This is a genomic window from Pantoea sp. XY16 (genome assembly GCF_025153065.1).
GTDB classification, from domain to species: domain Bacteria; phylum Pseudomonadota; class Gammaproteobacteria; order Enterobacterales; family Enterobacteriaceae; genus Pantoea; species Pantoea alfalfae.
This window is the reverse complement of the sequence record NZ_JANZNP010000013.1, coordinates 57,672-115,342: the sequence shown is the minus strand read 5'-3', so window position 1 is coordinate 115,342 and position 57,671 is coordinate 57,672. Positions and strand designations below refer to the sequence as shown.

Below are 57,671 nucleotides of genomic sequence, written 5' to 3'. Positions count from 1 at the left end.
GATCAACGGCGAACCGCCGGAAACGTTACAGACCCTGTGGCAACCCTGGCTGCAATTACCGGCCTAGCACTTTTTGCGCCGGGCTTCGCTTGTGCTAGTCTCTGCCGGGTTTCTTATTTCGCAGGATATCTCATGAAAATCAGGCCGCCTCGCGCCACCATCAGCGATGTTGCTCACGCGGCACGAACCGGTAAAACCAGCGTTTCACGCTATCTCAATGGCGAGCTGCATCTGCTCTCTGCTGACTTAAAAGCGCGGATTGAACAGGCCATTGCGGATCTCAGCTACCGTCCGAGTCAGATGGCGCGCGGCCTGAAGCGCGGACGTACCCGCCTGATCGGGCTGATTATCGCCGACATTACTAATCCTTATTCCGTCGATGTGATGAGCGGCATTGAAGCTGCGTGCCGGGAGCAGGGCTTCACGCTGTTGATGTGTAACACCAACAACGAAGTGGATCTGGAGCAGCACTATCTGCAACTGCTGAGCAGCTATCAGGTTGAGGGCATCGTGGTTAATGCGGTCGGCATGCGTGAAGAGGTGCTCAGCCATCTGCAACAATCCCTGCTGCCGATGGTGCTGATTGATCGCAAAATCCCCGACTTTCCCTGCGATGTGGTGGGCCTGAACAATGCCGAAGCGGCCGAGACGGCCACACGCCATCTGGTCGACAATGGCTATGACGCGCTGCTGTTTCTCAGCGAGCCCCTGGGCAGCGTGAATACACGACGCGAGCGTCTGCAGGCTTTCCGCCAGCTGCTGGCGGCGCATCCGCAGGTTGAGCATGAAAATGCGGAAGTGCCGCTGCACCAGCCCGCCGCACTGGACCAGGCGCTTCAGGCCTTTCAGCAGCGTCACACCGGCAAACGCTGCGCGGTGATGGTGGCCAACGGCGCGCTGACGCTGCAGGTGGCGCGATCGCTGCAGCGGCTCAATCTGCACTGGGGCCGTGATATCGGCCTGCTCGGTTTTGACGAACTTGAGTGGGCGGCGCTGGCGGGTGTCGGCATTACCACGCTGAAACAGCCGACCTGGCAGATTGGTTTCAGTGCGCTGGAGCGATTGATTGCGCGCATCGAGGGCAGTGAACTGCCTGTTGCGGAGCAGGTCTTCTCGGGTGAATTGATTGTTCGTGGCTCCAGCCAGCCTCTGGGCTGAATTTCAGATTTAACCTTCTGTTTACATGCTCGCTTCGTGAGCACGATCATAATTTCACAGTTTGCTGCTTTGCTTTGGAACCGGTTCCATTTAGGGTTTTTCTATTCGTTATGGGCAGACCTCTGCCATGGAGTAGAACATGAAACCTGACATTATCGTGGTGACCGCCGCTTATGGCCACACGCAGATCGCCGCACTCGGCGGTCAGGCTGCGCTGCTGCCAGTCATCCGGCAGGCGGGTGCTGACGGGGTCGAAATCCGCCGCGAACTGCTTGATGATGCGGCGCTGGCCGATCTGCCGGCGCTGGCCAGGGCGATAGCGGAGCATCAGCTGCATGCCAGCTATTCAGTGCCGGATACGCTGTTTTGTGACGGCGGCGAAATCAATCCACGCATAACCCACTACGTTGAAGAGGCACGCCAGCTAAACGCTCAGCGGCTGAAAGTGGCGCTGGGAGACTTTACGGGTGCGCTGCCTCGCGAAACGTTGCAGGCGCTGCTGGCGGATCTGCCGTTTCAACTGACCGTGGAAAACGACCAGACCGAACATGGCCGACTGGCACCGTCCGTCGCGTTTTTCACGGCGGTGCGCGAAGCCGATCTGCCAATTAGCATGACCTTTGATATGGGTAACTGGTGCTGGACCGGCGAGGATGCCGATCAGGCAGCGACGCAGCTGGCCGCGCAGGTGGGCTATGTGCATGTTAAAGCCGCCGTGCCGCATCAGGATAGCTTCCGGGCGATTGCGCTGGATGAGGCTGATGACCACTGGCGCACGCTGCTGCAACAGCTGCCCGCCCGCGCGCCGCGCGGTATTGAATTTCCGCTGGAAGGCGACGATCTGACTGCGGTGACGCGCCACTACGTGTCGCTGTTGCGTAACGTGTAAGGAACAGATATGACGCACACTAATCATCACAACGGTCCACTCGATGTTGTCACCATCGGCGAGGCGATGGCAATGTTTATCGCCCGCGAGACCGGCGATCTGGCCGCAGCAGAGACCTTTGTTAAACGCGCGGCGGGTGCAGAACTCAATGTGGCGACCGGCCTGGCACGTCTTGGCCTGAAAGTGGGCTGGGTCAGCCGTGTCGGCGATGACGCTTTTGGCCGGTTTATCTGCCAGCAGCTGGAGAAAGAGGGTATCGATCACGCCTGTGTGACGGTCGATAAGCGCTATCCCACCGGTTTTCAGCTCAAGTCCAAAGTGGATGACGGTTCCGATCCGCTGGTGGAATATTTCCGTAAAGGCTCGGCGGCCAGCCATCTCTCGGTCGATGATTTTGACGCGGACTATTTCGGCGCGGCGCGCCATCTGCACCTCAGCGGTGTGGCGGCGGCGCTGTCAGAAAGCTCATTAGACCTGCTGAAGCACACCGCCAAAGAGATGCGTTCGCGCGGCAAAACCATCTCGTTTGACCCGAATCTTCGGCCGGTGCTGTGGCGCAGCGAAGAGGAGATGCGTAAGCAGCTCAATCTGCTGGCGGAATATGCCGACTGGGTGCTGCCGGGCGAAAAAGAGGGGCTGATTCTGACCGGTTATCGTCAGCCGGAAGCGATCGCAGATTTCTATCTCGACAGGGGGGTGAAAGCCGTCGTGATTAAAACCGGTTGTGACGGTGCCTGGTATAAAACCGCGCAGGGCGAACAGGGCAATGTTGCGGCGATTAAAGTCGATAACGTGGTGGATACGGTGGGTGCCGGTGATGGCTTTGCCGTTGGCGTTATCAGCGCGCTGCTGGAAGGTCGGTCGCTGCCGCAGGCGATTCGGCGCGGCAACAAGATTGGTTCGATGGCAATTCAGGTCATTGGTGACAGCGAAGGTCTGCCGACGCGTCAGCAACTGGGCGACGTGTAGTTCGCGCCCCTCTACAGTCACAGGAGTTCCCGATGAAAAAGCAGACAATCGCGCCAAAACGCTGGTGGTTCATCATGCCCATCGTGTTTATCACCTACAGCCTGGCGTATCTCGATCGTGCAAATTTTAGCTTCGCTTCTGCTGCCGGGATTAATGACGATCTCGGCATCACCAAAGGCATGTCCTCGCTGCTGGGTGCGCTGTTCTTCCTGGGTTACTTCTTCTTTCAGATTCCGGGGGCGATTTACGCCGAGCGTCGCAGCGTCAAAAAACTGATTTTCGTCTGTTTGATCCTGTGGGGCGGCTGTGCCTCGCTGACCGGCGTGGTCAGCAACATTCCGATGCTGGCCGCGATTCGCTTTGTTCTGGGCGTCGTGGAGGCCGCCGTGATGCCTGCAATGCTGATCTACATCAGCAACTGGTTCACCAAATCGGAACGTTCGCGCGCCAACACCTTCCTGATCCTGGGTAATCCGGTCACGGTGCTGTGGATGTCGGTGGTGTCGGGCTATCTGATTGAATCCTTTGGCTGGCGTGAGATGTTTATCTTCGAAGGCATTCCGGCGGTGGTCTGGGCGATTGCCTGGTGGTTCCTGGTGCAGGATAAACCGGCACAGGCGCGCTGGATGAGCGATGCCGAGAAAGCGGCATTGCAGGCTGAACTGCAGAAAGAGCAGGAAAACATCAAAGCGGTGCGTAACTACGGCGAAGCGTTCCGTAACCGCAACGTCATCCTTCTCTGCCTGCAGTACTTTGCCTGGAGCATCGGCGTGTATGGCTTTGTGCTGTGGCTGCCGTCGATTCTGCGCAACGGTACGCAGATGGGCATGGTAGAAGCAGGCTGGCTCTCAGCGGTGCCGTATCTGGCGGCGACCATTGCGATGGTGGTGGTCTCCTGGGCGTCGGACAAAACCCAGAATCGTAAGCTGTTCGTCTGGCCGCTGCTGCTGATTGGCGCGCTGGCGTTCCTCGGCTCTTATCTGGTGGGATCAACGAATTTCTGGATGTCCTACACCCTGTTAGTGATTGCCGGTGCCGCGATGTATGCGCCTTACGGACCGTTCTTCGCCATTATTCCTGAGATGCTGCCACGTAATGTCGCCGGGGGTGCGATGGCGCTGATCAACAGCATGGGTGCGCTGGGGTCGTTCATCGGTTCATGGATTGTCGGCTATCTTAATGGAGCCACCGGCAGCCCGTCCGCGTCCTACATCTTTATGGGATCGGCCCTGCTGGTTTCGGTGTGGCTGACGCTGATTGTGAAACCGGCGCAGAACAAAGCGCCGCCGCTGCAGGGTGCAAAACCGGCCTGAAAGCGTAAACGCTAGAGATTGTTGACCCGCTTTGGCTCAGGGCACTGACACCGTCCGCAAAGACGCAAACCGCCATCCCTGGCCCGCGATGCTTTGCTACCGGTATCAGCGCCCATGGCCCTGGCGTCAGCAAACTAAAAGCGTAATCGTTAATCTCTGTTTCTTCGGGCGGCCTGCAAGCCGCCCGCAACTTATTGACCGGGAGCCACCGAATGAAACCCGCTGTAATTCTTTATAAAAAACTACCTGACGATCTCTATGCACGCCTGTCTGAACAGTGTGACGTGACGGAAATCAGCGATCTCTCGCCGGAAAGCCAGCAGCAGCATGCTGCGGTGTTTCAGCAGGCAGAAGGGCTGCTGGGATCGGGGGGTAAGGTGAATGGCGAGCTGCTGGCGAAAATGCCCAATCTGCGCGTCTGCTCCAGTGTTTCTGTGGGCTATGACAATTTCGATGTTGATGCACTGAATCAGCGTCACGTGGTGCTGATGCACACCCCAACCGTGCTGACCGAAACTGTGGCGGACACCATGATGGCGCTGGTACTGAGCACGGCGCGCCGGGTGCCGGAACTGGATACCTGGGTTAAAGCGGGCAACTGGCAGAAGAGCATCGGACCGGCGCAGTTCGGCATCGACGTGCACCATAAAACGCTGGGTATTCTCGGCATGGGACGTATCGGGATGGCGCTGGCGCAGCGCGCGCACTTTGGCTTCGGCATGAAAATCCTCTACAACGCCCGCCGCGAACATGAAGAGGCGCAGTCGCGCTTTGGCGCGCAGCGCTGTGAACTGGAAGCATTGCTGAAGCAGAGTGATTTCGTCTGCATCAGCCTGCCGCTGACCGAAGAGACGCATCATCTGATCGGCGCCGCCGAACTGGAACTGATGAAGCCGGATGCGGTGCTGATCAACGCCGGTCGCGGGCCGGTGGTGGATGAGCAGGCGCTCATCGCCGCATTGCAGGCGGGCAGGCTGTACGCTGCCGGGCTGGATGTGTTTGAGCAGGAACCGGTCTCAGCCGACTCTCCGCTGCTGTCGCTGCCCAACGTGGTGACGCTGCCGCACATCGGTTCCGCCACGCACGAAACCCGCTACGGCATGATGCAGGATGCGGTAGAAAATCTCATTGCCGCACTCGGCGGCAGCGTTGAGAAAAACTGCGTGAACCCGCAGGCACTGAAGTAATCCCTCGCCTTTCCATTGCGCCCGCCATCGGCGGGCGTTATGGTGAACCCCCGATTCGCTATCACAAATATTTAACCGTTATGTCCTTTTCTCAGTTCGGCGACAAATTTACCCAACATTCCGGCATCTCACGTCTGATGGAAGATATGGGCGCGGGCCTGCGCACGCCTGGCACCATCATGCTGGGTGGCGGCAATCCGGCGCAAATTCCGGCCATGAACGACTATTTTCAGCAACTGCTGCAGCAGATGCATGAGGAGGGCAAACTCAGCGAGGCGCTGTGCAATTATGACGGTCCGCGTGGCAAAGCGACGCTGCTGGCGTCACTGGCGGGACTGCTGAGTGAACAGCTCGGCTGGCCGATTACCGCAGAGAACATCGCGCTGACTAACGGCAGCCAGAGCGCCTTCTTCTATCTGTTTAATCTGTACGCTGGTCGCCGGGCCGATGGCAGCAAAAAGCGAGTACTGTTCCCACTGGCGCCTGAGTATCTTGGCTATGCGGATGCCGGTCTGGAAGAGGATCTGTTTGTCTCGGCGAAGCCGAACATTGAGCTGCTGCCGGAAGGTCAGTTTAAATATCATGTCGATTTCGAGCATCTGCCGATGAACGATGATGTCGGGTTAATCTGCGTCTCGCGCCCGACCAACCCCACCGGCAATGTGATCACTGATGATGAGCTGATGCAGCTCGATGCGCTGGCACAGCAGCATGACGTTCCGCTGTTGATCGACAACGCCTATGGCGTGCCGTTTCCCGGCATCATCTTCAGTGAGGTGCGCCCGCTGTGGAATCCCAACATCATTCTCTGCATGAGCCTGTCGAAGCTCGGCCTGCCGGGTGCACGTTGCGGCATTATTATCGCGGATGAGAAGACCATTACTGCGCTGAGCAACATGAACGGCATCATCAGCCTGGCGCCAGGCAGCATCGGTCCGGCCATCGCCAATGAGATGATCCGTCGCGGCGATCTGTTGCGGCTCTCCGAAGAGGTGATTAAGCCGTTCTATCAGCAGAAGGTGCAGCAGACCATCGCGATCCTGCGGCGCTATCTGCCGGAAGAGCGCTGCCTGATCCACAAGCCGGAAGGGGCGATTTTCCTCTGGCTCTGGTTCCGCGATCTGCCAATCACCACTGAATTGCTTTATCAGCGGCTTAAAGCGCGTGGCGTACTGATGGTGCCGGGCCACTTCTTCTTCCCGGGACTGGAACAGGCATGGCCGCATACCCATCAATGTATGCGGATGAACTACGTGCCGGATGCAGAGAACATCGAGCGGGCAGTGCAGATTCTGGCGGAAGAGGTTGAGATTGCCTGGCGCGACAGTTAATCCTGCTCTTCCTGTGAATCGGTTAACGACAGCTGGCACCACTGTGCCAGCTGCTGAATCGCCTGTTCCACCTCCGCATTCCAGCCGAAACCGGCATTCAGCCGGAAACAGTGATCGTAACGCTGATCGGTGGCAAAAATGTGGCCCGGCGCAATCCCGATGCCCGCATTGCGCGCTTTCAGAAACAGCTCGCGCACGTTCAGCGCCGCTCGTGGCATTTCCACCCACAGCACATAGCCTCCTTCCGGATCGGACACCCGCGTGCCTGCCGGAAATTCCCGTAGCACCGACTGACGCATTTCGCGGATTTGCCGCGCCAGTTCGCGCCGCAGCTTGCGCAGGTGAGCATCGTAGCCGCCGTTGCGTAGCAGCTCCGCTACTGCCGCCTGTGACAGCACCGAGGTGCCCATCGTAGAGGTATATTTCAGTGAGGCGATTTTGCGCATGTAGTTGACGCTGTGAACCCAGCCAATGCGAATGCCCGGAGCCACGGTTTTAGAGAAGCCGCTGCAGAGAATGGCGTTGGGGCTGAAGGCGCGCATCGGGAAGGGACGACGCTCACCAAAGGCGGTATCGCCAAAAATATCATCCTCGATGATTACCACATCGTTTTCATCCGCCTGCCGCGCAATATAGGCTTTATGCTCGTTGGGAATGCTCTTGCCCAGCGGATTATTGACGTTGCACAGGGTGAGAAAGACCCGCACCGCCTTGCGCTTAAACAGGCCGGTCAGCTTCGCCACATTCACATACCCTTCTGGCCCGGCTTCCACTTCAATCACCCGTAAATTGAGGTTATGCAGCATCTGCAGCAGCACGAAATAGCAGGGTGACTCTACTGCGACCACATCCCCCGGCTGGGTGGTGGCGCGCAGCGACAGCGAGATTGCCTCGATGCAGCCGTTGGTGATCAGGATATCGTCGGCGCTGATATTGCAGCCGTAATCGACCGCGCGGCGGGCAATCTCCGTTTTCAGCGGCGCATAGCCGGTGCCCTTGACCGTATTGCCGAGCAGGGCTGGTTTGCTGTAACCCATCTGGCGCATCAGCAGACCGATGCGTTTGACCGGATAGAGCGCGCTGTCACCGTTAGCCAGATCGAGGCGCACCCGGCAGTCTGAGCCGAGCATCGCCAGATGCAGTTCTGTCTGCTCATCCAGCGGCGCGATGGCGCGCGGCTGTTCGCTGACAGCGGGCAACTGACGCGAAGCGGGGCGTTGCGAGGCAACAAAAAAGCCCGATTTAGGGCGGGCGACGGCGTAACGCTCATCTTCCAGCGTGCGCAGTGTTTTCAGGGCGGTGGTGAGGCTGACATTGTACTGCGTCGCCAGCGTCCGCACCGACGGCAGACGGCTGTCGGGAGCCAGCGAACCGGCGTGAATGGCCTGCTTGATCTGTTCTGCTATCTGGCGGTAACGACTGCTCTGACTCTCCTGTTCCCCGACAACATCGGCCATCTGTTCCACCCCATATCGCGCTGATCTGTGCATATTCAACAGAGTACATTCAAAGTACTTTAGGCTGCATCTCTTAATTATTCATGATGCTGAACGGCACGGCGACCCCGCCAGCCACCGGGCTTCAGGCCATAAAGCGATTCTGTTCACCTGAGGGAAATGCGAGAAATGAATAATCTGCCCACCATGATGAAGGAGATTGAAGCCTATCTGTCGCCCGCGATCATGGAGTCGGCTCAGCGCTGCTCCGCCCGCCTGCTTGCGGTGTTACCGGATAAGCTGCAACTGCAGAACAACCGTGTGCTGCTCGCCTATGGCGGCGGAAAAGACAGCAGCTACATGGTGGCTTACGTGCGATACATTCAGGGCCTGATCTGGCAGCAGCAGGGCAGCACGTTCTCTCTTCGGGTCAGTACCAACCGCCACGCGGCGATGAATCAGAGCGTGATGGAGAATATCCACCGCGTTTATCAGGCGCTGGCGATGCACGACGATGAACGGGCGGAATGTCTGGTGGTGGATGGCATGCTGATCCGGCCGTTTGCCCGCGACCTGCCGATGCCGGAGAGCGTGCGGCAGCAGAACCGCCATGATGTGCTGATGAATGGACACCGCTTTCGCGCTGATGGGCGCTCGACCTTCTGCAACGCCTGTAATCTCAGCATGGTGAACTCCTTTGGCCTGGCGGCTGACTACAATGGCGGCGTGGATCTGATTATCACCGGCGACTCGCCGCAGGAGCAGGCTGCCTACGTTGCCTGGGCGCGGCACCTTTCACGGCTGTTTGATGCGCACGTCGCCAATAAAAGTCGCGGCTTCAGTGGCTTTCTCCGGACGCTGGACGGCGTGGCTGAGCGCTACTTCTCTGACGTTTACGGTGCCGATCAACTGACACCCGCGCACCGCATTACCCACCAGCTGGCGCGCGATCCGCTATTTTTCAACATCTATCAGGACACCGCCTATGAAGCGGGCGCGCACTGGGCGCTGCTCAGCGAATTTATGCGTTTCCGTTTTGATGAACTGATGTTCAGCTTTTCTGAGTCCGACTGCGGTAATCCGACGCTGATGGCTCACCTGCGCGGACTGCGGGCGGAAACGCTGTTGCAGCGTAACTATGCCGAAGGGATCCGTGAATATGTGCGCTTTGCGCTGGGGCTGATGGTGAAGAAAGATTTTCCGCCACAGCTGATTGATGAGATGGCGGCACGTTATCAGGATGACGACGCCATCCACCAGCAGCGGCAGCGTGCGGCGGACTTCGCCCTGCAGGCGTTTGATCTTAGTGAAGATCAGCTGATCTGCATGATCTACTCGCCCTTCCTGGCGCAGGGAGAGCAGCTCGGACAGTGGCTGTCGCAGCAGCAGATTGCGCTGGATGAAACAGCCATTCGCGACCTGCTTGAGCAGCGCAGTGAGGATCTCGCGCTGGCACAGCAGTTAACGCAGCTCTCCGGCCTGACGCTGAAGCAGATGCGGCACTGCTGGCAGAGTAAGCCGGTCAGTTCGCTGCTTGAGGGCAAAAGCCGCGATCCGCTGTCGCGCGTACTGCGTTTCGATCCCCATAAAGCGGTGATTCAGGTCAATAACGGTGTACTGAATGACATCGTGACAGAAATCATTTCCGGGCGTTAACCCGGTAAGGCGAGGCGATGAAAAAGATTTTTCTGCAAATTGGTGCCACCCGCGATGGCCAGAACCCCTACTGTGAGGTGGCAAAACGCGATGGCTATTTCACCGTACTGGCGGAAATGGGCGATTTTGTCGATTACCAGTCGTTAAGCCTGGCGCTGCCGTTTGATCTGATCATCCGCCTTGACCGTCCTGAGAATCCGTGGGAGGTCATGCAGGCTTATCTGCACGCCGGTTTGCTGGCGCATCCGCTGGTGGTGCTGGCGGGCTTTGAAGCCTACAACGCCAGCGCCGGACGGCTGCGCGAGATGCTGGCCGGACCTGACGCACCCGCTGCCTTTATTCCGCTGGATAAATATGCGCAGCGCATGGCGCTGAAAAAAGCCTGGCCGCGCTTCCCGCAGCCGGAGTTCCGCTTTTTTGCCTCGCCGCTCAGCATTCTGGATGCGGCACAGGCGCTGATCTATCCCTGCGTCGTGAAGCCGGTGGATGGCGGCGGCGGGCTGGGCATCTGGCTGATTGAGCGCGCCGATCAGCTGTACAGCGTGGTAACACAGCTGATACAGACCATGAACTATGGCGGGCGCGGCTTCAGCGGTTTCATTGTGGAAAGTGCGCTGATCGGCGAGGAGTTTTCATTGCAGGGCGTGGTGCATCAGGGGCATCCCCTGGCGCTGACCTGCTGCCAGAAGGTGATAGAGCAGCACCGCGATAGCGAAGGTTGCGTCAGCTTTTATGAGTCGGGGCATGTGGCGGTGGCGGCAGCGGCCTTGCCAGCCTCGTTCAGCAGCCTGATGACCTTCTGCTGCGAAACCTTTGGCTATCGTCAGGGCGCGTTTCACATCGATTTCATTGTGGTGAATGGCGTGCCGCATTTCCTGGAGATGGGATTCCGGCTCTCCGGCATGGGCGTGGCGACGCTGGTGCAGGCGACGACAGGCATCAACTGGGCGGAGGTCACCTTCCGGCTGGAAGCGGGCGGCGCACTGCCTGCCTTTACCTTCACCACACCCGGTGCGGTCGGCCAGCTGCGGTTACGGCAACCGGCGCAGTTGCAGGCGGCTGAACGCTGGATCGATCAGCATCAGCAGGGTGCGCTGTTGCCACCACTCAGATTGCCAGCATTACAGGTTTCACCCCGATCCTCGCTCTATGCCGATCTGACCCGCCACGCAGGCATTCTGGCAACGTTCAGCCTGACGGCCTCTGCGCGCGAACCCATTATGACTACGTTTCAGCAGGTGATTGCCGCGCAATCCGTCATCGCAGGGAGAGACAAAGTATGTGCAGGATGATTCTGGCGCATGGCCAGTTCGACAGCGCACAGATTTTAGAGGCAGCGCGTGCCATGAGCTGCGGTGAAGGCGCCGAACACGATGGCCCGATCAAATCACATCCCAACGGCTGGGGCTGTCTGTGGCTGGAAGAGGGCGAGATTCGAACCCTGCACGGTACCGGCCCGTTCGCCGATGCTCTGCCAGGTATTGATGTGGATCGCCTGCGCAGCCGCTTTCTGGCGGTGCATGTGCGTCACGCCACGCTGAATAAAAATCAGGGGATCGAATTTTCGCATCCGCTGTGGCGTCACAGCGCCGGACATCAGTGGTACATGATGCATAACGGCTTTCTGCCAACAATTTACCGCCAGCTTGGCCTGGCGGAGTCACGTTTCGATTCCGAAGAATATCTGCGCTACCTGGTGGATCAGACTACGCCCGCCGATTTTACCCGCGACTATCTGCGCGCAAAGATGGCTCAGGTTGAGCCAGGCGGCAGCGCAGGCAATGCCATCTTCGTCACCCGCGACAAAGCCTGGGCGTGGCAGTGGTACCCGCACGACACCCCTTTCCCTGACTATTTTACGATGCATTTTCGGCAACAGGACGGTTGCACGCTGATCGCCTCTGAACCCGTGGCAATACCAGGCAGCGCCGGTAACTGGCGGCGAATGAACAATCATGAACTCTATGAAATATCGTTTAGGGAGTGATAAACATGGCTATTTTCAATCAGTTCCGCGTGATTAATCCCAACATGTTTGTGGAATCGACCTGGCTGGATGACATTGTTACCGCACGGGTACCGCTGCTGGTGCTGCGCAATTTCCTGACGCCAGAGGTGCGGGAAACGGTAGTGGCTGACCTGCAACACTGCCGGGAAAAGATCCGTGTCTCTCACTATCCGAATGGCGCACTGACCACGCTGGGCCCTTATCTGGCGCGCCATACGGCGTATCCCGATAACTATTTTACCGAGCTGCGTGATATCCAGCCGGCGTTGCCGCCCACGCTTAACCAGCTGCGCGAACAGATTTACGGGTGGGTGCAGCATGCGCTGCGGCTGGACAGTCTAAACATCGCCCACGAACCGGGTTGTGGTGACTACGCCGGTTCTATCGTGCGCTTTCACGCCGATGGCGTCGCGAATCCGCTGCATAACGACAATATCGTGCGCGACGCCGCAAAGACCTCGCTGGTGGTGACGCAAATCCTGCATCAGCTCAGCTGCGTGGTCTGCCTGCAGGAGTGCAACGCGGGTGGCGCGCTGCGTATCTACAACAAAAAGTGGACACCGGAGGATGAGCAGTTCAAAACCGCCGGTGAGCTGGGCTACCGCAGTGGCGTGATTGAAAACAGCGAGATCTGTGAATTTTCACCACGCAGTGGTGATATCTATCTGTTTAATCCCGCTTTTTATCATGAGATCGACCGGGTTGAAGGTGATACCCGCATCACCATGGGGTTCTTTTTCGGGCTGACCGATAAAAAGATGAAACACGCTATCGCCTGGAGCTAAGCCGGGTTATGCCAGAAGTTGTGCCAGAAGAGGAGAAGGGAATGACAACGTTTGAAAAAATTACTGCGCTGCTGGATCAGCATCAGGCCAGCTACCGTGTGGTGGAGCATGAGGCGGTAGGGCAGACCGATCAGATCAGCCAGATCCGCGGCAACGCGCTGGGTCAGGCGGCCAAAGCGATGGTGCTGGAGGTGAGCATGCCGGACGGTGCGCCCTCGCGACAGCTGCTGGCGATTGTGCCGGGCGACTGCCGCATCAATTTCAAAAGCGCGGCGCGCGCCATCGGCGGCAAAAAATCCTCGTTCGCCGCGCCTGACCTGGCGCAGGCACTGACCGACTGTGTGATGGGTGCAGTGCCGCCGTTTAGTTTTGATGACCGGCTGGCGCTGCGGGTTGATACCCGGCTGCAACAGGTCGGCACATTATGGTTTAACGCGGGTGAGCTGGATAAATCGATCGCGCTGGCTGCAGACAATTATTTTCGCATCGTGGGTGAAGACTGTTGTGCTGATATCGCTTCCCCGATTGCGATCACCGCCTGACGGTGGCTCAAGGAGTTTCAGATGTCGGTAAAAGATATGCTGTTAGCGCTGTGCGTAGTGGTGGCATGGGGCGTGAATTTTGTGGTGATTAAGCTCGGGTTGCAGGGCATGCCGCCTTTTTTGCTGGCCGGACTGCGTTTCGCCCTGGTCGCCTTTCCCGCTATTTTCTTTGTGCGTCGCCCGCCGATCCCGCTACGCTGGCTGGTGGTTTACGGTATGACCATCAGTTTTGGTCAGTTTGCGTTTCTGTTTCTGGCGATCAAGCTCGGCATGCCGGCCGGTCTGGCGTCGCTGGTGCTGCAGGCGCAGGCGTTCTTTACCCTGTTGCTGGGTGCGCTGCTGCTGGCGGAGAAGCTGCGCTGGAATCATATCGTCGGGATTATCATCGCCACGCTGGGGATGTTTTTGCTGGCGACGGCGGGGATGGAAGGGCAGACCAGCGCCGGGATTACGCTGACCACCATGATGCTGACGCTGTCGGCGGCGCTGTCATGGGGGCTGGGGAATATCACCAATAAGATTATTATGCGGAACCGCAGTGTGCCGATTATGTCGCTGGTCGTCTGGAGTGCGCTGGTGCCGGTCATTCCGTTCTTTGCCTGTTCGCTGCTGTTTGAGGGGCAGGCCGCCATCGTTAATAGCCTGCTGCACATCGGCCTGCAGACCATGCTGGCGCTGTTCTACCTGGCGTTTGTCGCCACCATTGTCGGTTACGCTATCTGGGGGAATTTACTGAGTCGCTATGAAACCTGGCGCGTCGCGCCGCTGTCGCTGCTGGTACCGGTGGTGGGGATTATTACCGCCGCGCTGGTGCTGGATGAGCACCTCTCTGGTCAGCAGATGCTGGGTGCGGTGGTGATTATTCTGGGACTGCTGGTGAATGTGTTTGGGGGCGTACTGGGTCAGCGTCTGGCGATGCGAACGCAGCCGTAAGTTAAAAATCTTCGCTGACGCGGCCTTTGTAAGCGTTATAGCTCAGGGCGCAAAACAGCGCTGGTGCTGCTCTTTTTTTCAGGCAGCTCATAAATTCCAGGTGATGGGAGCATACGCCTGTAGCAAAGCATCGCGGGCCAGGGACAAAAACGCCGGGAGCGTTTTTGAACAACGCAAAGCGTTGGCCCGTTTACGGGCGCACCTTAGGGATGAGGTGCGTAATCGACCGCGCTGAGCCGCCATGGATGGCGCTTTTGCGTCTTTGCGAAAGGCGTATGCTCTCTGAGCCTGTGCACCCACTGACATCAAAAACGAAAAACGCCGCTAATGCGGCGTTTTTCATGGTTACTTCAGAATCTCAATACGGCGTGGTTTCGCCTCTTCCGGCACCAGTCGTTCAAGATCGATGCTCAGCAGACCATTTTCGAGACGGGCATCGCGCACCACAATGTGGTCGGCGAGCTGGAATTTACGCTCAAAGTTACGCTCGGCGATACCCTGATAGAGGTATTTACGCTCGGTCTGCTCTTCAGGATGGGCACCCCGCACGATCAGCACGTTATCGTGCGCCGTGATATCCAGTTCGCTCTGAGCAAAACCGGCCACCGCAATGGTTATGCGATAGTGATTTTCATCGACCAGTTCAACGTTATAAGGAGGATAGCCGCCATTGCTCTGATTCTGATTAGATTCGAGCAGGTTAAACAGGCGATCAAAACCGATAGCAGAGCGATAAAGTGGGGTGAGATCAAAATTACGCATATTAAGACTCCTGAAATTCAGCAAGTTTTGGCAACCTTCCACTACTGGACAGGCTGGATACGGCACCCCACTGTCCCTTGCGGCGACGGTGAGTGCGTCCGTAAACTAAAAATGGGTGTCACAAAACGATTTTCAAGAGGGCGAAATGCAATTTTTTTCGCCAAATTGCGGAAATGACATACACTCAGAACTACTTTTGCCAGACGCAGACGGACTTCGCCCCAGAGTGTTGACGTTGTCTGGCAAGCCAACTCAGCCAGGTTTATGCCATGGCTGAAGGGATGAAGATAATGAAATTGATTAAGATCTTACCTCTGGCTGGAATGGTGTGCTGCGCTATGGCAACAACAAGCTGTTCCAGTGTGATGTCTCATACCGGTGCGAGTCAGGGCTATTATCCCGGTACCCGTGCCAGCGCCGACATGCTGACTGATGGTGATACCAGCTGGGCGCTGAAGCCACTCGCGTTAATCGATCTTCCTTTCTCTGCCGTGCTGGATACGCTGCTGCTGCCGTGGGACTACTACCGTAGCGATAAAGACAAATCTCTCGACTCCCCACGTGAACGCATCCTGCAGAGCGAAAGGCTGGCGCATACTAACGAAAGCCTGGCGCAGGCACAGCCTATGCCGCCTATGCGGTCACATCCGCAACCGCAACTGTAAAGAGCTGCCGCCAGCCATTCACCTCACGCATAAAAGCAATCTGTGACCCGTCAGGTGACCAGACCACCGCGTCACCTGATGGCGCGTCTTCCGTTCTGTGCGTCAGACGCTGACATGCGCCGCTCTCAACGTCACATCGCATCACACTGTTATCGCAGATAAAGGCGATTGACTGGCCGTCAGGATGCCAGCTAAAGGCGGACTGAATGCTATGGCTGAGTCGGGTGAGCTGACGTGGCTCGCCGCCGTTGGGAGAGACCGACCAGAGCTGGATCACCGCGTCCGCATCCGCCATCAGAAACGCAATCTGGCTGCCATCGGGCGCACTACGCAGCCAGTGGCGCGGTTGCAGCGCCACGCCACGACTGTGCGTCAGGCGACGCTGCTGCACGCCAGCCGGTGGCGCCGGTAACTGTGTGCTGGTGCCCTCCAGCGGCCTCTCTCCGGCGCGAGCGTAATCTTCCAGTTCGTCAGGCAGATCAACAATGAAGACTTCAGGACACTTCTCGCCCTGCGCCGTCAGCGTGTCGCCAATAAAAGCGATGGCCCAGCGCTGCCAGCGGCCGTCCAGTTTCTGATAGCCACGCTCACCGACCCAGCACTCCTCATAAGCACGATTGATCTGGTCACTGCCCGGCTCGGGTTCCGCATGCGTCTGGCTCACCAGCAGGCAGAAAAAGGTACCGTCATATTCACGCGGATGCTGCTTTTCAGGCTTCACAGCACGCAGCGGCACCGCGATACCGACATTGCGCAGATCGAGACGGCTGTCCCGCTCGTGCATCACGTGGTCATTATAGGTAAAACTGAGGCGTGAACCGTCGGGGCTGAAGACATGCACATGCGATCCGCCGCGCAGCGCGCCAGGGGTAAAGGGCGGCGTGATATCGCAGGCATCCAGATTCACCGCCGCGCCGTTCTCAACAATCACACCGCGCCGGTGGTGGAAGTCATACTGCCAGCTGGCATCGGGATGTTCCGGGCCATGAATGCAGACGTAGCGCGGGGGCAGATCGGGACTGACCGTCACGACCCCGACATGCGCTCCGTCCCGGGCCTGATAGAGCACCTCAACGTCACCGGTCAGCACATTGACCCGCTCAATGGTCTGGCTGGTAAAGGACGCGCCCGAGGGCCGGACGTCAAACGCCAGCCACTGGCTGTCGGCCGTCCAGACATTGATATTGGTGAGCTGGTGCTGACGGTCAGCAAAGGTGATCTGTTTTTCTGACATGATGAAACCCAGGGAGAAAGCGTTGCCCGACAACGTACGCGATTCCGTTTTGCGGTACCGCTTTTTTGCCGGATTAAGGGTGCCGGGCCGCAGCGGCCCGGCAGAGAACAGCGGTGTTACAGCACTAACTCTTCAATGGCATGGGCGACGCCATCTTCCATATTGGTTTTAGTAATGAACTGCGCGATTTTTTTAACAGAATCAATGGCATTACCCATGGCGACACCCGTACCAGCGTATTCAATCATCGCCAGGTCATTCTCCTGGTCGCCAATCGCCATCACTTCTTCCTGCTTCAGGCCGAGCTTCTCCGCCAGCATTCTGACGCCCTGACCTTTGTTCACCCGACGATCGAGGATTTCGAGGTAATACGGCGCACTCTTCAGGATGGTGTAAGTCTGATGGGCCTGTTCCGGCAGGCGGGCAATTGCCGCGTCGAGCAGTGCGGGCCGGTCGATCATCATCAGTTTCGGGAAGCGTATGGCACGATCCATCTCCTCCACAGCGCGATAGCGCACCGGAATGCCGGTCAGGCTCGCTTCATGGATGGTGTATTCGCTGATGTCTTTGTTCGGCGTGTAGAGATGAGATTTGTCGAATGCCTGGAAATGGACGCCAAGCTCACGCGCCAGGTTCTCAATGTAGAGGTAGTCGTCAAAGGTCAGCGTCACTTCCGCCACGCACTCACCATCTTCGGCCTGATGAACCAGCGCACCGTTGTTGCTGATCGCGTACTGGCCGGGTGCCTGCATATCCAGTTCCATCAGATAGCGCTGGATACCCACAAACGGTCGGCCGGTGGTCAGCACAATCGACACGCCCTGCTTACGGGCGCGATCCAGGGCGGATTTCACCCCCGGTGTGATCTCATGTTGCGGATTGAGCAGGGTGCCATCCATGTCGATAGCGATCAATTTAATAGCCATAGAGTCCTCGTAGCGTCGGGGTTTTATTCAATGCTAGCGCGATTCAGCGCACATTGACCAGTTTCATGGCAGACGGGAATGGCTGGCTGATCGCCAGCTTCAGGCGGTAAAGAGATCACGGTGGATTTTAATCACGGCTTTTCGGATTGTTGCGGGCTCCCCAGGCGCGCAGCAGGGGCGATGAATATCGTGCGGAAAAAAGAGCGCGAACATGCCGGGCAGCAGCGTAATCACCGACTCATTCAAAATCGTCTGATAAAACACTACGTCGCGCTGCCCGGCAAAATCTTCGGTAATTTTCTGGTCGGCATGGGCGCGTGCCACGCCGATATTCTCGGTGCCTGCCAGCAGATACTGAATATCGATGTAGTTAAAGTGGGACTCTGCACGACGCGCGCTGGCGGGTTCGGTCATCATCTCCTGCACCAGACAGAACATTTTGTTGTCAGGCAGGATCTCATATTTGCCGGTGTCCAGCTGGCTGAAATCGGTTCCCGCAATCCAGCTTATCGCCTGATCGATGACCGGATGAAAGGCGTGACGTTCTCTGTCCCAGTCGTGACGATCGCAAACAATCATGGTGTAACTCCCTGTAAAAATGAGTGCGCCGGAATAGCGCAAAGAGAGGCAAGAGTAAGGGAGCTGACCGGGTTAAAACGTGATCGGGGTCGCAGCATGTGGGCAGGAAGGCACCGCCTGGCGGGTTTTCCGCTCGGACGGCACAAAAAAAGGCCATCACCTGGGTGATGGCCTTTCATCTCTGATGCCGGTTAAATATCGATATTGGCGGCTTTCAGCGCATTTTCTTCAATGAAGGCGCGGCGCGGTTCAACCGCATCGCCCATCAGGGTAGTGAACAGCTGATCAGCGCCAATCGCATCTTTAATGGTGACGCGCAGCATACGACGGCTGTCTGGATCCATGGTGGTTTCCCACAGCTGATCCGGGTTCATCTCGCCCAGACCTTTGTAGCGCTGGACCGAGAGGCCGCGACGCGACTCTTTAATCAGCCACTCAATCGCCTGTTCGAAGCTTGCCACTGGCTGACGACGCTCGCCACGCTCGATGTAAGCATCCTCTTCCAGCAGACCACGCAGTTTGCCGCCCAGGGCGCAGATTTTGCGGTACTCAGGACCCTGAATGAAATCAGCATCCAGCGGATAGTCAGTATCCACACCGTGGGTACGGACACGCAGTACCGGCTCGAACAGGTTTGATTCGCGGTTTTCACGCACCTGTGCCAGATAGGTGCTGCCATGCGCTTCGCGTTCAGTCAGATAGCTTACCAGGCCGTTCAGCCAGGTTGTAACCTCCGCTTCATTGCTCAGGTCGCTCAGCGTGTCGTGATAAATCATCGCACGCAGCATGGCCATCGGATAACGGCGCTCCATACGCTTGATCATCTTCTGGGTGCTGTTGAAATCAGTGACCAGCGTCTCCAGCGGCTCACCGCCCAGCGCCGGGGCGCTGGCATTGGTGTGCAGCGTCGCACCATCAAGGGCGATAGCGATCTGGTATTGATCCATCGCCTCGTCATCTTTGATGTACTGCTCCTGCTTGCCTTTCTTCACTTTGTAGAGTGGCGGCTGGGCGATATAGACGTGGCCGCGCTCAATAATTTCAGGCATCTGGCGATAGAAGAAGGTCAGCAGCAGGGTACGGATGTGTGAACCATCGACGTCGGCATCGGTCATGATGATGATGCTGTGATAGCGCAGCTTGTCCGGGTTGTATTCATCGCGACCAATGCCGCAACCCAATGCGGTGATCAGCGTGGCCACTTCCTGCGAGGCGAGCATCTTGTCGAAACGCGCTTTCTCAACGTTCAGGATTTTACCTTTCAGCGGCAGAATCGCCTGGTTTTTACGGTTACGGCCCTGTTTTGCCGAGCCGCCTGCGGAGTCACCCTCCACCAGGTAGATTTCAGAGAGCGCCGGGTCGCGCTCCTGGCAATCCGCCAGCTTGCCTGGCAGACCCGCCAGATCCAGCGCGCCTTTACGGCGGGTCATTTCACGGGCGCGGCGTGCTGCTTCACGGGCACGCGCGGCGTCGATAATTTTACCGACCACGATTTTAGCGTCTGATGGATTTTCCAGCAGGTACTCGGCCAGCAGTTCGTTCATCTGCTGCTCAACCGCCGATTTCACCTCTGACGAGACCAGCTTATCTTTGGTCTGTGAGGAGAATTTTGGATCCGGCACTTTCACCGAAACCACGGCGATCAGACCTTCACGCGCATCATCACCGGTGGCGCTGACTTTGGCTTTCTTGCTGTAACCCTCTTTATCCATGTAGGCATTCAGGGTACGCGTCATCGCTGCGCGGAAACCGGCAAGGTGCGTACCGCCATCGCGCTGCGGAATGTTGTTGGTAAAGCAGTAAATATTTTCCTGGAAGCCGTCGTTCCACTGCAGTGCTACTTCCACGCCAATGCCATCTTTCTCGGTAGAGAAATAGAACACGGTAGGGTGAATCGGGGTTTTGTTTTTGTTGAGGTACTCAACAAACGCCTTGATGCCGCCTTCGTAATGGAAGTGATCGGTTTTGCCATCACGCTTGTCTTCCAGACGAATCGACACGCCCGAGTTCAGGAACGACAGTTCGCGCAGGCGTTTTGCCAGAATGTCATACTCGAAATCGCGCACGTTGGTAAAGGTTTCATAGCTTGGCCAGAAACGCACGCGGGTACCGGTGATATCGGTATCACCAGTGACTGCCAGCGGTGCCTCAGGTACGCCATGGACGTAAATCTGCTGATGCACTTTGCCTTCGCGACGAATGGTCAGCTCCAGCTTCTGCGACAGGGCGTTAACGACAGAGACGCCCACGCCGTGCAGGCCGCCGGAGACTTTATAGGAGTTATCGTCGAACTTACCGCCCGCATGCAGCACGGTCATGATCACTTCAGCGGCGGAAACGCCTTCTTCTTCATGAATACCGGTTGGAATGCCGCGTCCATCATCCTGCACCGAAACGGAGTTATCCGCATGGATAGTGACTACGATGTCACTACAGTGACCAGCGAGCGCTTCGTCGATTGCGTTATCCACGACCTCGAATACCATGTGATGCAGACCGGTACCATCATCGGTATCGCCGATATACATGCCCGGGCGTTTGCGTACCGCATCAAGTCCTTTCAGGACTTTAATACTTGAGGAGTCATAAGAATTCGACATCAACGTTTCTCGCTCATTTTAATCTTCAGGTTGAACCGCTATTTTACCCTGTTCCACGCGGAACATCTTGCCCTTTTCGTCGGTCATGTCGATTACATGTCCGGCAGAAATAGCGCTGACAAACACCTGAGCCTGAGTGGCTTTTAACCGGTCCGCCAGCAGGCGTCGGCGACTCTCATCCAGCTCAGAAGCAAAGTCATCAATGAGGTAAATACAGCGGCGTCCGCTCTGGCTTGTCAGGAACTCGCCCTGTGCCAGACGCAATGCACACATCAGCAGTTTTAACTGCCCGCGTGAGAGTAAATCTTCGACCGGCGTTCCTTCAGCGCGAATACGAAAATCGGCTTTATGGGGACCGCTGGCGGTATAGGTCAGTGCGCGATCGCGCTCAAAATTACGTTCCAGCAGTTCGGCGTAGTCGCTCTCTTTGTCCCAGCCACGCTGGAAGGAGAAGCGCAGCTCAAACTCCGGCAGAAACTGGGCGCAGGTGGCGGTGATCTCTGCTGAAATCGCCGCACTGTATTCCGCCCGCCACTGGCTGATCTGTTCCGCCAGCGGGACCAGCTCCTGATCCCAGGGACGAATCTGGCTGTAACGTGAAACCTGGCGCAGCGCCGCGTTTCGCTGCTTAAGCAGGCGGCGCATGTTGTTCCAGGCGATAAAGAAGCCGGGCGTATTATGGAAACAGCCCCAGTCGACATAGGCCCTGCGGTATTTGGGGCCGCCATTCAATAAACTAAAGCCTTCCGGCGTAATTAACTGCATCGGCAGCAGCTGTGCCAGCTCCGCGACCTTGTGACCATCGCTGCCGTCAATGCGCACTTTGCTGTCACCAGCCCGGTTTTTGGTCAGCCCGACGGAGATTTCCCGCTCTTTGCTTTCCAGCCGCCCGTGCAGCACAAACGCCGCCTCGTCGTGACGGATCACGCGGCCCGCCTGCAGACTGCGAAACGATCGGCCATGCCCCAGCGTATGGATCGCCTCTAAAACGCTGGTTTTCCCGCTGCCGTTGACGCCGACCAGGAAATTAAAGCCGGGTGCCAGCTGCAGGTCAGCCTGCTCAATATTACGAAAATCTTTGATAAGAAGGCGGGTTAAAGCCATGAATCAGTCCAGCGTGAAGGGCAATGATCGGGATGAAATGGTTTTGCCTTGTAAAAATTCAGGTCTTACCTTTAACAATCCAGGGCGTCGACGGCGAAGCAAGTTTGCGCACGGCCAGCGCACAGGCCCTGGGAGCATACTGAAGTATGTGACCAGGGACGAGCACTGCCCGGGCGCAAAATGGCGAGTAAGTTAGCCCGGCACAGACTATAGACGCATGGGCATCACGACGTAGGCTGCTGCCGGACTCGCTACATCTTCAATCTGCACGCTCGACACCGAATCCGTCAGCAGCAGGCGGACGTTTTCGCACTTCAGCGCGTTCAGCACATCCAGCACGTAACTGACGTTGAAGCCAATCTCCAGCTCGGTGCCGTTGTAGCTGACATCCAGCATCTCTTCTGCTTCTTCCTGTTCAGGGTTATTAGCGGTGATCTTCAGCTGATTTTCGGTGATATAAAGGCGAACGCCGCGGAACTTCTCATTCGAGAGGATGGCTGCACGGGCAAACGCCTGTTTGAGCAGATCGCAGCCCGCTTCCAGCGCTTTATCAGGATTCTTTGGCAATACGCGGCGATAGTCAGGGAAACGGCCATCAACCAGCTTAGACGTGAAGATGTAGTCACCGACATGTGCGCGGATGTTGCTGCCGCCAATCTGTACCTGCAGCGGGTTCTCGCCGCCATCCAGCAGACGCAGCAGTTCAATCACGCCTTTACGCGGCACAATCACCGAATGACTCGGCAGCGCCTGACCAACCGGCATGGAGCAGACGGCCAGACGGTGACCGTCAGTGGCCACGGTGCGCAGCTCTTCGCCTTCGGTTTCAAACATCATGCCGTTGAGGTAGTAACGCACATCCTGATGCGCCATCGAGAACTGGGTCGCTTCGATCAGCCGTTTCAGGGTCGCCTGCGGCAGGGTGAATTCAACTTCACTCTGCCAGTCGTCCAGGTTCGGGAAGTCACTAGCGGGCAGGGTCGACAGCGAAAAACGGCTGCGGCCAGAGCGAACCAGCATGCGATCGCCTTCCAGCGCCAGCGTAATTTCTGCGCCATCGGGCAATCCGCGACAGATATCGAGGAATTTGCGCGCTGGCACGGTGGTGGAGCCAGGCTCATGCGCCTGCGTCAGCGCTACACGCGCGACCATCTCCATTTCCAGATCGGTACCGGTCAGTAACAGCGACCCTTCCGTTACCTGCAGCAGCAGGTTTCCAAGGATCGGCAGTGTCGGACGACCGCCCAGGGGGCCACTTACTTGCTGCAGCGGCTTCAGCAGCTGCTCACGTTCAACAATAAATTTCATAGCGTCAGGAAGATAATGTTCTGATGAGATTAGAGAAATCTTCTTTGATATCGTGGCTCTCTTCACGCAGCTGCTCGATCTTGCGGCAGGCATGAAGCACCGTTGTGTGGTCGCGACCCCCAAAAGCATCGCCAATTTCTGGCAAGCTGTGGTTCGTCAACTCTTTTGCCATCGCCATCGCCATCTGGCGCGGACGCGCTACCGAGCGCGAACGGCGCTTGGAAAGCAGATCCGCCACCTTAATCTTGTAGTACTCAGCCACGGTCTTCTGAATATTATCGATGGTGACCAGCTTTTCCTGTAGCGCCAGCAGATCGCGCAGCGCTTCGCGCACGAAGTCGATCGTGATTGCCCGGCCGGTAAAGTTGGCGTTGGCGATAACGCGATTCAGCGCGCCTTCCAGCTCACGCACGTTAGAGCGTAAACGCTTGGCAATAAAGAAGGCGACTTCACCTGGCAGACGGATGTCATTTTCATCCGCTTTTTTCATCAGGATCGCCACGCGCGTTTCCAGCTCAGGCGGCTCGATCGCCACCGTTAAACCCCAGCCGAAACGTGATTTAAGACGATCTTCCACCCCGTTGATCTCTTTTGGATAGCGATCCGAGGTCAGGATGATCTGCTGGTTGCCCTCTAATAAGGCATTAAAGGTGTGGAAGAACTCTTCCTGCGATCGCTCTTTATTCGCAAAGAACTGAATGTCATCGATCAGCAGCGCATCGACAGAACGGTAGTAGCGTTTGAACTCTTCAATCGCATTGTTCTGCAGCGCTTTAACCATATCCTGCACAAAGCGCTCGGAGTGCATGTAAACCACTTTTGCATTGGGTTTACGGGCAATGATGCCGTTGCCTACCGCGTGCAACAGGTGCGTTTTACCGAGACCCGTACCGCCATACAGAAACAGCGGGTTGTAAGCGCCGCCTGGATTATCCGCCACCTGACGTGCCGCCGCGCGCGCCAGCTGGTTGGACTTACCCTCGACGAAGTTATCGAAGTTATGACGGTTATTCACATTCGAGCGATAGGTGACGTCGGCCGGTGCCGGGACATTATCCCAGCTGGGACGCAGAATCTGCGTCGGGGCCGGACGGATATGACTCTGCACGGGCATGACGGGCGCGCTGACGCTGGCCATTACCGGCTGGCTGACCGCGGCCGCCTGCTGCTGAACCGGGCGCGTCCCCACTTCAAAACGTAGTGCAGGCACATTCGGACCACAGAATTCATTCAGCAGTGCATTGATACTATTGAGGTATTTGTCCCGGACCCAGTCGAGTACGAAGCGATTTGGAGCATACAAGGCAAGCGTATTGTCGTTTAACTCAGCCTGCAGTGGACGGATCCACATGCTGAATTCGGTGGCAGGAAGCTCATCCTGCAAACGGGCAAGACACTGTTGCCAAAGCGTAAGTGACACGGCGGACTCCACTCGTACAAATTCGATAAGAATAGTAGGCGTTACTCTAAGAAACGTTCATTTTTGACACAGACGCTAAGAAAGCGCCTGCGACCGCTATCAGCGGTTTCCCGTCCTGCAATCATTGGAGGATCGTCAGCGGAAGGGCGGATCATAGCGCAAAGCGAGGCAGAGATCTTCCCTTTCTACACAGTTTTGATCCTTTTTATCCACAGGCCTGAGACGCGCAAAGAAGTTTACGCCAGTTGCGGGAAAAACCAGCAGGGATCTGGTGGAATGCGCTAAATTTTCGGGCGACATCTCATTTTATCCCCAGGATCCGCCAGGCCGATCGCAATAAGATCCCGCGCGATCCTTGCGCTTTAGTGCGGAGCCCGTATAATTCTCCACCCGAGATTGAGCCATCAGGCGCAAAGTCGGGACTCAGCGGGCTGTAAGCGGGTTTTCAGGTACCGTTGCACGCGAAGTAAATTGACTCGGGACTGTACAATTATTACAATCCCGCCTCTTTATTAAAGACACATTGAGGCGTAGGTCGATTTACTGGCCCGAAACGCGTCACCCAGTGAAAATTTTCAAGTTTAGGTAGAAACCGCCATGAAACGCACTTTTCAACCGTCCGTACTGAAGCGCAACCGTTCACACGGTTTCCGTGCTCGTATGGCAACAAAAAATGGTCGTCAGGTTCTGGCACGTCGTCGTGCTAAAGGCCGTTCTCGTCTGACCGTTTCTAAGTAATAAAGCAAGCCCTGATGGGTAAGCTCGCATTTCCCAGGGAGTTACGTTTGTTAACTCCCACTCATTTCACTTTCGTCTTCCAGCAGCCACAACGGGCTGGCACGCCGCAAATCACTATTCTCGGCCGCCTTAACGCGCTGGGGCATCCCCGCATCGGTCTCACCGTCGCTAAAAAACATGTGAAACGCGCTCATGAACGCAACCGGATCAAGCGATTGACCCGCGAAAGCTTTCGTCTGCGTCAACATGAACTGCCGTCGATGGACTTCGTGGTGGTTGCGAAGAAGGGGGTTGCCGATCTGGATAACCGTATGCTGGCGGAAGCGTTGGAGAAATTATGGCGTCGTCACTGTCGCCTGGCGCGCGGCTCCTGATCGTCCTGATACGCGTCTATCAACGCGGTATCAGTCCATTACTGGGACCACACTGTCGGTTTCACCCGACCTGCTCTCATTACGGAATTGAGGCGTTACGCAGGTTTGGCCTGATAAAAGGCAGTTGGTTGACATTAAAACGCGTATTAAAATGCCACCCTTTGAACCCGGGTGGTGACGATCCTGTGCCGCCAAAAACCTTTGATACCAGAGAACATTAACGATGGATTCGCAACGCAATCTCTTTCTCATCGCTTTTCTGTTCGTGACCTTTATGATCTGGCAAGCCTGGCAGACGGACCACGCTCCGCAGCCACAGCAGACGCAGACCACACAGGGCACCAACAGCGTAGCGGGTGATACCGCCAGTCAGGGTGTACCGGCCAGCGGTCAGGGCCAGACGATCACCGTTAAGACTGATGTCCTGTCATTGAATATCAACACCCGAGGCGGTGATGTTGAACAGGCACAGCTGCTGACTTTCCCGGACAAACTGGGTTCAGACCAGCCGTTCCAGCTGCTTGAAACAACGCCAGCGTTCCTTTATCAGGCTCAGAGTGGTTTAACCGGTCGTAATGGCCCGGATAACCCGAACAACGGCGCGCGTCCGCTGTTCACCACCGCGCAGGATCACTTCGAGATGGCTGATGGCCAGTCCGAACTGCGTGTGCCGATGACCTATACCGCTGAAAATGGCGTGGTTTACACCAAAACCTTCATCTTCAAGCGTGGCGAATATGCCGTTAATGTCGATTATCATGTCAACAACACTACCCAGCAGCCGCTGGAAGTATCGCTGTTTGGCCAGCTGAAGCAGACAATTGATCTGCCTAAGCATCGTGATACCGGCAGCAACAACTTTGCTCTGCACACCTTCCGTGGCGCGGCCTACTCCACCAGCGAGTCGAAATATGAGAAGTATAAATTCGACACCATCGCGGATAACGAGAACCTGAACGCGACGACCAGTAATGGCTGGGTTGCGATGCTGCAGCAGTACTTTGCCACTGCATGGGTTCCGCGTACTGAAGGCACCAACACCCTTTACACCAGCAACCTGGGTAACGGCGTGGCAGCGATTGGCTATAAATCTGCACCGGTCACCATCGCCGCGGGCGCACAGCAGAATCTGGGTGCAACGCTGTGGGTCGGCCCGGAAATTCAGGACAAGATGGCCGCGATTGCGCCGCACCTTGATCTGACCGTGGATTACGGCTGGTTGTGGTTTATCTCTCAGCCGCTGTTCAAGCTGCTGAAATTTATTCACAGCTTCATCGGTAACTGGGGCTTCTCCATTATCGTGATCACCTTCATCGTGCGCGGCATCATGTACCCGCTGACTAAAGCGCAGTACACCTCGATGGCTAAGATGCGTATGCTGCAGCCGAAGATTCAGGCAATGCGTGAGCGTCTGGGTGATGACAAGCAGAAGCAGAGCCAGGAGATGATGGCGCTGTATAAAGCAGAGAAAGTGAATCCGCTGGGTGGCTGTCTGCCGCTGGTGATTCAGATGCCAATCTTCCTGGCGCTCTACTATATGCTGTCAGGCTCGGTTGAACTGCGTCATGCGCCATTCATTCTGTGGATCCATGACCTGTCAGCGCAGGACCCGTACTACATTCTGCCGATTCTGATGGGCATCACCATGTTCTTTATTCAGAAGATGTCACCGACCACCGTGACCGATCCGATGCAGCAGAAGATCATGACTTACATGCCGGTGATCTTCACCGTGTTCTTCCTGTGGTTCCCGTCAGGTCTGGTGCTGTACTACATCGTCAGCAACCTGGTGACCATTCTCCAGCAGCAGCTGATTTATCGCGGCCTGGAAAAACGTGGTCTGCATAGCCGCGACAAGAAGAAAGCGTAAGCGATCCAGCGCGGGAGCCATCCCGCCCTAAAATAGTCTATTCTCAGGCGGTCAAAGCGACCGCCTGTGTTTTTTGTAGCGAGAGAAAATTTATGAGCCACAGCGATACCATTGTTGCCCAGGCGACGCCACCCGGACGCGGCGGCGTCGGCATTCTGCGCGTCTCTGGCGCGCAGGCGGCAGAGGTTGCCCGCCAGTTGCTGGGTAAACTGCCTAAGCCCAGATATGCCGATTACCTGCCGTTTACTGATAGCGACGGCAGCGTGCTGGATCAGGGCATTGCGCTGTGGTTTCCCGGTCCTAACTCCTTTACCGGCGAAGATGTGCTGGAGCTGCAGGGTCACGGCGGCCCGGTGATCCTCGATCTGCTGCTGAAGCGCATTGTGGCGCTGCCGGGCGTGCGTATCGCTCAGCCGGGTGAGTTCTCTGAGCGTGCATTTCTGAATGACAAGCTCGATCTGGCGCAGGCCGAAGCGATTGCCGACCTGATTGATGCCAGCTCTGAGCAGGCGGCGCGTTCGGCCGTGAACTCGCTGCAGGGCGCCTTCTCCACCCGAGTCAATCATCTTGTGGAAGCACTGACTCACCTGCGCATCTATGTCGAAGCGGCTATCGACTTCCCGGATGAAGAGATCGATTTCCTCTCTGATGGCCGAATTGAAGCGCAGCTGAATACGGTGATCGGTGATCTGGATGCGGTCCGTGCCGAAGCGCGTCAGGGCAGCCTGCTGCGTGAAGGAATGAAAGTGGTGATTGCGGGCCGCCCCAATGCGGGCAAATCGAGCCTGCTGAATGCGCTGGCAGGCCGTGACGCCGCTATCGTTACGGACATTGCGGGCACCACCCGTGACGTACTGCGTGAACATATTCATATAGATGGCATGCCGCTGCATATCATCGACACCGCTGGACTGCGTGAGGCCAGTGACGAAGTCGAACGTATCGGGATTGAGCGTGCCTGGCAGGAGATTGAACAGGCTGACCGCGTGCTGTTTATGGTGGACGGCACCACCACCGATGCCACCGAAGCGGCGGCTATCTGGCCCGATTTTGTCTCCCGCCTGCCGCCGGAACTGCCGATTACCGTGGTCCGCAACAAGGCGGATGTCACCGGTGAGCCTTTAGGCCTGACAGAAGTAAACGGTCACTCACTGATTCGCCTGTCGGCACGCACCAGCGAGGGCGTCGATGCACTGCGGGATCACCTGAAGCAGAGCATGGGCTTCTCCGGCAATATGGAAGGCGGCTTCCTGGCGCGTCGTCGTCATCTGCAGGCGCTGGAGCAGGCGGCAACGCACTTACAGCAGGGAAAAGCGCAACTGCTCGGTGCCCGGGCCGGTGAGTTACTGGCGGAGGAGCTGCGTGTTGCTCAGCAGGCGTTAAGTGAGATTACCGGTGAATTCACCTCTGACGATCTGCTGGGCCGTATCTTCTCCAGCTTCTGTATCGGTAAATAGCTTTCCTGGCCTGGCGGCAGCGCTGTCAGGCCTGATTTCCCGCCTCGCTACCTCCCCTGTTATTCCTGCCGCTGCGTTGATTTTTGCTGATATGTTATTTTGCGGCGGCAACACGTTGTCGTATAACGGTAGACGCGCCGATCTGACGTGCGGCTATGATCGCGGTGAGTGGACCCCGCCTCATCCCGCCGCGCCGGACCGGACGCAAACCCACTACGTGAACACCGTTGGGCGAGTTTTTTCGCCTGAAACAGGAGAGTTGCATGAGTACACCGCTCGACACTGCCGCACTGGACACGCTGTTTAATGACGCCCGCACCCACAGTTACTGGCAGGATAAGCCGGTCGATAACGCCCTGCTGGAGCAGCTCTATGCTTTAACGGCACTGGGCCCAACCTCGGCGAACTGTTCGCCTGCGCGATTTGTTTTCGTGACCTCGGCGGAAGGCAAAGAGAAGCTGAAACCGGCACTCTCTTCCGGCAACCTGGATAAAACCATGAGCGCGCCGGTCACGGTGATTGTGGCCTGGGACCGCGAGTTCTATGAGCAGCTGCCCGCCCTGTTCCCGCATGCGGATGCGCGCAGCTGGTTTACCGGCAGCCCGGAAGTGGCAAAAGAGACCGCTTTCCGTAACAGCAGCCTGCAGGCGGGCTACCTGATTCTGGCGGCTCGTTCGCTGGGTCTGGATGCCGGTCCGATGTCCGGATTTGATCCGGCCAAAGTCAATGACGCCTTTTTCCCCGACGGTCAGTATCAGGTTAATCTGCTGATTAACCTCGGCTATGGTGACGCGTCAAAATTGCATCCGCGCCTGCCGCGACTAAGCTTTGAGCAGGCGAGCCGTTTCGCCTGATGCTGCCCGCGTCGCGATTCGAATCGCGACGCGTAACGCTGATCCATTCCCGCTAATCTGCGCTGTATGCTCATCCTATTCCGAATTTACCCCAATCTGTGCGTTGTCAGGTGCATTAAGGTAAGAAAATTCCTACAATGCGTCTGATGATTATCTGACCATTTTCACGGAGCGACAGATGGCTGGTCATTTTGTACGCTGGACGGGCGATCCCGGCTTCCCGGCTAATGATTTACGCATTCCCCAGGTTATCACCGATACGGCACAGCAGTTTGCTGACAAACGCCGTGGACGATTTCTTGCCGCCCGTACCCTGCTGGCACAACTGATGCTGCGGGTTTATGGCATTAGTGAGCTGCCGCGCCTGCTTATCCAGGGTAACGGACGCCCCGTTTTTGCTGACAGCGATCTGCCCGATTTCAGCATCGCCTATGCGGGCAATACGGTGGGGGTGCTGCTGGCTGAAGAGGGTGGACGTGCGGGTCTGGATATGGAGATTGTGCATGCGCGGAGCCGTCAGACGCAGGAGCAGCTGATTCAGGGATTAACGTCGGGCGAAATCGCCTGGATTAATGCCCAGCAGGATGCCATGGAAGCGGTGACGCAAATCTGGACGTTACGCCAGAGCATTCTCAAGCTGACGGGAGAAGGCGATCGCGGACTGGATTCGCTGCGCCTGTTGCCGGGTGCCGGTCGGCTGCGATCGTCACTCTATCCCGAGATTCAGGTGGTATGTGATGCGGAACCCATGCTGGTCTGGTCGTGCGCGCTGTCGTCTGCGACCCAGCGGCTGTACCTGTGGGAGATGGATAACGCTTTTGAATGGCGTGCATTACGCGAAATCGAGATGGGTAAACCCAACATCGGGCCTCATGCCCTGCGGCTGACCAGTCTGCCCGGCGAGCGCAATCTGCATCCTCAAATGTAAAAAGCCGCAACCGGTGGGTTGCGGCTCTGACTGCGCTTAGTGCGCGTCGATAAAGACAATCTTCAGCACAAACAGCAGCGCAACAATTACCACGCAGGGGCTGATTTCACGCCAGCGGCCGGTGCCCAGTTTCATCACGCAGTAAGCGATAAAACCCAGCGCAATGCCTTCGGTGATGGAAAAGCTGAAGGGCATCATGGCGGCGGTGACAAACGCCGGAACGGCTTCGGTCAGATCATCCCAGCGCACGCGCGACAGGCTGGCGGTCATTAACACGCCAACGTAAATCAGCGCGCCTGCGGCGGCATAGGATGGCACCATTGCGGCCAGCGGTGACAGGAAGGTCACCAGCAGGAACAGCAGGCCGGTTACCACGGCCATCAGACCGGTACGGCCACCAATCGCCACGCCCGAGGTGCTCTCGATATAGGCGGTCACGGAAGACGTGCCCGCCAGCGCGCCACTCACCGAACTGATGCTGTCGACATAAAGCGCCTGCTGCATCCGCGGAAAGGTGCCGGTTTCATCGGTCAGTCCCGCTTTGTCGGTAACGCCAATCAGCGTGCCGGAGGAGTCGAACAGATTGACCAGCATAAAGGAGAAGATGACGCCCGCCATGCCAATGTTAAACGCACCTTTGATATCGACCTGACCCACCACCGAAGTAATCGAAGGCGGCGCAGAAAACAGGCCGACAAACTTCACGTCGCCCAGCATCCAGCCAATAGCGGTGGTGATCACCATTGAGATCAGCACCGCCGCGTGGATATTGCGTGATGCCAGAATGGCGATAATAAAGAAGCCGAGTGCGCCCAGCAGCACGCTGTGCGAAGTCAGATTACCCACGGCCACGAGCGTATCGGGATTCGGCACGATAATACCGGCATTCTTCAGCCCCATCATGGCGATAAACAGGCCGATACCGGCAGTGATGCCAACGCGCAGGCTCAGTGGGATATTGGCAATCATCCAGTAGCGAACCCGCAGCAGGGTCAGTATCAGCAGGCCGACCGCACCCCAGAAAATCGCGCCCATACCGACCTGCCACGAATAGCCCATCGCCCCGACCACCACAAAAGCGAAGAAGGCATTCAGCCCCATTGCGGGGGCCAGCGCCACCGGCAGATTGGCAAACAGTCCCATCAGAATGCTGCCAAGCGCGGCAATCAGACAGGTGGTCACAAACACCGCCTGGGTATCCATACCGGCGACGCCGAGGATCTGCGGATTGACGAAGACGATATAGACCATCGTCAGAAAGGTGGTGATACCTGCGATCACTTCGGTGCGCACCGTGGTGCCATGTTCCTGCAGCCTGAAGATGCGCTGCAAAACGCCTTGCTTGCTCATGCCATCCATCCAGAAGAAAAAATCATCGGCGCGTATCCTGGCGATTTTACCGGGGCAATACAATGATTTTTCGCAACCGATTGCCAGTCTCGCAATCTGCGCTGAGTGCGGTAGAGTGTGGAGCACACCCCTGAATCGAAGGATAGAGTCTGATGTCAGTTGAATGCGTCTTTTTTGATTGCGATGGCACGCTGGTGGACAGTGAGTTGCTCTGCACCCAGGCCTACGTCAACACGTTTGCCCGTTACGGTCTGGCGCTGTCGCTGCAGCAGATGTTTGAAAAGTATAAGGGCGTCAAACTCTACGACATCATTCGTGACGTGGGCGACGCGCATCAGGTGTCGCTGCCGATGGAAGAGGTGGAGACAGCTTATCGCGCGGAAGTCGCGCGACTGTTCGATCAGCAACTGCAGCCAATTCCGGGTGCGAAAGCGCTAGTGGAGCAGATCAAAGTGCCGATGTGCGTGGTCTCAAACGGGACGGTAAAAAAGATGCAGCACTCGCTGGGCTTAACCGGCATGCTGCCGCTGTTTGCCGAACACCTCTATAGCGGTTATGACATTCTGCACTGGAAGCCCGATCCGGAGCTGATGTACCACGCGGCGGAACAGATGCAGGTGCCGATTGAGCGCTGCATTCTGGTGGATGACTCCGAAGCGGGCGCCCGCGCCGGTATTGCCGCCGGGATCCCGGTCTACTACTACTGTGCTGATCCGCACAATCCTGAACTGGATCATCCGCTGGTGACGCGCTTCGACGACATGGCGCAGCTGCCTGCGTTGTGGCGCGCCCGTGGCTGGGATCTGGTGTAGCGCAGGCCAGCATGACACATACCGTCTGGTTTTTAACCCTGCCTGGCGTCATGGTACTGGATCTGACCGGCCCGGCCGAAACGCTGAAGCTGGCGGGGGATCGCTTTTCGCTGCGCTACATTGGCCCGCAGCCGGAGGTGGTCTGTTCCACCGGTATGACCATTGGCGGCATCGAACCCTTGCCAGAACAGTTGCCCGCCGGGAGCCTGCTGGTGGTGCCGGGCGTCTATGACTCGCAGATCTGTTATTCCACACCCCAGGCCACAGAAGCACGCGACTGGCTGATGCGGCAGCACGCCGCGCTGCGCGCGCAGACCTTTATGCTGGTCTGCGTCTGCTCAGGTGCGTTGCTGGCAGCGCAAGCGGGCATGCTCGATGACTTGCCCTGCACCACCCATCATGATGTCATTGCCCGTCTGAAAGCGGTCGCCCCGCGCGCTCAGGTGCAGGAGAACCGGGTATTTGTCGGGCATGAGAATATCTGGACCAGCGCGGGCATCACGGCGGGGATCGACCTGGCGCTGCATCTGGTGAATCAGCTCTGCGATACGCCAACAGCGCTGGCCGTGGCGCGGGAAATGGTGGTCTGGTTCCGCCGCGCCGGTGACGACCCGCAGCTTTCACCCTGGCTGCGTTACCGCAATCACCTGCATCCGGCCATTCATCGGGCGCAGGACCTGATGATTGCGCATCCTGAGCATGGCTGGACGCTGACCGAGCTGGCCGGGCGCGCCCACGTCAGCAGCCGTCATCTGGCGCGGCTGTTTCGTCAGCATCTGGGGATCAGCGTGCGGGAATACCATGAGCAGTTGCGGGTTGGCGTGGCGCGCCAGCGTCAGCAGCAGGGTGAATCCGCTGAGAAAGCGGCGCTGGCGGCGGGATTTTCATCGGCGCGCCAGCTGCGACGCGCCCGCCAGCGGGAAACCGATCAGCTGACAAAGTGACGGGTATCGACCCGTTTCAGCGCCATCCCCAGCAGCAGACTGCCACCCAGCGTCAGTCCGAACACCCAGGGCAGATCGAGCCACGGACGCGACATATCATCGTAGTGATGCGTGCGCAGATAGTGAATGAACAGCGCATGAAAGCCGTAGATCGGCAGTGAATAGCGCGCAATCACGGTAAAACCGGGCAGCGTGCGCTGATTCAGGCTGTTTTTAAACACGATGAGCAGGCTGATCGCCGCGATAAATACCAGCGGTCCGCAGTAGAGATACCAGGTATCGTTAAACGCCCCGTTGACGATCAGCGCCTTTTTCGTCCCTAACGTAATGCCAATCACACAGGCGATAAACAGCCCGGCGGCCAGCGGGGTCAGGCCGCGCCGGGTCGTGTCCATGGTGCCGATCGCCCGTCCAAGCAGCGCATAGAGCAGGTAGTAAATGCTGTCACCGCTGACATAGAGGTTAACCGGCAGAAAATGGAACGGGCCCAGCGACTGGCTGACCGTATTCGGGTTGGCGAGTACCGCCAGCACCAGCACCAGCAGCGCTACATAGCGTGCCTGCACGGTTTTCACTTGGATCAGCGGCGACATCAGATAGATGCCAATCAGCGCAAAGAAGAACCACAGGTGATAGAACACGGGCTTCTGCAGCATCTTCAGGATCGAACGTCCTTCGCTGATCGGCGTCAGCCAGGTGATATAGGCCAGCGAGACCGCGCTGTAGAACAGCAGACAGAGCACCAGCCGGAGCATATGACGCGGCTGGGCGCTACGTTCGCCGAAAAACAGATAGCCGGAGATCATAAAGAACAGTGGAACACAGACGCGTGATGCCGAGTTCAGCAGATTCGCCACATCCCAGGTCGTGCCGGTTACCGCCATCGGCCCGGTGATATACCAGGTGGTGGTGTGAATCACGATCACCATCAGGCAGGCAACCGCGCGTAAATTATCGATCCAGTAAATCTTCTGCGACATGGCGTCCTCTTGCGCATAGCTCCGTGCGCAAAAGGGTAGTCAAATGCGACCAGAGCAACAACTGCCGCCAGCAGGATTCGGAGCCATCTGTATGCCAGCGCCCGTAATTACCGCGAAAACGCGCCGGTAGTGCCTGGGATTTACGGCTGCACATCGCGCGGTCAAAGGGTATACTGTCGGCCTCTTTTTTTAATCTAACCGAAGCGCGTGCACACTCAACATGCAAAAGTTTGATACCAAAACCTTTCAGGGGCTGATCCTGACCTTGCAGGATTACTGGGCGCGTCAGGGCTGCACCATTGTCCAACCGCTGGACATGGAAGTGGGCGCTGGCACTTCACACCCGATGACCTGCCTGCGTGCACTCGGCCCGGAGCCGATCGCCGCCGCCTACGTGCAGCCATCCCGTCGTCCTACCGATGGCCGCTACGGTGAAAATCCGAACCGTCTTCAGCACTATTACCAGTTCCAGGTCATCATCAAACCGTCACCCGACAACATTCAGGAGCTGTATCTTGGTTCGTTAAAAGAGCTGGGAATGGATCCGACGGTGCATGACATTCGCTTTGTAGAAGATAACTGGGAAAACCCGACGCTGGGCGCCTGGGGACTCGGCTGGGAAGTCTGGCTCAACGGCATGGAAGTGACGCAGTTCACCTACTTCCAGCAGGTTGGCGGCCTGGAGTGTAAGCCGGTAACCGGTGAGATCACCTACGGCCTGGAACGTCTGGCGATGTATATCCAGGGCGTCGACAGCGTTTACGATCTGGTCTGGAGCGATGGCCCGCTGGGCAAAACCACCTACGGCGACGTGTTCCATCAGAACGAAGTGGAGCAATCCACCTATAACTTCGAATACGCCGACGTCGACTTCCTCTTTACCTGCTTCGAGCAGTACGAGAAAGAGGCACAGCATCTGCTGGCGCTGGAAAAACCGCTGCCACTGCCCGCCTACGAACGCATTCTGAAAGCGGCACACAGCTTCAACCTGCTGGATGCCCGCAAAGCGATCTCGGTAACAGAGCGTCAGCGCTATATTCTGCGCATTCGTACCCTGACCAAAGCCGTGGCTGAAGCTTACTACGCCTCTCGCGAGGCAATGGGCTTCCCGATGTGCAATAACAAAAAGTAAGAGGCAGCCATGACTGAACAAACCTTCCTGGTGGAGATCGGCACCGAAGAGCTGCCACCAAAAGCCCTGCGCAGCCTGGCAGAAGCCTTTGCCGCGCAGGTCACTGCTGAACTGGATGCCGCTAACCTGAGCCACGGCGAGGTCAGCTGGTTTGCTGCGCCGCGTCGTCTGGCGCTGAAAGTCGCCAACCTGAGCGCCTCACAACCCGATCGGGAAGTAGAGAAGCGCGGACCGGCGGTCGCAGCGGCATTTGATGCTGACGGCAACGCGACCAAAGCCGCTGAAGGCTGGGCGCGTGGCAACGGCATTACTGTCGATCAGGCTGAACGCCTCGCCACCGATAAAGGCGAATGGCTGGTTTATCGCGCCCAGGTCAAAGGCGAAGCGGCCCAGGCACTGCTGCCAGCGATGATTGCGACTGCACTCAGCAAGCTGCCGGTGCCAAAACTGATGCGCTGGGGCGACAGCGATGTGCAGTTCGTTCGGCCGGTGCACACCGTGACGATGCTGCTGGGCGATGAGCTGATCCCGGGCACCATTCTGGGCATCGCGTCAGACCGGATTATTCGTGGTCACCGCTTTATGGGTGAAAGCGAAATCACGCTCGAAAGCGCCGATCACTATCCTGATGTGCTGGAAAAACGCGGCCAGGTCATTGCCGACTATCAGGTCCGCAAAGCGATGATCAAAGCCGATGCAGAAGCGGCCGCACGCCGCTTAGGCGGCAACGCCGATATCAGCGACAGCCTGCTGGAAGAGGTGACGTCGCTGGTGGAGTGGCCGGTCGTCCTGACCGCGACCTTTGAAGAGAAATTCCTCAAGGTGCCAGCGGAAGCGCTGGTCTACACCATGAAAGGCGATCAGAAGTATTTCCCGGTGTATGACAATGACGGTAACCTGATGCCGAACTTCATTTTCGTCACCAACATCGAATCCAGCGATCCGCGCCAGATTATCTCCGGCAACGAGAAAGTGGTACGTCCGCGCCTGGCCGATGCGGAGTTCTTCTTTAACACCGACCGCAAAAAACGTCTGGAAGACAATCTGCCGCGTCTGGAGACCGTCCTGTTCCAGAAAGAGCTGGGCACGCTGCGCGATAAAACCGATCGCATTCAGGCCCTGGCGGGCTGGATTGCCGGTAAAATCGGCGCCGATGTGAATCACGCTACCCGCGCGGGCCTGCTGTCGAAGTGTGACCTGATGACCAACATGGTCTTCGAGTTCACCGACACCCAGGGCGTGATGGGCATGCATTACGCGCGTCACGACGGCGAAGCCGAAGATGTGGCGGTTGCGCTGAACGAGCAGTATCAGCCGCGCTTTGCCGGTGACGATCTGCCATCCAGCCCGGTCGCCTGTGCGCTGGCGATTGCCGATAAAATGGATACGCTGGCCGGTATTTTCGGCATTGGTCAGCATCCAAAAGGCGACAAAGATCCGTTCGCACTGCGTCGTGCGGCGCTGGGCGTGCTGCGTATCATCGTTGAGAAAAACCTGCCACTCGACCTGCAGACGCTGACTGAAGAAGCAGTACGTCTGTACGGCAGCAAGCTGAGCAACGCCCGCGTGGTGGATGATGTGATCGACTTTATGCTGGGTCGCTTCCGCACCTGGTATCAGGAAGAGGGTCACAGCATTGATACGCTGCAGGCAGTTCTGGCGCGTCGTCCGACCCGTCCGGCTGACTTTGATGCACGCATGAAAGCGGTGTCGCACTTCCGTACGCTGGAGGCCGCCGCAGCACTGGCGGCGGCGAACAAGCGCGTCTCTAACATTCTGGCAAAATCGACCGAAACGCTGAATGAGAGCGTGCAGGCGTCGCTGCTGAAAGAGAACGAAGAGATCCAGCTGGCGACCTTTGTCACCGCGCTGAGCAGCAAGCTGCAGCCTTACTTCGCTGAAGGCCGCTATCAGGATGCGCTGGTCGAACTGGCCCAGCTGCGCACCGCGGTAGACAACTTCTTCGATAAAGTGATGGTGAACGCCGACGATCAGGCGGTGCGGGTCAATCGCCTGACGCTGCTGTCAAAACTGCGTGAGCTGTTCCTGCAGGTCGCGGATATCTCGCTGCTGCAGTAATCCTCTTAGCGTAGTACGAAAAAGGGACGAGCAATCGTCCCTTTTTTTATGGGATTTTTCAGGCCTGATGTCTTCAACTCATATCTGAGTGTGACCGCTATAGCGGCCATTTTTTAGGATGCAAATGAATACGCTAAAGTGCTCAAACTGCCATTGCCGGTCATCAGAAATCGGCTGTCGTGATACTCCAGCTGATAAATATTATTATATATCAAAAGGTTAATTGTTAATTTTTCTCCTGTAATACTCTAAGGTTTTTCATCAATCCGCAGGTTAAGAAACCGCCTCAAAAATAGCCCTCCCCCTTGTTTTTGTCCCTTTCTGATGGATAATTCGCCAAAATTTACACCCGGTTACAGTTAGTGAAATGGAATTTTCATGAAAAGGATTTGTTTATCGCTCTGGCATCCGCCAAAGCCTCTGCTCGCCATAGTCGCGGGCGCGCTGTTCTGCTTCTCTTTACCGCTGATGGCAGCCTCGCCAGCCAATAATCCCCGCGAAGAAGGCCAGGTGATTGATGCCCGCGAGCAACTGCGTCAGCAGACGCGCGAGCGCGTGCTGCAACAGCAGAATGCGCCGCAGGCGAATGAACATCTTCCCCGTCCTGATAGTCGTCTGCCCGGTTATCCTGCCAGTGAGCAGCCCTGCTTTACCATCAATCAGATCGCCCTGACTGGCGACGAAGCCAGCCGTTTTCAGTGGGCGCTTGATGCTGCTTCAGACGCCACCGGCCGTTGCCTGGGCGGACAGGGCATCGTGCTGGTCATCAACAAAGTGCAGAATGCGATTCTCGCCAAAGGCTATGTGACCACCCGCGTCATGGCACAGGAGCAGGATCTGACGAAGGGCGTGTTGACGCTGACGCTGCAGCCTGGCCGTATCAGCCAGATCCGCTTCGAAGAGCCTGTTTCCTGGCGTGGACGGCTGTGGAATGCCGTTCCGGCGTCATCGGGCGATATTTTGAATCTGCGGGATATTGAGCAGGGCCTGGAGAACTTTAAGCGGGTGCCCAGCGCCAGAGCTGACATTAAAATCGTGCCGGGCGAGCAGGAAGCCACCAGCGATCTGCAGGTCAACTGGCACGAAGGCAGACCGGTACGGATCAGTCTGGGACTGGATGACAGCGGCTCCAGAAGTACCGGGCGCTATCTCGGTTCCGCCACCCTCGCAGTGGATGCGCCCTTTGCGCAGAACGATCTGTTTTACGCCAATATTGGCAAAAATCTGTTTGAGCATGGGCCGTTCGGTAACCGCTCGCACACCCTGAATTACTTTTTCCCGATAGGCTACTGGGCCGTTTCCGCCAACTACAACGACTACACCTATCACCAGAACATCCCCAATGCCAATGAGGTGCTGCGCTACAGCGGCAAGAGCGATAATTTCCAGCTCACGGTCTCCCGATTGCTCTACCGCGATCAGTCGAACAAAACCACGCTTAATCTGCGTGGCTACCGCAAACACTCCACCAACGCCGTCAACGATATCGACATTGAGCAGCAAAAGCGGCGCACTGCGGGCTGGGAACTGGGCCTGAATCAGCATAGCTATCTGAGTAGCAGCACGCTGGACGCCAGTATCGCCTGGCGGCGCGGTACCGGGGCGTTTAATGCGCTTCCTGCACCAGAAGAGTCGCGTCATCAGGGCAGTGCGCGTACCGGCATACTGCTGGGCGACCTCGGCATCAACCATCCTTTCGCCCTGGGCGAGCAACCCTGGCGGGTCTATAGCAGCGTGCGCGGACAATGGAGTCCGAATGCGCTGACGCCGCAGGAGCGCATGGCGATTGCCGGGCGTTACACGGTACGCGGCTTTGACGGTGAACAGATGTTGTCGGGGGAAAAAGGTCTGCTGTGGCGCAACGAAATCGGCTGGAACCTTTTCTCACGCGGGCATGAGCTCTATCTGGCTGCCGATTATGGCCGGGTAAGCGGACCCGCGACGCGGGACCTGGTCGGGCATCAGCTGGCAGGCAGTGCCATCGGCGTACGCGGCTCACTCTGGGGTCGCTTCAGCTATGACCTGTTTGCGGGCGTGCCGCTCTGTAAACCCGAGGGTTTTCATACCTCAGGCGCGACGGCGGGTTTCAGCGTTAACCTGGAAATCTGACCAACAAAGCGGGTGATCACCGCTATCTGAAACAGTGACTTTCACACGGATGTGACCCATGAATAAACATTGCTATCGCATTATCTTCAGCCGCACCCATGGTGAACTCCGGGTGGTGTCAGAACTTGCCCGCAGTTGCAGCACGGAACCCGGCCAGAGCCGAGGCAACGGCGCGCCCCGGCTCTGGGTTACTTTACGCCGCACGGCGTGGCTGCTGGGACTGGCGCTGTTTGCCGGGCCAGCACTGGCGAACGGCATTGTGGCGGATGGCAACGCTACGCCAGGTCAGCGGCCGGACGTCATCGTGACTCAGAACGGGCTGCCGCAGGTCAATATTACTGCGCCCAATCAGGCAGGAATCTCACACAACCAGTATCAGCAGTTCGACGTCGCGCAGAACGGTGCCATCCTGAATAACTCCGCAGTGATGACCTCCACGCAACTGGCCGGAATGATTCAGGGCAACCCGAACCTCAAGCCCGGCGCTGCACCGGCGCGGGTGATCCTCAACGAAGTGAACAGCAACAATCCCAGCCAGCTTCGCGGTTATATGGAAGTGGCGGGCGGACGGGCGCAGGTGATCGTTGCCAACCCGGCAGGAATTGTCTGCAACGGCTGCGGCACCATCAACGCCGGACGGATGACGCTGACCACCGGCAAACCGCAGCGCAACGCCGACGGCAGCCTGGCGGGTTATCAGGTTGAACGCGGCGTGGTGCGCATTGAAGGCGGCGGACTTAATGGCGATTCCCGTCATGATACTGAATACGTAGACGTCCTGGCCCGCGCGGTGGAGATCAATGCGGGTGTCTGGGCCAAAAAAGAGCTGACGGTGGTGGCTGGGCGTAACCGCATCAGTGCCGACACACAGACGGTCATACCGCTGGCTGACGACGGCAGCGCCAGACCTGAACTGGCGATCGACATGGGTCAGATGGGCGGCATGTACAGCGGCCAGATCCGCATGATTGGCACCGAAGCAGGCGTCGGGGTGCGGAATCAGAACGCTCAGGTGCAGGCGGGTAAAACGCTGGTAGTGAGCAGCGAAGGTAAACTTGTCTGGCAATCGACGGCACAGGATGGCGTCACGCAGGCCGCAGGCGACATCAGCCTGACGGCCAGAGATAGCGTTGATTATCAGGGCAAGCTCCACAGTGGCGGTCAGCTGACGGTTCAGAGCCGTGAAGGCGGGATTACCCAGTCCGGCACCCTGGCGGCGGCTGGTGCCGTACGGCTGACGGCAGCCCGCAGCATTCAGAGCAGTGGACACCTGCTGGCAGGCAGCGACGCCAGCAGCCAGATTGTGCAGGAAGCCAGTCTGCAACTGGAGAGCCAGGAGACCATTCGCGCCAGTGGCAGCCTGTTGAGCAAAAAAGAGATCAGCGCACATGGACGCCGCGTCGATCTCAGTGGCGCTCAGGTCGCTGCCAGCCGCGCCACCCTGACTGCTCAGGAAGCGGGTGTTGCCGTGCGTCAGGCGGTGATTAATGGCGCGGAGCTGGTGATAAACACCTCTGGAGATATTGAGGCGCAGCAGGCACAGATTAGCGCCGGACGCTGGCAGATCGACGGGCGCAGCCTGTTCAGCCAGCAGGCGGGATGGTCGCAGACCGGCAGTGGCGAAAGCCGCTTTACGTTGTCTGGCGGGCTGGACAACAGCGAGGGTTCGATTGAGAGTCAGCAGCTCAGTTTCCAGGCCGCCTCGCTGAACAATCAGCGTGGCCGTATGGTTGCGCTTGATAACGCAGCGCAGCACTGGCGGATTGATGGGCTGTTTGACAACACGTCGGGCGAGCTGGGCAGCAACGGCGATCTGACGCTTGAGACCGGCAGCCTGAATAACCAGGGCGGCACCATCAAAACCCAGGCGTCGTTGGCTATCACTGCCCGCGACGCGGTTAACAACAGTCAGGGTAATCTTCTGGCCGGTAATGCGCTGACGCTTAGCGCGGGCGGCGATCTGGATAATCACGCGGGCACCCTGAACGGCGGCCAGCTGTCGCTGACCGCGCAGCATCTGAACAATGCGCAGGGCGAGATTACCAGCCAGCGTGATCTGAGCCTGACGGCAAACGGGCTGGATAATTCAGAGGGCAAAGTGATTGCGTTGCAGGATCTGAGCCTGATGACGGCACAGGGCCTGGACAACAGCGATGGCTGGATCGAAGCGGGTCATCATCTTTCGCTCAACAGCGGCGGATTCTGGGAGAACAGCGGTGGGACGGTGCAGGGTGGCGAGCAGGTTACGGCGACGGCCAATCAACTCAATAACGTCAGCGGCCGGTTGCAGTCTGGCGGTGATCTGGACCTGACCAGCCGTGGCGATATCCTCAACCAGGGCGGCAAACTCACGGCGAAAAACGCCCTCGCGATCCATGGCACCTCCGCGACACTGTTTGATAACGATGGCGGGTCGCTGCAAAGCGGCGGCGATCTGCTCCTGCAGGGTGGCGCGCTAAACAATCGCCAGTCAGGGCAGGTTCTTAGCCAGCAGGCACTGACGTTTAACCTGGCGGGTGACTGGGACAACCAAAGCGGCACACTGACCAGCAACGGCAGCACCCAGGCCAGCGCCGCAAATCTGTTGAATGCCGGGGGGGCGATCAATGCGCTGGACGCGCTGAATATGCAGTTTACTGGTCGTCTGGATAACAGTAATGGCCGCATCTTCAGTCGGCTAAGCCAGACGCTCCAGGCGCAGGAAATTGGCAATGCGCAGGGCTGGATGGGTAGCCAGGGGCGCTGGACTGCCACGACTGCCGGTTTCGATAACACGGCGGGCAGCGTGCAAAGTCAGCTGCAGGCTGAGCTCTCGGCAAACTGGCTCAGTAACGCCAGCGGCGTGTTGCAGTCAGCCGCCGGGCTGGTGTTGCGCGTTGCACAGAATATCAATAACCTGGCCGGTAAAGTCTCTGCTCAGCAGCTGCTGACCGTTCAGGGTCAGACCAGCGGCAGCCGCACCGGTAACATTAACAATGCGGGCGGCCAGTGGCTGGCTGGTGAGGGGCTGACCATCACCGCTGCCCATCTCGGTAACACTCAGGGCGGTCTGCTCTACAGTCAGCGGCAGTTAAGGCTGAACCTGGCCGGGGATCTGGATAACCGGGCGGGCAACGTGCAGAGTGGCGGCGCGCTCCAGCTTGATGCGCAGACGCTGAACAACGCGGGCGGCCACATCGACAGCCAGCAACAGCTCAGCCTGCAGCTGTCAGGACAGATGGATAACAGCGACGGTGCGGTGCGCAGCAACGGTGAACAGCAGGTTAATGCCGCGACGGTCACTAACCGTCAGGGCATCTTCAGCAGTCGTGAGGCGATTAATCTGACAACAGGGCAACTGGAGAATGCCAGCGGCACGCTGATCAGCCAGGGCGCGGGAAATTATCACCTCAATGTGCTCAACAACCAGCAGGGCAAAGTCCACAGCGGCGCGGCGCTCTCCCTTGACGCTGCGCAACTGAACAATCAGGGCGGCCAGCTGGTCGCCACTCAGGATCTCGTGCTGAAGGCCACGGCGATCGATAACAGCACACAGGGTGTGCTCAGCAGCCAGGCGGGACTCTCACTGCAGGCCGATCGTCTGAGTAACCGCGACGGCGGCCTGTTACTCGGTACGACCTTTACCGACATCGCTGCCCGTGACATCGATAACAGCAGCGGACGGCTGCAGAGCGCCGGAACGCTCATGCTGCGCGGTGTTGCACAGCTGGACAACCGGCAGGGAAGGGTGCTGGCGAATGGCGATCTCACCCTCAACGGTGATCTCTCACCGACTGATTCACCGCTGGTGCTGCTCAATCAGAGCGGACGGCTGGAGAGTGCTGGCGCATTAAACATCCATGCACACTCTTTCGATAATCAGGGCGGCACGCTGCTAGGCCTGCAAGCTCTGACGCTGACTGCACAACAGGACTACACCCGCCATGCGGGTGAAACCATCAGCAGTAACGGCACGGTGACTTTCTCGCTGAGCGGGGCGTTTACTAACCTGGTGGACTGGCTGCTGCCAGGTAATCTTGTGCTGAATGCGGCAGGCATAACCAACCCGGCGATGCTGGTGGGTAAAACCGTTCAGCTCACGACGGGTGCGCTTCTGAACAGCGGGCGGCTTGAAGCCGACAACCTGACGCTGAATGTCGACTCGCTGGATAACCTCGCCACCGTGATAGGCGATGAGGTCACCGTGCGTGGTCGGGTTATCGATAATCACGGACAGACTGCGGTCATTGCCGCAACGCAAAGCCTGACGCTGCAGGCCAGCGAGCGGCTGAGCAACAAAGAGGGTGCATTGCTCTACAGCGGCGATCGCCTGTCATTGCACAGCGATGACCTGATCGAGAACCGGGCGAGTTTTATCGAAGCAGATGGTGATATGACGCTGGAGGCGCGGCGGCTCGACAACCTGCGCGAAGGACTGGTGATAGAGCGCGAGGCCGAGAGCAGCGACTACAGCTGGCATCGTTATAACTATTACTGGCGCTCTTATGGCGGAGAGACCAATACGGATCTCAGCACTATGGCGTCGACCACTCAGCAATTGACCTTCCAGGATGAAGCAGCGGCACAGAATAATCCTTACGGCACGCTGCTGGCGATTGACGCTGCAGGCAAACGCGCCCAGGTTCGCGTCATGAACAATCAGGGCGTGCTGACCGATCTGTGGGTTAACTATCTGGCGCTGAACCCCAATGCCGACGGCACCTATGCCATGACGTTCTATGAAACCCGTGGGTTGCGGCAAAAAAATGTGCCAACCCCTTATCAGAACACGGTATGGCGCGAAGCCAACAGTGGACGTCTTGAGCAGTGGGATCCCGAAAAGCATATCGACATCGACAATGCGCTTTTCGTCACTGATTACAACAATTTCCGTGAGCGTAGCGTAACCGGCACGGTGACGCGTGATCGGCTGGTCAGTGAAGGTATCGGCGCGCGCATTCTTGCGGGTGGCGACATGGTGCTACGCATCATCGGCGCATTACTCAATGACGCCAGCGTGATCACGGCTAACTGGTGCGATAACTAATGGTGCAGGATCGGCATTAGGTTATGGAGCCGGTAAATCGATCTCTTCAGGGACAAATGCCGCTGGTAAATGGATCACTGGTGGCTGGGATCCAAAGTTCAATCCTGACCTACTGAAATATACCGAAGTCAAAGGACAACTGGGGATATCGAAGGAAATGCTGCCGAGCAAATATCCAAGTGCAGCAGGTAACGTTGGGGCTTCTTACGTTTCTGAGAAGTCAGGGAATATCCTACAGGATCAAATAAAATCGAATGGAGACGCCAACTAATGAAACTACTGATAAGTTTATTAATCAGTGTTGTTGTTATGATTTTATTTTGCATCTCGGCGACATTCATTCTCCGCCTGAGTGCTTATTTATTTGTCGGTGGTAATCTACTCTTCTCATTAGAAGATGTTAAGGGGTCAGCGACAACTGGCTCAATACTTGGAATAATGCTCAGCTTTGGTGTTTTTATTAGCAACAAACTAGCCAAGCGTTAATCATAAATCCCGGCCACAAAGCCGGGATCCTTTTACCCACCAATCACACCTCAGCCAGCCGGATGATCAACTGTTCGCGCTCAACCATAACCTTAACCGGCTGCACGGTCTCAAACCCCGTCTCTTCCAGCCAGTAGCCCCTGAGATTGATGCTGGGACAGCGGATGTAATACGTTAAGGGCGGCTTTGACGTGACGGTGGGTGAGCATACGCAGCTGAACGGCGCGGTCATCGCGAGTACGGCAGATGCCAGCCTGAATAAGCTCGACACCGGCATGCTGGCGGGGCTGAACGACAGCGGCAGCGCGGACTCCACCACGAAGGCGGCGGTGAGCGAAGGCACTATCGTTATCCGCGATAAGGAACAGCAGACGCAGGACGTGGCGGACCTCAGCCGCGACGTAGCGAACGCGAATCCGGGGCTGGACGTCATCTTCGACAAGGAGAAGGAGCAGAACCGGCTGAAGGCGGCGCAGCTGATAGGCGAAATCGGGGCTCAGGCGGGGGATATCGCCCGGACGCAGGGCCAGATAGCGGGCATGAAGGCGCAGCAGGACCCGGCGGCTCTTCAGGCGGCGCGTGAGCAGCTGGCGGCAAGCGGTAAGCCTTATACGGAAGCCGATATATCGCAGCGGGCGTATGACAACGCGATGAAGCCGTTCGGCACGGGTTCGTCGCTGCAGCAGGGCATCAGCGCGGTGACGGCGGCGGTGCAGGGCCTGTCGGGCGGGAACCTGGCGCAGGCGATAAGCGGCGCGTCGGCACCGTACCTGGCGGAAAAGATACACGAGCTGACCACGGATGCGAACAGTAAGGTTAATGTCCAGGCGAACCTGATGGCGCACGCGGTGCTGGGTGCGGTAACCTCGTACGCGGTGGGCAATGCTGCGCTGGCGGGCGCATCGGGCGCGGTGATGGGTGAGTACATCGCGCAGCAGATATATCCGGGCGTTAAACGTGAAGACCTGTCTGAGGAGCAGCGGCAGACGATAAGTGCGCTGGGGACGCTGGCGGCGGGTCTGGCTGGCGGCGTTGTGGGTGACAGCACGACGGATGTTGTGGCGGGGGCTCAGGCGGGGAAAACGTCGCTGGAAAATAACAACCTTTTACTGCCAAGGTACATGCCAGTGCCTGTTCCGGGACTGCCGACGAGTCCGGGAGATAAAGTTGTTCAGGATGCGAATAACAACATTGCATCAGAACTGGATAAGGCTCTGAAAGGGTCAGGAACTGAAGCGGATACGCTGCCGATCACTGATGGCCCTTCAATCGTTGAAGCGCGTGACGAAGCTGCAAACTCCCGCGATCCGAATGTGGCGAAGGATCTGACGGATGCGGAGAAAGCTGAGCTGGGCGGTGCAGGATCGGGAGCGCCGGGTGGATGGGAACCGCAGGATGAGGAGAATGCGCGGAACAATGAAAGTAGCCAGAACAATAATTTTGATCGTTTCAAGAAAGATGATCTTGTTTCTTCAGCCAACAAGCCAATTAACGAACAGGGTCTATCCGCAGCGGCCAGAGCATGGGAGAAACATGCTGGCAGGCCTGGCGGTGTTTTTGAACCATTAAAAGGTAACCCAGCTCAAAAAAGCGAAGCTGCAAATAAGTTTGTAAACGAAGTTTTGAATAGTACTAATACTATAAAAACAGATCTTTCCAGAGGAGGTGTAGAGTACAGGCTTCCTGATGGAAGAGGGGTGCGCTATAACTCAGATGGTTCATTTTCTGGTTTCTTAGATCCTAAAAATCCGAGATGAAAATATGAATAATGACTTTGAAATAACCTTCTTCAGTGATTCTAAATATGAAGAAATTACAGCCGAGATCTCTTATAAGGATCAAATACTTTGCCAATTAAACAAAGATAAAGGGCCTGATAATATTGAGATTGAGTTTTTTTCGGATGCTAGGGTATTGGCTGAACAGGATAAAATGAAGTTTAGCTTAAGTAGTTTTTTACAAATAATAGCCGAAGCGACGGAAGAACTAAAAATATCTTAACTGACTATGAATCCCGGCCAACTGGCCGGGATTTTTGCTTTAAGCCCTGAATCTCCTCTTACCGCCGCTGCAGCCGCAACACATCTGCTGCTGCGACAATTTCGACATGTTCCGCATCCGTGATACCAAACCCGGTCAGCCAGTCACCGCCGATAATCACCTCGCCATTCTCCCGCACCCAGTCCGCCCCTGAATCCTGCCCCTGGAGATTGGCTTCGCACAGTGCTGTCCACTCCGCTCCGCTTCTTCAGTCACGGTTGTTACCGACAGCGTATTATCACGCAGCGTTAATCGGATCGGTAGTAAGTCCGAACGCAGCCAGCTCGCCACCCGGGATGGCCAGTTCCGGGACTGGCTCAGGAATAAAAGTGATGTTCATGTGTTCTCCTCCGTGAGGTGCATTATGCGGATAATCAGCTGGTCCTGTTCGGCGATGATGCTGACCGGCTGGCCTTTGATAAATCCTAACTGTTCCAGCCATCGACCCTTGATGGTGAGTTGTGGCAATGGATTCGGTCTGCCGCCGTTGGGGCGATATCCGACGATGCTTTTGCGTGCTTGGGGTACAGCGGGTTCTGACGTAGAATCAGCTCTAGCCATAATTAACTCCTGTTCAGTTAGTTGTGGTCAGCGGGCTGTTGGTGTTCCACCACCTTCAGCTCGCGCTAAAAATCTCTCGTTACGTTCTTCCTTTTCTGTTTTCTCCTGTTCAAATATACACCGCCCGCTTTGTAAACTCGCTGAAAGCTAAGTAATAAACTGCGAGTCGTCTCTGAAAAACAGATTGTTTTTCCGTTTACCATTTCGTTTGCATCCTCTTCCCAATATGCTCTTCAGCATCCGTAATCGGCTATTTAGTTCTATTAGCGTGGCGATTTCCGGCATCGCATAAGAGTGAAATGGAGATGACAGAGAAAGGGATGACAGGCATGATGACACCACAAACGACACCACGCGAGAGTCAGGCTATGAGCACTATCCATTTCAGGATTGATGACGACGTTAAACGACTTGCCATGCAGGCAGCCGAGCGCCAGAAGAAGACGCTGACTGAGGTTATGCGTCAGCGAGCGGAAGAGCTGGCTGCTGAAGAGCGGCACTATCAGGACAGTAAACATGATGCATGGCTGGAAGAGCAGATAGCGGCTGCATTCAGTCGTTATGATGCCGGTGAAAGTGAATTCATCAGTAACGATGAAATGGATACTCGCATGGAAGAGCTTAAAGCGCAGGCCGCGCAGGGAAAATTGTGATAGCAGCCGTTCAATGGGAAAAACAGGCGCAGGCGGACAGGGAAACAATATTTCGTTATCTGTATCGTGAGGCTGGCCTGCTGGTAGCCAGTGCAACAGACGATAAGTTTACCCGGTTGGCCAGTCTGCTTAGCGAAAACCCGCGGGCTGGCACTAAAGTCGGAACAGAAAAACAGCTTAAACTGGTGGTGCCACGCTTACCGTTCATCATCATCTATGTAGCTGAAAAAGATGCGGTTCGCATCCTGCGTATACTGCATACATCCCAAAAAATATCGGGCCGCTATCAAAGATAGTCAGCCACTTCAGCCTGCATCAGATTGTCTGGATCATGAGCTACGGCAGAGAGAGCGGTGCGCTGAGGAGGCCGATGAAATCATCAGCCCCAGCACCGCACCTATCACGCCGCAGGCGGCGTCGTCCTTGCAAAGCTCTCGCGCTCAAACAGCGTTTCCGCCAGCTTCACCAGCGCCGGTCGTTCGACACACCAGTTCGGCACTACGCGGCGGAAATTGAGGTAGCCGATCATGCAGCCAGTGGCGATATCCGCCAGATTAAGCTGGCCGTTGTTAAGCCATTTCCCCTCTGCCGCCTTCGCTTCCAGCATATCGAGGCTGCGCTGAATCTTTTCACGATTGCGCAATAGCACCTCTTCCGACTGCAAATCCCCCGGACGCATTTGCTCGCGCACGATCACCAGCGCGGCATCGCTGACGCCATCCGCCAGCTTCTCCAGCTGACGGATGTTAAGCGATTCAAGCGGATCGGCAGGTAGCAGAGCAGGCTCCACGCCGCGCAGTTCCAGAAATTCGGCGATGATGCTGGAGTCGAACCAGATTTGCTTATCGTCAGCAACCAGCGCCGGGACTTTGCCCAGCGGATTGTAGTGCGGCACGTGGCTGTCATCGCTGTAAGGCGATGCGTTTACGAATTCAAACGTAATGCCTTTTTCCAGCATGATAATCGAAATCTTACGCACAAACGGGCTGGTGTAGCTGCCAATCAGTTTCATCGGGTTCTCCGGATTCAGTGACTATTCGCCAGGAAACATAAAGGGATTGAGACTACTGCGCGCGAAGCCTTCCTGCTCCATTCTGGCATCCAGTATCAGCGATGCCAGGTCATCGGCCACCGGTTCAATCGCCGGATCTCTCTCCTGATAAAGCATCTTCAGGTAGGTGCCGCAGTCGCCACAACTCTCCGCCTTTACCGCCGCATGCTCGCTGTCGAGCGACCAGTAGTGCAGATCACGGGACTGTTCGCACTGAGTACATTTGCTGCGTACCACATGCCACTCACTTTCGCACAGATTGCAGTGCAGATAGCGCGCGCCTTCATGACTGCCCATATGCACCACGCTGGCGACCGGCATACTGGCACAGACCGGACAGAACTGACGCTGATCGCCCATCTCAGCGCGTGCTTTGCCTGGGATCAGGGCCGCCATCTGCGCCCAGTAGAGCGAAAGCGCCGCCCAGATAAAGGGCGCTTTATCGCTGCTGACCAGCGCATAGTCGCCGGTAAACAGCGCGCTGGCCAGCGTCTCCAGCTCGGTGGCGGACGCCTTTTCCAGATTCTCCAGCACCGCCAGCGCCTGACCACTCATCTCCGGCTTCAGCTCGGCAATCAGCGAGTGCAGCAGCCGTTGCCAGTGCGCATCGCGCGGCAGAGTGTGAATGTTCAGTGGCGGCTTGCCCTCGCTGGCACCCTGCGTCAGTCGGGCATGCAGGTCGATGTGCAGCGGATGGTCATACAGCACAATCTCCTGCGCTTCAGCGATCATCGCCGCAAAGCGCAGATAATCGCCAAGTGGGTTTTTCGCCGCCAGGTCGCGCAGTCGCGCGGCACGACGGCTGTATAAATTTTTCAGCCGTGGAAAAAGTAACGGCGGAATCATCTCCGCCGTTGTCTTTTCGCTTTTCTCCAGCTGGTCCTGCGGGATTATGCGAATACTCATCAGGGGCGTTTTTCCTGTTTTATTGGCGGATTACGCTGCTCACGATACCAGCGAGGATGATGCTGTCTGGCCCATTCCGAGCTGACCCAGCCTTCCACCATCGCGGTCAGTGTGCCTTTGACCCACAATGCAGCATAAATATGCACCATAATGACGATGATCAGCGCAACCGCTGACACCGAATGCACAACCAGCGCCAGACGGATCAGCGGAATGGCAAAGGCATCAGCAAAGTAGGGTCGCCAGATCACAATGCCACTGGCAAGCAGCAATACTAAGCTGATGATAGCAGCCCAGAACACACACTTCTGACCAAAGTTATATTTACCGGTATCGCCGACCTCTTCGTTCAGCGCAATCCGGTGAATATTTCTGGCCCAGTAGAGGTCATCGCGATTGATCAGATTGTGTTTCCAGTAACGTAAAAACATCAGCATAAAAGCGGCAAACATCACCACGCCAACAAAAGGATGCAGAATACGCGCCAGTTGTGGCGTGCCAAAGATCTGCATCAGCCAGTTAAACGACGGAAAGAAAAACCCTAATCCGCTTAACGCAGCCATGACAAAGCAAATCGCGACGATCCAGTGATTGATGCGTTCAGGTGCGCGATAGCGCACCAGATGATCGGGCTTTTTCATTATTGATGCTCCTCAGGCTGATCGTCATTGTCGTCATGCTCTTCAGTGACGCGATTCGGGCCAACGCCAACATAGTGGAAGATTGAGGCGGCAAACGTGGCGGCAAAACCGACCGCTGCCAGCGGTTTCCAGATCCCCTTCCAGAAGGTCACAGTCGGGCTGATGCCCGGATTAGCAGGCAGCCCGTGATAGAGCTGAGGCTTATCAGCATGATGCAGCACATACATCACGTGGGTGCCACCCACGCCTTCCGGGTTGTAGAGGCCCGCCTGCGCAAACCCGCGTGACTTCAGCTCCGCCACGCGTTCCTCCGCCAGCGTCAGCATGTCGCTTTTACTGCCGAAATGAATGGCACCGGTCGGACAGGTCTTCACACAGGCAGGTTCCTGGCCGACACTGACGCGATCCACACACAGCGTGCATTTATAGGCGCGGTTATCTTCTTTATTGAGTCGTGGCACGTTGAACGGACAGCCTGCGATGCAGTAGCCGCAGCCAATGCACTGCTCCGACTGAAAATCGACGATGCCGTTGGCATACTGAATGATGGCGCCTGCCGACGGACAGGCTTTGAGGCAGCCGGGATCGGCGCAGTGCATGCAGCCATCTTTACGAATCAGCCAGGCCAGCCTGCCGTTCTCTTCGACTTCCGAAAAGCGCATCACCGTCCACGATTTGGCGGTCAGATCGACAGGATTGTCATAAACCCCGATGTTGTGGCCGACTTCATCGCGGATGTCATTCCACTCGGAACAGGCGACCTGACAGCCTTTGCAGCCGATACAGGTGGTGACGTCGATAAGTTTCGCCACTTCGATCTTGTGATCGCGCGCCTGCGGCGGCGGGGTAAAACCATTGGTCGCAGAGCGACGGATAATATCTTGTGATTGATAAGCCATAGTCATCTGCCGTTACGCTTTTTCCACTTTCACTAAAAATCCCTTGTACTCCGGGGTCTGCGAGTTGGCATCGCCAACCGAAGGCGTCAGCGTATTGGCGAGGAAGCCTTTACGCGTGGTGCCTTCAAAGCCCCAGTGGCAGGGAATGCCCACGGTATCAACCGGCTTGCCGTCAATCATCAGACGCTGCAGACGACGCGTCACCACCGCTTTAGCTTTGATATAGCCGCGACGTGATGTGACCTTAACGGTGTCTCCGGCCTGAATGCCTTTCTCCTCAGCCAGCTCGGTGCCGATCTCGACAAACTGCTCCGGCTGCGCAATCGCATTCAGCAGGGCATGTTTGGTCCAGTGGCGGAACAGCTCGGTGATGGAGTAGGTGGTGGCGACGCAGGGATAGTCGGCGGCCTCGCCCAGCTGCGTGGCGTCGCTGCTGAACAGACGAACCACCGGACTGTGTCGCTGCTGCGGATGCAGGGGATTGTCGGCGAGCGGGCTTTCCATCGGTTCGTAGTGTTCCGGGAACGGGCCATCGGCCATTTTATCGAGTGCAAACAGGTGGCCGAGACCATCGGGCTGCATGATAAACGGACCGGCCTGCTTCTGCGGCGACAGCGTTACCGGGTAATCGGGTACGTCGATGCCGTGCCAGCGTGCGCCATCCCACTCAATCAGACGGCGCTGCGGATCCCAGGCTTTCCCCTGCGCATCAGCGGAGGCGCGGTTATAGAGAATGCGGCGGTTAGCGGGCCAGGCCCAGGCCCAGCCTGAGACCGCCCCCAGTCCCGACGGATCGGCGTTGTCGCGTCGGGCCATCTGGTTACCCTCCGGCGTCCAGCTGCCGCTGTAGATCCAGCAGGCGCTGGCGGTGGTGCCGTCGTTACGCAGCTCAGAGAAGCCGTTTAGCTGCTGGCCTTTTTTCAGCAGCAGCTTGCCGCTGGCGTCATAAATGTCGGCCAGTGCCTGACCGTTGTTCTCCTGCGCCACCTCTTCCGGCTCAGGATTGAATGGGTCGCGGTAGTCCCAGCGCATCGCCATCAGCGGCTCAGGGGCTACTCCACCTTCCAGGCGGTAGAGCGCGCGCAGACGCATAAACAGGTTGCCGAGGATTTTGCCGTCGTGCAGCGCTTCCGCTGGCGGCTCGGCTGCTGCCCAGTGCCACTGCAGCCAGCGCGACGAGTTCGCCACCGAACCCGACTCTTCCGCGAAGCAGGAGGAGGGCAGGCGGAACACTTCGGTCTGGATGGCCGACGGATCGACGTCGTTGAACGCGTCGTGATGCTGCCAGAAACTGGCGGTTTCCGTGCGAAGCGGATCGATCACCACCATATATTTGAGGCGGGACAGTGCCCGGACCGCTTTATTTTTGTCCGGGAAGGCGGCCAGCAGGTTGAAGCCCTGAATCAGACAGCCGTTCAGCGCGCCCTGTTCCATCATCTCCGCCTGCGCCATGCAGTCATAGGCCTTGTCCCACTTCGGCAACCAGTTGTAGCCCCACTGATTTTCCGCCGTAGCATTATCGCCGTAGAAACTCTTCATCAGGCTGACGAAAAACTTGTCGGTGTTCTGCCAGTAGTTGACCTGGTCCGGCAACGTCGCCACCGGCGTAGCCTGTTGCAGGTAAGTCGCCAGCGTGGTCATCTTCTCGGAGGGCAGTGGCAGATAGCCCGGCAGACTCTGCGCCAGCAGGCCGAGATCGGTGTAGCCCTGAACGTTGGAGTGACCGCGCAGCGCGTTAATACCGCCACCCGGCATACCAATGTTGCCCAACAGCAACTGGATCATCGCCGCCGTGCGGATAATCTGCGAACCGTTGGTGTGGTGGGTCCAGCCCAGCGCATAGAGGATGGTTGCGGTGCGATTGGGCACGCAGGTGGAGGCGAGCTGCCTGCACACCGTAATAAAGGCGTCCTGCGAAGTGCCGCACATCCGCGTCACCATTTCCGGGGTGTAACGGCTGGCGTGGGTTTTCAGCAGGTTCAGTACACAGCGTGGATGGCTGAAGCTCTCATCGCGTCGCGCATGGCCGTTTTCATCCAGCTCATAGTGCCAGCTCTGGCGATCGTACTGACGGGTTTCCGCATCGTAGCCGCTGAATAATCCGTCGCTAAAGCTGAAGCCTTCGCTGACAATCAGGGCGGCATTGGTGAAGGCGCGAACATACTCCTGCTGAATCTGATTGTGCTGCAGCAGATAGTTGATCACCCCCATCAGGAACACCACGTCGCTGCCGGCACGCAGGGGGGCATAGAAGTCAGCGACCGCCGCAGAGCGGTTAAAGCGCGGATCGACCACGATGACCTGCGCATTGTTATGGGTTTTGGCTTCAATCACCCATTTAAAGCCAACCGGATGCGCCTCGGCGGGGTTGCCGCCCATGATCATCACCACATTGGCGTTTTTGATGTCGTTCCAGTTATTGGTCATTGCACCACGACCAAAGCTCGGGGCCAGAGCCGCCACGGTCGGGCCGTGGCACAGGCGCGCCTGGTTTTCCAGCGCCAGAATACCCAGCGCGCGGGCAAACTTCTGATCGAGCAGGCCGGTTTCATTACTGGCGGCGGAGGAGCAGAGCATCGACATGGTCGGCCAGCGATTTACCGTCACGCCAGCGGCGTTGGTCGTCTGGAAATGAGCATCGCGATCCTGCTTCATCAGGCGGGCAATGCGGTCAAACGCTTCATCCCAGCTGATGCGCTGCCATTTATCGGAACCCGGTGCGCGGTACTCCGGGTATTTCAGGCGCTGTTCGCTGTGAATAAAGTCGAGCACGCCTGCGCCTTTCGGACAGAGCGATCCACGACTGACCGGATGGTCAGGGTCGCCTTCGATATGGTAAATCGAGGCACGGGCATTTTTTGCGCCATCACCCAGGCTGTAAATCAGCATGCCGCAGCCGACTGAACAGTAGGTGCAGTTATTACGTGTCTCTCTGGCGCGAATGAGTTTGAACTCTCTGATACTGGCTAAGGCTGTGGTGGGGGCAAAACCGAGTAATGCCGCGCTGGTGCCTGCCAGCCCGCCAGCACAGATTTTGAAAAAACTCCGTCTGTTAATCTGCATGTTATCGTTCTTCTTTATTGGCTCCATTGCGAAGCCTTGCAAAATAGCAGTCCTGGTTGACTGTAAGTTGACCAGGGTCAACACGTTAGTCATTAGTAATTCTTTTTCTCAATTTTGTTAAAAATCCTCGGTGGTGGATTTGCGCTGCAAGCAGATTTTCAGACGGCGCAGATAATTACTGTTGTTTTATGCTTACCGATGTTAACGCGTAAAAGAGAACTATTCGCATTATGCCCGCCAGCAGGCGTGGCTACGCCTTTCGGGGGATAAAACCGCATGAATTGCCCCGCTGTTTATTTGCGCTGTCAGGGGCTAAAAGGCAGAATCAGAGCGCGTCAGTGCTCTGCCGACCCGGGCACTGAATTACATAATTTATTAACAACAGGTCATACTTTTTGAAAGCTATCCAGCCTGACTCAGGCGAAGATTTAACAATTCAGGCCGGCGTCAGCAGGACGCAGGTGTGGCAGCGTAAAGACCTGACCGATGCACAGGATGACTGGCTGGCGGACGAAGTGCCGGTGGCGCTGGTCTATAACGGCATCTCACACGTGGTGATGATGACCACGCCAAAAGATCTGGAGGCGTTTGCGCTGGGTTTTTCGCTGTCAGAGGGCATTATCGACGCGCCGGGCGACATTTTCGGCATGGACATCGTGCCGGGCTGTGACGGCATTGAGGTTCAGATCGAGCTGTCCAGCCGTCGCTTTATGGCGCTGAAAGCGCAGCGTCGCGCGCTGGCGGGCCGGACCGGCTGCGGTGTGTGTGGCGTTGAACAGCTGGACCAGATTGGCAAGCCGCTCTCTCCGCTGCCATTTACCCAGACCTTCGCGCTGGACCAGCTGGATCGGGCGCTGGGTCAGCTGAAAGATTATCAGCCTGTCGGACAGAAAACCGGCTGCACCCATGCGGCCGCGTGGATCCAGCCCGACGGTCAGCTGGCCGGTGGCTGTGAAGATGTGGGTCGCCATGTGGCGCTGGATAAGCTGCTGGGCTATCGCAGTCAGGCAGAGTGGGGGCCGGGCGCGGTGCTGGTCTCCAGCCGCGCCAGCTATGAAATGGTGCAGAAGTCCGCCATGTGCGGCGTCGAGATCCTGTTCGCGGTTTCAGCCGCTACCCGCCTGGCGGTTGAGGTGGCTGAGCGCTGCAATCTGACGCTGGTCGGGTTCAGTAAACCTGGCCGCGCCACGGTCTACAGCCATCCTCAGCGACTGCGTTAAACGACCATCACCTCTGGCAACGTCTGCTGCAGTGCCTCAAGGGCGGCACCGTTATCGCCGCCGCTATCGGTAATCAGCATGGTGATCGTCTGCGGCGGCGCGTAAACCGTGCGGCTGACCACGCCCAGTTTGGTGTGATCGGCCAGCAGATAGCAGGCTGCAGATTGCTGCACCATCGCTCTGGCAATAGCCGCTTCGTGCGGATGAAAACTGCTGGCACCGCGATTCGCCTCAATGCCGACCGGTGACAGCAGCGCGACGTCGGCGCGATAGCGGATGATCTCACCCACGGTGATTTCGCCGCGCGTCTGGTGCGCACCCGCTGTCATCATCCCGCCCAGCAAAATAATCTGATTATTCAGCGGCTGATCTTCTTCTCCGGCGCTCAGCGCCAGCGCAGCCTGCAGGCTATTGGTGACGATCGTCAGGCCGGAAAGGGCGTGGAGTTCCTCTGCCAGCAGGGTGGTGGTGGTGCCCGCATCCAGAAACAGTGTCTGTCCCGGCTGCAGCAACTGCGCAGCGGCGCGGGCGATGGCGCGCTTCTCGCGGGTCTGCGTGCTGCGGCGTTGTGTCAGCGGCGGTTCAGCCGCCGTTTCAATCGCCACCAGGCCACCGTGAACACGGCGCGCCAGACCCTGCGCTTCCAGCTCAATAATATCGCGGCGCGCGGTTTCGCGAGACACCCCCAGCTCC

Annotated in this window: 52 protein-coding genes (2 of these 52 cut by a window edge); 33 read left to right on the top strand and 19 right to left on the bottom strand. The window is 57.3% G+C overall.

Translation table 11 applies throughout. The features are described 5' to 3' along the window. The 7 genes from N1689_RS18000 to N1689_RS17970 all read left to right on the top strand — a co-directional run. Nucleotides 1-67, top strand: the 3' portion of a protein-coding gene (locus N1689_RS18000; RefSeq protein WP_161733265.1) for a LacI family DNA-binding transcriptional regulator. It extends 917 nt beyond the left edge of the window; only the last 67 of its 984 coding nucleotides appear in the window; its start codon lies beyond the left edge, outside the window; its stop codon occupies nt 65-67. A gap of 65 nt (nt 68-132) precedes the next feature. Next, entirely contained in the window at nt 133-1,158 is a 1,026-nt protein-coding gene (locus N1689_RS17995; RefSeq protein WP_161733263.1) for a LacI family DNA-binding transcriptional regulator, read from the top strand. A gap of 139 nt (nt 1,159-1,297) precedes the next feature. Then, nucleotides 1,298-2,047 (top strand): sugar phosphate isomerase/epimerase, encoded by a 750-nt coding sequence (locus N1689_RS17990; protein WP_161733257.1) that lies wholly within the window; start codon nt 1,298-1,300, stop codon nt 2,045-2,047. A gap of 9 nt (nt 2,048-2,056) precedes the next feature. Then, nucleotides 2,057-3,016 (top strand): sugar kinase, encoded by a 960-nt coding sequence (locus N1689_RS17985; RefSeq protein WP_260059641.1) that lies wholly within the window; start codon nt 2,057-2,059, stop codon nt 3,014-3,016. A gap of 32 nt (nt 3,017-3,048) precedes the next feature. Next, the gene (locus N1689_RS17980; protein ID WP_150014500.1) at nt 3,049-4,329 is read left to right on the top strand and encodes an MFS transporter; all 1,281 of its coding nucleotides are present in this window, start codon (nt 3,049-3,051) and stop codon (nt 4,327-4,329) included. Between the two features lie 212 nt (nt 4,330-4,541). Beyond that, the gene (gene ghrB / locus N1689_RS17975) at nt 4,542-5,516 is read left to right on the top strand and encodes a glyoxylate/hydroxypyruvate reductase GhrB (protein ID WP_260059638.1); all 975 of its coding nucleotides are present in this window, start codon (nt 4,542-4,544) and stop codon (nt 5,514-5,516) included. 80 nt (nt 5,517-5,596) lie between these two features. After that, nucleotides 5,597-6,847 (top strand): valine--pyruvate transaminase, encoded by a 1,251-nt coding sequence (locus N1689_RS17970; RefSeq protein WP_161733250.1) that lies wholly within the window; start codon nt 5,597-5,599, stop codon nt 6,845-6,847. On the opposite strand, the gene N1689_RS17965 is transcribed toward N1689_RS17970, so the two are convergent. Next, on the bottom strand, nt 6,844-8,304 hold the full coding sequence (locus N1689_RS17965) for a PLP-dependent aminotransferase family protein (RefSeq protein ID WP_161733248.1): 1,461 nt from the start codon (nt 8,302-8,304) through the stop codon (nt 6,844-6,846). The genes N1689_RS17970 and N1689_RS17965 overlap by 4 nt on opposite strands. A 168-nt stretch (nt 8,305-8,472) precedes the next feature. On the opposite strand from N1689_RS17965, the gene N1689_RS17960 reads away from it, so the two are divergent. The 6 genes from N1689_RS17960 to N1689_RS17935 are packed head-to-tail and all read left to right on the top strand — an operon-like array spanning nt 8,473 to nt 14,207. Continuing rightward, nucleotides 8,473-9,939, top strand: coding sequence for a hypothetical protein (locus N1689_RS17960; RefSeq protein WP_260059635.1), 1,467 nt, complete (start codon nt 8,473-8,475; stop codon nt 9,937-9,939). 17 nt (nt 9,940-9,956) lie between these two features. Further along, the gene (locus N1689_RS17955) at nt 9,957-11,231 is read left to right on the top strand and encodes an acetyl-CoA carboxylase biotin carboxylase subunit family protein (RefSeq protein ID WP_161733244.1); all 1,275 of its coding nucleotides are present in this window, start codon (nt 9,957-9,959) and stop codon (nt 11,229-11,231) included. Continuing rightward, entirely contained in the window at nt 11,219-11,926 is a 708-nt protein-coding gene (locus N1689_RS17950) for a class II glutamine amidotransferase (RefSeq protein ID WP_161733242.1), read from the top strand. The genes N1689_RS17955 and N1689_RS17950 overlap by 13 nt, the downstream gene beginning before the upstream one ends. Nucleotides 11,927-11,931: 5 nt before the next feature. Further along, complete coding sequence (locus tag N1689_RS17945) at nt 11,932-12,732, top strand: hypothetical protein (protein WP_222924794.1); 801 nt, start codon at nt 11,932-11,934, stop codon at nt 12,730-12,732. Between the two features lie 41 nt (nt 12,733-12,773). Further along, complete coding sequence (locus N1689_RS17940) at nt 12,774-13,274, top strand: YbaK/EbsC family protein (RefSeq protein ID WP_260059631.1); 501 nt, start codon at nt 12,774-12,776, stop codon at nt 13,272-13,274. 21 nt (nt 13,275-13,295) lie between these two features. Beyond that, entirely contained in the window at nt 13,296-14,207 is a 912-nt protein-coding gene (locus N1689_RS17935; RefSeq protein ID WP_161733236.1) for an EamA family transporter, read from the top strand. A gap of 345 nt (nt 14,208-14,552) precedes the next feature. Here N1689_RS17935 and ibpA read toward each other — a convergent pair whose 3' ends face one another. Then, the gene (ibpA, locus tag N1689_RS17930) at nt 14,553-14,969 is read right to left on the bottom strand and encodes a small heat shock chaperone IbpA (protein WP_010258920.1); all 417 of its coding nucleotides are present in this window, start codon (nt 14,967-14,969) and stop codon (nt 14,553-14,555) included. 290 nt (nt 14,970-15,259) lie between these two features. On the opposite strand from ibpA, the gene N1689_RS17925 reads away from it, so the two are divergent. Next, nucleotides 15,260-15,634 (top strand): YceK/YidQ family lipoprotein, encoded by a 375-nt coding sequence (locus N1689_RS17925; protein WP_311202149.1) that lies wholly within the window; start codon nt 15,260-15,262, stop codon nt 15,632-15,634. On the opposite strand, the gene N1689_RS17920 is transcribed toward N1689_RS17925, so the two are convergent. The 7 genes from N1689_RS17920 to dnaA all read right to left on the bottom strand — a co-directional run bounded on the left by N1689_RS17920 (nt 15,603) and on the right by dnaA (nt 24,805). Further along, the gene (locus tag N1689_RS17920; protein ID WP_260059625.1) at nt 15,603-16,868 is read right to left on the bottom strand and encodes a DUF3748 domain-containing protein; all 1,266 of its coding nucleotides are present in this window, start codon (nt 16,866-16,868) and stop codon (nt 15,603-15,605) included. The two genes, N1689_RS17925 and N1689_RS17920, sit on opposite strands and share 32 nt — an antisense overlap. 116 nt (nt 16,869-16,984) lie before the next feature. Further along, nucleotides 16,985-17,794 carry a sugar-phosphatase gene (gene yidA, locus N1689_RS17915; protein ID WP_260059622.1) on the bottom strand — a complete coding sequence of 270 codons (810 nt, stop codon included), beginning with the start codon at nt 17,792-17,794 and terminating at the stop codon, nt 16,985-16,987. A 99-nt stretch (nt 17,795-17,893) separates the two neighbouring features. Further along, nucleotides 17,894-18,373, bottom strand: coding sequence for a YhcH/YjgK/YiaL family protein (locus N1689_RS17910; protein WP_161733228.1), 480 nt, complete (start codon nt 18,371-18,373; stop codon nt 17,894-17,896). A 191-nt stretch (nt 18,374-18,564) separates the two neighbouring features. Further along, nucleotides 18,565-20,973 (bottom strand): DNA topoisomerase (ATP-hydrolyzing) subunit B, encoded by a 2,409-nt coding sequence (gyrB, locus tag N1689_RS17905; RefSeq protein WP_161733226.1) that lies wholly within the window; start codon nt 20,971-20,973, stop codon nt 18,565-18,567. An 18-nt stretch (nt 20,974-20,991) separates the two neighbouring features. Continuing rightward, complete coding sequence (gene recF / locus N1689_RS17900; RefSeq protein WP_161733224.1) at nt 20,992-22,077, bottom strand: DNA replication/repair protein RecF; 1,086 nt, start codon at nt 22,075-22,077, stop codon at nt 20,992-20,994. Between the two features lie 207 nt (nt 22,078-22,284). Then, nucleotides 22,285-23,385: a DNA polymerase III subunit beta gene (gene dnaN, locus N1689_RS17895; protein WP_161733222.1), complete on the bottom strand. Its 1,101-nt coding sequence runs from the start codon at nt 23,383-23,385 to the stop codon at nt 22,285-22,287. 4 nt (nt 23,386-23,389) lie between these two features. Continuing rightward, the gene (gene dnaA, locus N1689_RS17890) at nt 23,390-24,805 is read right to left on the bottom strand and encodes a chromosomal replication initiator protein DnaA (RefSeq protein ID WP_161733220.1); all 1,416 of its coding nucleotides are present in this window, start codon (nt 24,803-24,805) and stop codon (nt 23,390-23,392) included. A 597-nt stretch (nt 24,806-25,402) separates the two neighbouring features. On the opposite strand from dnaA, the gene rpmH reads away from it, so the two are divergent. From rpmH to N1689_RS17855, 7 genes are all read left to right on the top strand, one after another. Then, entirely contained in the window at nt 25,403-25,543 is a 141-nt protein-coding gene (gene rpmH, locus N1689_RS17885) for a 50S ribosomal protein L34 (protein ID WP_003849659.1), read from the top strand. A gap of 14 nt (nt 25,544-25,557) precedes the next feature. Continuing rightward, the gene (gene rnpA / locus N1689_RS17880; protein ID WP_008926396.1) at nt 25,558-25,917 is read left to right on the top strand and encodes a ribonuclease P protein component; all 360 of its coding nucleotides are present in this window, start codon (nt 25,558-25,560) and stop codon (nt 25,915-25,917) included. Next, nucleotides 25,881-26,138 carry a membrane protein insertion efficiency factor YidD gene (gene yidD, locus N1689_RS17875; RefSeq protein ID WP_008926397.1) on the top strand — a complete coding sequence of 86 codons (258 nt, stop codon included), beginning with the start codon at nt 25,881-25,883 and terminating at the stop codon, nt 26,136-26,138. The genes rnpA and yidD overlap by 37 nt, the downstream gene beginning before the upstream one ends. A gap of 2 nt (nt 26,139-26,140) precedes the next feature. After that, nucleotides 26,141-27,787: a membrane protein insertase YidC gene (gene yidC / locus N1689_RS17870; protein ID WP_013359606.1), complete on the top strand. Its 1,647-nt coding sequence runs from the start codon at nt 26,141-26,143 to the stop codon at nt 27,785-27,787. Between the two features lie 92 nt (nt 27,788-27,879). After that, the gene (mnmE, locus tag N1689_RS17865; protein ID WP_161733218.1) at nt 27,880-29,244 is read left to right on the top strand and encodes a tRNA uridine-5-carboxymethylaminomethyl(34) synthesis GTPase MnmE; all 1,365 of its coding nucleotides are present in this window, start codon (nt 27,880-27,882) and stop codon (nt 29,242-29,244) included. 263 nt (nt 29,245-29,507) lie between these two features. Then, nucleotides 29,508-30,098 (top strand): malonic semialdehyde reductase, encoded by a 591-nt coding sequence (locus N1689_RS17860; RefSeq protein ID WP_260059613.1) that lies wholly within the window; start codon nt 29,508-29,510, stop codon nt 30,096-30,098. A gap of 178 nt (nt 30,099-30,276) precedes the next feature. Continuing rightward, nucleotides 30,277-31,026, top strand: a complete 750-nt coding sequence (locus tag N1689_RS17855; protein ID WP_161733210.1) for a 4'-phosphopantetheinyl transferase superfamily protein — start codon at nt 30,277-30,279, stop codon at nt 31,024-31,026. Nucleotides 31,027-31,062: 36 nt separating this feature from the next. Here the strand turns inward: N1689_RS17855 and N1689_RS17850 are convergent, their stop codons facing one another. After that, entirely contained in the window at nt 31,063-32,376 is a 1,314-nt protein-coding gene (locus tag N1689_RS17850) for an NCS2 family permease (protein WP_260059612.1), read from the bottom strand. A gap of 152 nt (nt 32,377-32,528) precedes the next feature. On the opposite strand from N1689_RS17850, the gene yieH reads away from it, so the two are divergent. Next, nucleotides 32,529-33,188 (top strand): 6-phosphogluconate phosphatase, encoded by a 660-nt coding sequence (gene yieH, locus N1689_RS17845; protein ID WP_161733206.1) that lies wholly within the window; start codon nt 32,529-32,531, stop codon nt 33,186-33,188. 11 nt (nt 33,189-33,199) lie between these two features. Next, nucleotides 33,200-34,132 carry a GlxA family transcriptional regulator gene (locus tag N1689_RS17840; protein ID WP_260059611.1) on the top strand — a complete coding sequence of 311 codons (933 nt, stop codon included), beginning with the start codon at nt 33,200-33,202 and terminating at the stop codon, nt 34,130-34,132. Here N1689_RS17840 and N1689_RS17835 read toward each other — a convergent pair. After that, a complete protein-coding gene (locus tag N1689_RS17835) occupies nt 34,117-35,112 on the bottom strand; it encodes an acyltransferase (RefSeq protein ID WP_161733202.1) in 996 nt (331 codons plus the stop codon). The two genes, N1689_RS17840 and N1689_RS17835, sit on opposite strands and share 16 nt — an antisense overlap. A 220-nt stretch (nt 35,113-35,332) precedes the next feature. On the opposite strand from N1689_RS17835, the gene glyQ reads away from it, so the two are divergent. The 5 genes from glyQ (at nt 35,333) to N1689_RS17810 (ending at nt 45,944) form a co-directional block, all read left to right on the top strand. Further along, the gene (gene glyQ / locus N1689_RS17830; RefSeq protein ID WP_003849680.1) at nt 35,333-36,244 is read left to right on the top strand and encodes a glycine--tRNA ligase subunit alpha; all 912 of its coding nucleotides are present in this window, start codon (nt 35,333-35,335) and stop codon (nt 36,242-36,244) included. A 9-nt stretch (nt 36,245-36,253) separates the two neighbouring features. Then, nucleotides 36,254-38,323 (top strand): glycine--tRNA ligase subunit beta, encoded by a 2,070-nt coding sequence (gene glyS / locus N1689_RS17825; protein ID WP_253420612.1) that lies wholly within the window; start codon nt 36,254-36,256, stop codon nt 38,321-38,323. 378 nt (nt 38,324-38,701) lie between these two features. Next, a complete protein-coding gene (locus N1689_RS17820; RefSeq protein ID WP_260059610.1) occupies nt 38,702-40,432 on the top strand; it encodes a ShlB/FhaC/HecB family hemolysin secretion/activation protein in 1,731 nt (576 codons plus the stop codon). A gap of 58 nt (nt 40,433-40,490) precedes the next feature. Further along, nucleotides 40,491-45,458, top strand: a complete 4,968-nt coding sequence (locus N1689_RS17815; protein WP_260059609.1) for a filamentous hemagglutinin N-terminal domain-containing protein — start codon at nt 40,491-40,493, stop codon at nt 45,456-45,458. Between the two features lie 270 nt (nt 45,459-45,728). After that, the gene (locus N1689_RS17810; protein ID WP_010671622.1) at nt 45,729-45,944 is read left to right on the top strand and encodes a hypothetical protein; all 216 of its coding nucleotides are present in this window, start codon (nt 45,729-45,731) and stop codon (nt 45,942-45,944) included. A 43-nt stretch (nt 45,945-45,987) separates the two neighbouring features. On the opposite strand, the gene N1689_RS17805 is transcribed toward N1689_RS17810, so the two are convergent. Continuing rightward, complete coding sequence (locus N1689_RS17805; protein ID WP_405038950.1) at nt 45,988-46,287, bottom strand: SymE family type I addiction module toxin; 300 nt, start codon at nt 46,285-46,287, stop codon at nt 45,988-45,990. Between N1689_RS17805 and N1689_RS17800 the strand changes: the two genes are divergently transcribed. Both N1689_RS17800 and N1689_RS17795 read left to right on the top strand, forming a co-directional pair. Further along, a complete protein-coding gene (locus tag N1689_RS17800) occupies nt 46,274-47,701 on the top strand; it encodes a VENN motif pre-toxin domain-containing protein (protein WP_405038949.1) in 1,428 nt (475 codons plus the stop codon). The two genes, N1689_RS17805 and N1689_RS17800, sit on opposite strands and share 14 nt — an antisense overlap. A gap of 4 nt (nt 47,702-47,705) precedes the next feature. After that, nucleotides 47,706-47,945 carry a hypothetical protein gene (locus tag N1689_RS17795; protein ID WP_253420626.1) on the top strand — a complete coding sequence of 80 codons (240 nt, stop codon included), beginning with the start codon at nt 47,706-47,708 and terminating at the stop codon, nt 47,943-47,945. A gap of 375 nt (nt 47,946-48,320) precedes the next feature. On the opposite strand, the gene N1689_RS17790 is transcribed toward N1689_RS17795, so the two are convergent. Beyond that, complete coding sequence (locus N1689_RS17790; RefSeq protein ID WP_260059608.1) at nt 48,321-48,545, bottom strand: type I toxin-antitoxin system SymE family toxin; 225 nt, start codon at nt 48,543-48,545, stop codon at nt 48,321-48,323. 368 nt (nt 48,546-48,913) lie between these two features. Here N1689_RS17790 and N1689_RS17785 point away from each other — a divergent pair, with 368 nt between their 5' ends. Beyond that, entirely contained in the window at nt 48,914-49,198 is a 285-nt protein-coding gene (locus N1689_RS17785; protein WP_033784384.1) for a damage-inducible protein J, read from the top strand. Continuing rightward, nucleotides 49,195-49,494, top strand: a complete 300-nt coding sequence (locus N1689_RS17780; protein WP_161734159.1) for a type II toxin-antitoxin system RelE/ParE family toxin — start codon at nt 49,195-49,197, stop codon at nt 49,492-49,494. The genes N1689_RS17785 and N1689_RS17780 overlap by 4 nt, the downstream gene beginning before the upstream one ends. A 104-nt stretch (nt 49,495-49,598) precedes the next feature. On the opposite strand, the gene N1689_RS17775 is transcribed toward N1689_RS17780, so the two are convergent. The 5 genes from N1689_RS17775 to fdnG are packed head-to-tail and all read right to left on the bottom strand — an operon-like array spanning nt 49,599 to nt 55,758. Further along, on the bottom strand, nt 49,599-50,210 hold the full coding sequence (locus N1689_RS17775; RefSeq protein ID WP_222924779.1) for a glutathione S-transferase: 612 nt from the start codon (nt 50,208-50,210) through the stop codon (nt 49,599-49,601). A gap of 21 nt (nt 50,211-50,231) precedes the next feature. Beyond that, the gene (gene fdhE, locus N1689_RS17770) at nt 50,232-51,155 is read right to left on the bottom strand and encodes a formate dehydrogenase accessory protein FdhE (RefSeq protein WP_222924778.1); all 924 of its coding nucleotides are present in this window, start codon (nt 51,153-51,155) and stop codon (nt 50,232-50,234) included. After that, nucleotides 51,155-51,796 (bottom strand): formate dehydrogenase cytochrome b556 subunit, encoded by a 642-nt coding sequence (gene fdoI, locus N1689_RS17765; RefSeq protein WP_150013375.1) that lies wholly within the window; start codon nt 51,794-51,796, stop codon nt 51,155-51,157. The genes fdhE and fdoI overlap by 1 nt, the downstream gene beginning before the upstream one ends. Continuing rightward, nucleotides 51,796-52,695 carry a formate dehydrogenase subunit beta gene (fdxH, locus tag N1689_RS17760; protein ID WP_161734165.1) on the bottom strand — a complete coding sequence of 300 codons (900 nt, stop codon included), beginning with the start codon at nt 52,693-52,695 and terminating at the stop codon, nt 51,796-51,798. The genes fdoI and fdxH overlap by 1 nt, the downstream gene beginning before the upstream one ends. A 12-nt stretch (nt 52,696-52,707) precedes the next feature. Further along, nucleotides 52,708-55,758: a formate dehydrogenase-N subunit alpha gene (gene fdnG, locus N1689_RS17755; protein WP_161734167.1), complete on the bottom strand. Its 3,051-nt coding sequence runs from the start codon at nt 55,756-55,758 to the stop codon at nt 52,708-52,710. Nucleotides 55,759-56,153: 395 nt separating this feature from the next. On the opposite strand from fdnG, the gene fdhD reads away from it, so the two are divergent. Then, the gene (fdhD, locus tag N1689_RS17750) at nt 56,154-56,978 is read left to right on the top strand and encodes a formate dehydrogenase accessory sulfurtransferase FdhD (RefSeq protein ID WP_161734169.1); all 825 of its coding nucleotides are present in this window, start codon (nt 56,154-56,156) and stop codon (nt 56,976-56,978) included. Here the strand turns inward: fdhD and N1689_RS17745 are convergent. Further along, nucleotides 56,975-57,671 carry the 3' portion of a DeoR/GlpR family DNA-binding transcription regulator gene (locus tag N1689_RS17745; protein ID WP_222924776.1) on the bottom strand. Its footprint extends 80 nt past the window's final position, so 697 of the gene's 777 nt are visible here — the last part of the coding sequence; its start codon lies beyond the right edge, outside the window; the stop codon is at nt 56,975-56,977. The genes fdhD and N1689_RS17745 overlap by 4 nt on opposite strands.

Coding starts and splice junctions, on each gene's coding strand:
- dnaN (WP_161733222.1), bottom strand. CDS start 23,385: ATGAAATTTATTGTTGAACGTGAGCAGCTGCTGAAGCCGCTGCAGCAA.
- N1689_RS17790 (WP_260059608.1), bottom strand. CDS start 48,545: ATGGCTAGAGCTGATTCTACGTCAGAACCCGCTGTACCCCAAGCACGC.
- N1689_RS17785 (WP_033784384.1), top strand. CDS start 48,914: ATGAGCACTATCCATTTCAGGATTGATGACGACGTTAAACGACTTGCC.
- N1689_RS17955 (WP_161733244.1), top strand. CDS start 9,957: ATGAAAAAGATTTTTCTGCAAATTGGTGCCACCCGCGATGGCCAGAAC.
- N1689_RS17850 (WP_260059612.1), bottom strand. CDS start 32,376: ATGAGCAAGCAAGGCGTTTTGCAGCGCATCTTCAGGCTGCAGGAACAT.
- N1689_RS17995 (WP_161733263.1), top strand. CDS start 133: ATGAAAATCAGGCCGCCTCGCGCCACCATCAGCGATGTTGCTCACGCG.
- N1689_RS17960 (WP_260059635.1), top strand. CDS start 8,473: ATGAATAATCTGCCCACCATGATGAAGGAGATTGAAGCCTATCTGTCG.
- N1689_RS17855 (WP_161733210.1), top strand. CDS start 30,277: ATGGCTGGTCATTTTGTACGCTGGACGGGCGATCCCGGCTTCCCGGCT.
- N1689_RS17950 (WP_161733242.1), top strand. CDS start 11,219: ATGTGCAGGATGATTCTGGCGCATGGCCAGTTCGACAGCGCACAGATT.
- N1689_RS17820 (WP_260059610.1), top strand. CDS start 38,702: ATGAAAAGGATTTGTTTATCGCTCTGGCATCCGCCAAAGCCTCTGCTC.
- N1689_RS17980 (WP_150014500.1), top strand. CDS start 3,049: ATGAAAAAGCAGACAATCGCGCCAAAACGCTGGTGGTTCATCATGCCC.
- N1689_RS17810 (WP_010671622.1), top strand. CDS start 45,729: ATGAAACTACTGATAAGTTTATTAATCAGTGTTGTTGTTATGATTTTA.
- fdnG (WP_161734167.1), bottom strand. CDS start 55,758: ATGCAGATTAACAGACGGAGTTTTTTCAAAATCTGTGCTGGCGGGCTG.
- N1689_RS17775 (WP_222924779.1), bottom strand. CDS start 50,210: ATGAAACTGATTGGCAGCTACACCAGCCCGTTTGTGCGTAAGATTTCG.
- rnpA (WP_008926396.1), top strand. CDS start 25,558: ATGGGTAAGCTCGCATTTCCCAGGGAGTTACGTTTGTTAACTCCCACT.
- N1689_RS17935 (WP_161733236.1), top strand. CDS start 13,296: ATGTCGGTAAAAGATATGCTGTTAGCGCTGTGCGTAGTGGTGGCATGG.
- N1689_RS17990 (WP_161733257.1), top strand. CDS start 1,298: ATGAAACCTGACATTATCGTGGTGACCGCCGCTTATGGCCACACGCAG.
- N1689_RS17965 (WP_161733248.1), bottom strand. CDS start 8,304: ATGGCCGATGTTGTCGGGGAACAGGAGAGTCAGAGCAGTCGTTACCGC.
- fdoI (WP_150013375.1), bottom strand. CDS start 51,796: ATGAAAAAGCCCGATCATCTGGTGCGCTATCGCGCACCTGAACGCATC.
- glyQ (WP_003849680.1), top strand. CDS start 35,333: ATGCAAAAGTTTGATACCAAAACCTTTCAGGGGCTGATCCTGACCTTG.
- gyrB (WP_161733226.1), bottom strand. CDS start 20,973: ATGTCGAATTCTTATGACTCCTCAAGTATTAAAGTCCTGAAAGGACTT.
- ghrB (WP_260059638.1), top strand. CDS start 4,542: ATGAAACCCGCTGTAATTCTTTATAAAAAACTACCTGACGATCTCTAT.
- yidD (WP_008926397.1), top strand. CDS start 25,881: ATGGCGTCGTCACTGTCGCCTGGCGCGCGGCTCCTGATCGTCCTGATA.
- N1689_RS17970 (WP_161733250.1), top strand. CDS start 5,597: ATGTCCTTTTCTCAGTTCGGCGACAAATTTACCCAACATTCCGGCATC.
- N1689_RS17815 (WP_260059609.1), top strand. CDS start 40,491: ATGAATAAACATTGCTATCGCATTATCTTCAGCCGCACCCATGGTGAA.
- recF (WP_161733224.1), bottom strand. CDS start 22,077: ATGGCTTTAACCCGCCTTCTTATCAAAGATTTTCGTAATATTGAGCAG.
- yidC (WP_013359606.1), top strand. CDS start 26,141: ATGGATTCGCAACGCAATCTCTTTCTCATCGCTTTTCTGTTCGTGACC.
- yidA (WP_260059622.1), bottom strand. CDS start 17,794: ATGGCTATTAAATTGATCGCTATCGACATGGATGGCACCCTGCTCAAT.
- fdxH (WP_161734165.1), bottom strand. CDS start 52,695: ATGGCTTATCAATCACAAGATATTATCCGTCGCTCTGCGACCAATGGT.
- N1689_RS17925 (WP_311202149.1), top strand. CDS start 15,260: ATGAAATTGATTAAGATCTTACCTCTGGCTGGAATGGTGTGCTGCGCT.
- N1689_RS17840 (WP_260059611.1), top strand. CDS start 33,200: ATGACACATACCGTCTGGTTTTTAACCCTGCCTGGCGTCATGGTACTG.
- rpmH (WP_003849659.1), top strand. CDS start 25,403: ATGAAACGCACTTTTCAACCGTCCGTACTGAAGCGCAACCGTTCACAC.
- ibpA (WP_010258920.1), bottom strand. CDS start 14,969: ATGCGTAATTTTGATCTCACCCCACTTTATCGCTCTGCTATCGGTTTT.
- N1689_RS17985 (WP_260059641.1), top strand. CDS start 2,057: ATGACGCACACTAATCATCACAACGGTCCACTCGATGTTGTCACCATC.
- N1689_RS17945 (WP_222924794.1), top strand. CDS start 11,932: ATGGCTATTTTCAATCAGTTCCGCGTGATTAATCCCAACATGTTTGTG.
- fdhE (WP_222924778.1), bottom strand. CDS start 51,155: ATGAGTATTCGCATAATCCCGCAGGACCAGCTGGAGAAAAGCGAAAAG.
- N1689_RS17795 (WP_253420626.1), top strand. CDS start 47,706: ATGAATAATGACTTTGAAATAACCTTCTTCAGTGATTCTAAATATGAA.
- N1689_RS17910 (WP_161733228.1), bottom strand. CDS start 18,373: ATGATTGTTTGCGATCGTCACGACTGGGACAGAGAACGTCACGCCTTT.
- yieH (WP_161733206.1), top strand. CDS start 32,529: ATGTCAGTTGAATGCGTCTTTTTTGATTGCGATGGCACGCTGGTGGAC.
- mnmE (WP_161733218.1), top strand. CDS start 27,880: ATGAGCCACAGCGATACCATTGTTGCCCAGGCGACGCCACCCGGACGC.
- N1689_RS17940 (WP_260059631.1), top strand. CDS start 12,774: ATGACAACGTTTGAAAAAATTACTGCGCTGCTGGATCAGCATCAGGCC.
- N1689_RS17835 (WP_161733202.1), bottom strand. CDS start 35,112: ATGTCGCAGAAGATTTACTGGATCGATAATTTACGCGCGGTTGCCTGC.
- N1689_RS17860 (WP_260059613.1), top strand. CDS start 29,508: ATGAGTACACCGCTCGACACTGCCGCACTGGACACGCTGTTTAATGAC.
- N1689_RS17920 (WP_260059625.1), bottom strand. CDS start 16,868: ATGTCAGAAAAACAGATCACCTTTGCTGACCGTCAGCACCAGCTCACC.
- glyS (WP_253420612.1), top strand. CDS start 36,254: ATGACTGAACAAACCTTCCTGGTGGAGATCGGCACCGAAGAGCTGCCA.